General features: G+C 59.2%; 53 protein-coding genes, 6 tRNA genes and 1 pseudogene (1 of these 60 running past the window's edge). 50 read left to right on the top strand and 10 right to left on the bottom strand.

The window, feature by feature from the left end:
• The 4 genes from priA to AAAX36_RS04330 all read left to right on the top strand — a co-directional run.
• A protein-coding gene (priA, locus tag AAAX36_RS04345; protein ID WP_349074195.1) for a primosomal protein N' crosses the window boundary here: on the top strand, window positions 1–696 show its final stretch. 1758 nt of this gene lie to the left of the window's left edge; the window shows 696 of its 2454 coding nt (coding positions 1759–2454); its start codon lies off the left edge, out of view; its stop codon occupies window positions 694–696.
• Window positions 697–714: 18 nt separating this feature from the next.
• Entirely contained in the window at window positions 715–1251 is a 537-nt protein-coding gene (gene def, locus AAAX36_RS04340; RefSeq protein WP_117583490.1) for a peptide deformylase, read from the top strand.
• A gap of 362 nt (window positions 1252–1613) precedes the next feature.
• Complete coding sequence (fmt, locus tag AAAX36_RS04335) at window positions 1614–2534, top strand: methionyl-tRNA formyltransferase (RefSeq protein ID WP_349074194.1); 921 nt, start codon at window positions 1614–1616, stop codon at window positions 2532–2534.
• A complete protein-coding gene (locus AAAX36_RS04330; RefSeq protein ID WP_349074193.1) occupies window positions 2531–3931 on the top strand; it encodes a transcription antitermination factor NusB in 1401 nt (466 codons plus the stop codon). The genes fmt and AAAX36_RS04330 overlap by 4 nt, the downstream gene beginning before the upstream one ends.
• Before the next feature lie 274 nt (window positions 3932–4205).
• Here AAAX36_RS04330 and AAAX36_RS04325 read toward each other — a convergent pair whose 3' ends face one another.
• The 7 genes from AAAX36_RS04325 to glgB all read right to left on the bottom strand — a co-directional run bounded on the left by AAAX36_RS04325 (window position 4206) and on the right by glgB (window position 17640).
• A complete protein-coding gene (locus AAAX36_RS04325; protein WP_349074191.1) occupies window positions 4206–4442 on the bottom strand; it encodes an FmdB family zinc ribbon protein in 237 nt (78 codons plus the stop codon).
• Window positions 4443–4530: 88 nt separating this feature from the next.
• Entirely contained in the window at window positions 4531–7827 is a 3297-nt protein-coding gene (locus AAAX36_RS04320; protein WP_349074189.1) for a 4-alpha-glucanotransferase, read from the bottom strand.
• A 215-nt stretch (window positions 7828–8042) separates the two neighbouring features.
• Window positions 8043–10382: a glycogen synthase GlgA gene (glgA, locus tag AAAX36_RS04315; RefSeq protein WP_349074188.1), complete on the bottom strand. Its 2340-nt coding sequence runs from the start codon at window positions 10380–10382 to the stop codon at window positions 8043–8045.
• Between the two features lie 89 nt (window positions 10383–10471).
• A complete protein-coding gene (glgD, locus tag AAAX36_RS04310) occupies window positions 10472–11599 on the bottom strand; it encodes a glucose-1-phosphate adenylyltransferase subunit GlgD (protein ID WP_349074186.1) in 1128 nt (375 codons plus the stop codon).
• Window positions 11600–11603: 4 nt separating this feature from the next.
• A complete protein-coding gene (locus AAAX36_RS04305) occupies window positions 11604–12752 on the bottom strand; it encodes a glucose-1-phosphate adenylyltransferase (protein ID WP_195361510.1) in 1149 nt (382 codons plus the stop codon).
• A gap of 108 nt (window positions 12753–12860) precedes the next feature.
• On the bottom strand, window positions 12861–15287 hold the full coding sequence (locus AAAX36_RS04300; protein WP_349074183.1) for a glycogen/starch/alpha-glucan phosphorylase: 2427 nt from the start codon (window positions 15285–15287) through the stop codon (window positions 12861–12863).
• A gap of 94 nt (window positions 15288–15381) precedes the next feature.
• Window positions 15382–17640 (bottom strand): 1,4-alpha-glucan branching protein GlgB, encoded by a 2259-nt coding sequence (gene glgB / locus AAAX36_RS04295; RefSeq protein WP_349074278.1) that lies wholly within the window; start codon window positions 17638–17640, stop codon window positions 15382–15384.
• Window positions 17641–17971: 331 nt separating this feature from the next.
• On the opposite strand from glgB, the gene AAAX36_RS04290 reads away from it, so the two are divergent.
• From AAAX36_RS04290 to AAAX36_RS04235, 12 genes are all read left to right on the top strand, one after another.
• Window positions 17972–18661: an HAD family phosphatase gene (locus AAAX36_RS04290; RefSeq protein WP_349074181.1), complete on the top strand. Its 690-nt coding sequence runs from the start codon at window positions 17972–17974 to the stop codon at window positions 18659–18661.
• A gap of 9 nt (window positions 18662–18670) precedes the next feature.
• Entirely contained in the window at window positions 18671–19321 is a 651-nt protein-coding gene (locus AAAX36_RS04285) for a thiamine diphosphokinase (RefSeq protein WP_349074178.1), read from the top strand.
• A 107-nt stretch (window positions 19322–19428) separates the two neighbouring features.
• Window positions 19429–19504: transfer RNA gene (locus AAAX36_RS04280), tRNA-Ala, on the top strand.
• Window positions 19505–20154: 650 nt separating this feature from the next.
• Window positions 20155–21327 carry a UDP-N-acetylglucosamine 2-epimerase (non-hydrolyzing) gene (gene wecB / locus AAAX36_RS04275; protein ID WP_349074175.1) on the top strand — a complete coding sequence of 391 codons (1173 nt, stop codon included), beginning with the start codon at window positions 20155–20157 and terminating at the stop codon, window positions 21325–21327.
• A 30-nt stretch (window positions 21328–21357) separates the two neighbouring features.
• Window positions 21358–21537 (top strand): hypothetical protein, encoded by a 180-nt coding sequence (locus AAAX36_RS04270; RefSeq protein ID WP_349074173.1) that lies wholly within the window; start codon window positions 21358–21360, stop codon window positions 21535–21537.
• 331 nt (window positions 21538–21868) lie between these two features.
• The gene (locus tag AAAX36_RS04265; protein WP_349074171.1) at window positions 21869–22981 is read left to right on the top strand and encodes a TIR domain-containing protein; all 1113 of its coding nucleotides are present in this window, start codon (window positions 21869–21871) and stop codon (window positions 22979–22981) included.
• Window positions 22982–23040: 59 nt separating this feature from the next.
• Entirely contained in the window at window positions 23041–23292 is a 252-nt protein-coding gene (locus AAAX36_RS04260) for a UDP binding domain-containing protein (RefSeq protein WP_349074169.1), read from the top strand.
• A gap of 309 nt (window positions 23293–23601) precedes the next feature.
• Window positions 23602–24582 carry a hypothetical protein gene (locus AAAX36_RS04255; RefSeq protein WP_349074168.1) on the top strand — a complete coding sequence of 327 codons (981 nt, stop codon included), beginning with the start codon at window positions 23602–23604 and terminating at the stop codon, window positions 24580–24582.
• Window position 24583: 1 nt separating this feature from the next.
• The gene (locus AAAX36_RS04250; RefSeq protein WP_349074166.1) at window positions 24584–24934 is read left to right on the top strand and encodes an ASCH domain-containing protein; all 351 of its coding nucleotides are present in this window, start codon (window positions 24584–24586) and stop codon (window positions 24932–24934) included.
• 25 nt (window positions 24935–24959) lie between these two features.
• Window positions 24960–26036: a hypothetical protein gene (locus tag AAAX36_RS04245; protein WP_349074163.1), complete on the top strand. Its 1077-nt coding sequence runs from the start codon at window positions 24960–24962 to the stop codon at window positions 26034–26036.
• 817 nt (window positions 26037–26853) lie between these two features.
• On the top strand, window positions 26854–27351 hold the full coding sequence (locus AAAX36_RS04240; protein WP_349074161.1) for a hypothetical protein: 498 nt from the start codon (window positions 26854–26856) through the stop codon (window positions 27349–27351).
• A 222-nt stretch (window positions 27352–27573) separates the two neighbouring features.
• The gene (locus AAAX36_RS04235; protein WP_349074159.1) at window positions 27574–27873 is read left to right on the top strand and encodes a nucleotidyltransferase domain-containing protein; all 300 of its coding nucleotides are present in this window, start codon (window positions 27574–27576) and stop codon (window positions 27871–27873) included.
• A gap of 194 nt (window positions 27874–28067) precedes the next feature.
• Here AAAX36_RS04235 and AAAX36_RS04230 read toward each other — a convergent pair whose 3' ends face one another.
• Both AAAX36_RS04230 and AAAX36_RS04225 read right to left on the bottom strand, forming a co-directional pair.
• Window positions 28068–28601 carry an IS3 family transposase gene (locus AAAX36_RS04230; protein WP_349074157.1) on the bottom strand — a complete coding sequence of 178 codons (534 nt, stop codon included), beginning with the start codon at window positions 28599–28601 and terminating at the stop codon, window positions 28068–28070.
• A 321-nt stretch (window positions 28602–28922) separates the two neighbouring features.
• Window positions 28923–29210, bottom strand: a complete 288-nt coding sequence (locus AAAX36_RS04225; RefSeq protein WP_349074156.1) for a transposase — start codon at window positions 29208–29210, stop codon at window positions 28923–28925.
• A gap of 102 nt (window positions 29211–29312) precedes the next feature.
• Here AAAX36_RS04225 and AAAX36_RS04220 point away from each other — a divergent pair.
• The 34 genes and pseudogenes from AAAX36_RS04220 to AAAX36_RS04055 all read left to right on the top strand — a co-directional run.
• Window positions 29313–29612, top strand: a pseudogene (locus AAAX36_RS04220) (IS3 family transposase); the annotation flags it as partial.
• Between the two features lie 110 nt (window positions 29613–29722).
• Entirely contained in the window at window positions 29723–30829 is a 1107-nt protein-coding gene (locus AAAX36_RS04215) for an LPXTG cell wall anchor domain-containing protein (RefSeq protein WP_349074154.1), read from the top strand.
• Between the two features lie 185 nt (window positions 30830–31014).
• Window positions 31015–31401, top strand: a complete 387-nt coding sequence (locus AAAX36_RS04210; RefSeq protein ID WP_349074153.1) for a nucleotidyltransferase domain-containing protein — start codon at window positions 31015–31017, stop codon at window positions 31399–31401.
• A gap of 316 nt (window positions 31402–31717) precedes the next feature.
• A complete protein-coding gene (locus AAAX36_RS04205; protein WP_349074151.1) occupies window positions 31718–32893 on the top strand; it encodes an AAA family ATPase in 1176 nt (391 codons plus the stop codon).
• Window positions 32883–33413, top strand: a complete 531-nt coding sequence (locus AAAX36_RS04200) for a hypothetical protein (protein ID WP_349074149.1) — start codon at window positions 32883–32885, stop codon at window positions 33411–33413. The genes AAAX36_RS04205 and AAAX36_RS04200 overlap by 11 nt, the downstream gene beginning before the upstream one ends.
• Before the next feature lie 346 nt (window positions 33414–33759).
• A complete protein-coding gene (locus tag AAAX36_RS04195; protein ID WP_349074147.1) occupies window positions 33760–34449 on the top strand; it encodes a helix-turn-helix transcriptional regulator in 690 nt (229 codons plus the stop codon).
• 24 nt (window positions 34450–34473) lie between these two features.
• Complete coding sequence (locus AAAX36_RS04190) at window positions 34474–34599, top strand: hypothetical protein (RefSeq protein ID WP_349074145.1); 126 nt, start codon at window positions 34474–34476, stop codon at window positions 34597–34599.
• A gap of 43 nt (window positions 34600–34642) precedes the next feature.
• Window positions 34643–35158, top strand: coding sequence for a Fic family protein (locus AAAX36_RS04185; protein ID WP_349074142.1), 516 nt, complete (start codon window positions 34643–34645; stop codon window positions 35156–35158).
• A 45-nt stretch (window positions 35159–35203) separates the two neighbouring features.
• A complete protein-coding gene (locus AAAX36_RS04180) occupies window positions 35204–35992 on the top strand; it encodes a DUF3825 domain-containing protein (protein ID WP_349074141.1) in 789 nt (262 codons plus the stop codon).
• A gap of 138 nt (window positions 35993–36130) precedes the next feature.
• Window positions 36131–36205: transfer RNA gene (locus AAAX36_RS04175), tRNA-Val, on the top strand.
• 369 nt (window positions 36206–36574) lie between these two features.
• Window positions 36575–36703 carry a hypothetical protein gene (locus AAAX36_RS04170; RefSeq protein WP_349074140.1) on the top strand — a complete coding sequence of 43 codons (129 nt, stop codon included), beginning with the start codon at window positions 36575–36577 and terminating at the stop codon, window positions 36701–36703.
• 179 nt (window positions 36704–36882) lie between these two features.
• Window positions 36883–37731, top strand: coding sequence for a hypothetical protein (locus AAAX36_RS04165; protein ID WP_349074137.1), 849 nt, complete (start codon window positions 36883–36885; stop codon window positions 37729–37731).
• Window positions 37732–38152: 421 nt separating this feature from the next.
• A tRNA-Ala gene (locus tag AAAX36_RS04160) sits at window positions 38153–38225 on the top strand.
• A gap of 198 nt (window positions 38226–38423) precedes the next feature.
• Window positions 38424–38499, top strand: a tRNA-Ile gene (locus AAAX36_RS04155).
• A gap of 489 nt (window positions 38500–38988) precedes the next feature.
• Window positions 38989–39061: transfer RNA gene (locus AAAX36_RS04150), tRNA-Ala, on the top strand.
• Window positions 39062–39136: 75 nt separating this feature from the next.
• Complete coding sequence (locus tag AAAX36_RS04145; RefSeq protein ID WP_349074136.1) at window positions 39137–41170, top strand: ABC-F family ATP-binding cassette domain-containing protein; 2034 nt, start codon at window positions 39137–39139, stop codon at window positions 41168–41170.
• A complete protein-coding gene (locus tag AAAX36_RS04140; RefSeq protein WP_349074135.1) occupies window positions 41157–41453 on the top strand; it encodes a hypothetical protein in 297 nt (98 codons plus the stop codon). Before AAAX36_RS04145 ends, AAAX36_RS04140 begins: the two co-directional genes overlap by 14 nt.
• 9 nt (window positions 41454–41462) lie before the next feature.
• The gene (locus tag AAAX36_RS04135) at window positions 41463–42146 is read left to right on the top strand and encodes a site-2 protease family protein (RefSeq protein WP_349074133.1); all 684 of its coding nucleotides are present in this window, start codon (window positions 41463–41465) and stop codon (window positions 42144–42146) included.
• Between the two features lie 84 nt (window positions 42147–42230).
• Window positions 42231–43040: a segregation/condensation protein A gene (locus tag AAAX36_RS04130; RefSeq protein WP_349074130.1), complete on the top strand. Its 810-nt coding sequence runs from the start codon at window positions 42231–42233 to the stop codon at window positions 43038–43040.
• 11 nt (window positions 43041–43051) lie between these two features.
• Window positions 43052–43780: an SMC-Scp complex subunit ScpB gene (scpB, locus tag AAAX36_RS04125; protein ID WP_349074128.1), complete on the top strand. Its 729-nt coding sequence runs from the start codon at window positions 43052–43054 to the stop codon at window positions 43778–43780.
• Window positions 43767–44744 (top strand): pseudouridine synthase, encoded by a 978-nt coding sequence (locus AAAX36_RS04120; RefSeq protein ID WP_349074126.1) that lies wholly within the window; start codon window positions 43767–43769, stop codon window positions 44742–44744. The genes scpB and AAAX36_RS04120 overlap by 14 nt, the downstream gene beginning before the upstream one ends.
• Window positions 44745–44810: 66 nt before the next feature.
• Entirely contained in the window at window positions 44811–45497 is a 687-nt protein-coding gene (gene cmk, locus AAAX36_RS04115; protein ID WP_349074124.1) for a (d)CMP kinase, read from the top strand.
• Window positions 45498–45500: 3 nt separating this feature from the next.
• Window positions 45501–46229, top strand: a complete 729-nt coding sequence (locus AAAX36_RS04110) for a lysophospholipid acyltransferase family protein (protein ID WP_349074122.1) — start codon at window positions 45501–45503, stop codon at window positions 46227–46229.
• Window positions 46230–46231: 2 nt separating this feature from the next.
• Entirely contained in the window at window positions 46232–47131 is a 900-nt protein-coding gene (locus AAAX36_RS04105) for a 4-hydroxy-3-methylbut-2-enyl diphosphate reductase (RefSeq protein WP_349074121.1), read from the top strand.
• A gap of 2 nt (window positions 47132–47133) precedes the next feature.
• Window positions 47134–48576, top strand: coding sequence for a DUF512 domain-containing protein (locus AAAX36_RS04100; RefSeq protein WP_349074119.1), 1443 nt, complete (start codon window positions 47134–47136; stop codon window positions 48574–48576).
• Window positions 48577–48586: 10 nt separating this feature from the next.
• Window positions 48587–49921, top strand: a complete 1335-nt coding sequence (gene der, locus AAAX36_RS04095) for a ribosome biogenesis GTPase Der (protein WP_349074117.1) — start codon at window positions 48587–48589, stop codon at window positions 49919–49921.
• Window positions 49914–50597: a glycerol-3-phosphate 1-O-acyltransferase PlsY gene (gene plsY, locus AAAX36_RS04090; RefSeq protein WP_349074115.1), complete on the top strand. Its 684-nt coding sequence runs from the start codon at window positions 49914–49916 to the stop codon at window positions 50595–50597. The genes der and plsY overlap by 8 nt, the downstream gene beginning before the upstream one ends.
• A gap of 9 nt (window positions 50598–50606) precedes the next feature.
• Window positions 50607–51614: an NAD(P)H-dependent glycerol-3-phosphate dehydrogenase gene (locus AAAX36_RS04085; protein WP_148346662.1), complete on the top strand. Its 1008-nt coding sequence runs from the start codon at window positions 50607–50609 to the stop codon at window positions 51612–51614.
• Window positions 51615–51632: 18 nt separating this feature from the next.
• Window positions 51633–52304 carry a ribulose-phosphate 3-epimerase gene (gene rpe, locus AAAX36_RS04080; protein WP_195445808.1) on the top strand — a complete coding sequence of 224 codons (672 nt, stop codon included), beginning with the start codon at window positions 51633–51635 and terminating at the stop codon, window positions 52302–52304.
• Window positions 52305–52310: 6 nt separating this feature from the next.
• Entirely contained in the window at window positions 52311–53489 is a 1179-nt protein-coding gene (locus AAAX36_RS04075) for an aminotransferase class V-fold PLP-dependent enzyme (protein ID WP_148346660.1), read from the top strand.
• Window positions 53486–54295, top strand: coding sequence for a Nif3-like dinuclear metal center hexameric protein (locus AAAX36_RS04070; RefSeq protein ID WP_346976592.1), 810 nt, complete (start codon window positions 53486–53488; stop codon window positions 54293–54295). Before AAAX36_RS04075 ends, AAAX36_RS04070 begins: the two co-directional genes overlap by 4 nt.
• Window positions 54292–55011 carry a hypothetical protein gene (locus AAAX36_RS04065; protein WP_148346658.1) on the top strand — a complete coding sequence of 240 codons (720 nt, stop codon included), beginning with the start codon at window positions 54292–54294 and terminating at the stop codon, window positions 55009–55011. Before AAAX36_RS04070 ends, AAAX36_RS04065 begins: the two co-directional genes overlap by 4 nt.
• A gap of 3 nt (window positions 55012–55014) precedes the next feature.
• Window positions 55015–56226: a bifunctional phosphopantothenoylcysteine decarboxylase/phosphopantothenate--cysteine ligase CoaBC gene (gene coaBC / locus AAAX36_RS04060; RefSeq protein WP_349074113.1), complete on the top strand. Its 1212-nt coding sequence runs from the start codon at window positions 55015–55017 to the stop codon at window positions 56224–56226.
• A gap of 80 nt (window positions 56227–56306) precedes the next feature.
• Window positions 56307–56383 (top strand) — tRNA-Pro (locus tag AAAX36_RS04055).
• 528 nt (window positions 56384–56911) lie between these two features.
• Here AAAX36_RS04055 and AAAX36_RS04050 read toward each other — a convergent pair.
• Window positions 56912–57305, bottom strand: a 394-nt coding sequence (locus AAAX36_RS04050) for a hypothetical protein (RefSeq protein WP_349074112.1), incomplete at its 5' end; no start/stop codon positions are given.

The raw sequence follows: 57305 nt of genomic DNA, 5'->3' as shown, positions 1-57305 counted from the left end.
CGCATGGACGCCGATTCCACGCGCGGCAAGGACGCGCACAAAAAGCTGCTCGAGCAGTTCGATGCTGCCGATTGCGCGGTGCTGCTGGGCACCCAGATGATTGCCAAGGGCCTCGACTTTCCCGAGGTCACGCTCGTGGGCGTGGTCAATGCCGACTTTGCGCTCAAGCTGCCCGATTTTAGAGCAGGGGAGCGCGCCTATGATCTGCTGGAGCAGGTTGCGGGCCGCGCCGGCCGCGGCGATCGCCCCGGCGAGGTTATCATCCAGACCTACCTGCCCGAGGACCCGGTCATTCGCGCCGTCGCAGAGCACGACCGCTCGATTTTTACCGACTACGACCTGGACCAGCGCCGCGACGCGCTGTATCCGCCGTTCGTGCGTCTGGCCAACATCTTGGTATGGTCGACGAACGCAGATGACGCGCGGGGCTACATCGGTCGCATCGCGAAGCTCCTTAAGCGCCGCTGGCATGCCGCCGCGCCCGACTTTTTGCGGGCTGGGAGTGCCGTGCCGCAGGTGCTGGGCCCAGCTTCGTGTGTAATCGAGAGAGCCAAGGACCGTTATCGCTTCCACCTGCTTGTGAAGTCGCCCGTAGGGTACCATGTCTCTGATGATATCGACGCCTGCCTCAAAGAGGTGGGCTCCGTGCGCGGCGTGAGCGTGAGCGTTGACGTCGACGCCTATGATTTGATGTAACAACCCGAAAGGATGGCCATGGAAGCCAACGGAATCGTACTGTCGCCCGACCCTCGTCTGCGCCAGGAGTGCGCCGTCATCGAGGAGATCACCCCGGCGATCGAGGCGCTTGCCGAGAAGATGAAGAAGATGATGTTCGATAACGGCGGTTGCGGCCTAGCTGCTCCGCAGATTGGCGAGCTCATCCAACTCGTCACCATCGACTGCGACTACAGCGACAAGAACGACTACGACCCGTACGTGCTCATTAACCCCGTCATTGTTGAGCAGAGCGACCATCTGGTGCCCTTTAGCGAGGGCTGCCTTTCCATTCCTGGCATTAGCTGCGAGATCGAGCGTCCCGATCACGTTGTCGTCGAGGCGTACGATCTGGATGCCAACCTTATTCGCTATGAGGCCACGGGCGACCTGTTCTGCGTGTGCCTGCAGCACGAGATCGATCACCTGCACGGCAACACCATGTTCGAGCGCCTTAAGCCCATGCAGAGGCTCAAGGCTGTCAAGGAGTACCAGGACGCCCTGGCCCGCGGCGCTCGACCGGGCGAGACGGAGTAGGTCCCACCGTCCCCTTCCGCCGCAGGGCTTAGGTTTTGCTCCATGCTCAAACAGTCCTGCTCGCACGAAGAGCACATTAAGTGCTCTTCGGCTCGTGCGGAACTGCGCGTGGAGCAATAACCTAAGCCCTGCGGCGGAAGGGGACTGCGTTTTCGTGCTCCTTTTCGCCCGGGTGCCGTCGGGCCAGGGAAGGGCGTCTTCGCTGATAATTGCTTTGTTGGAAGAGCTGCTTTTATTGCGGCTCTTTCTTTGGTTTTGGGTATATTTGTTCTTGTTGAATTGTTATTGCGGATGGGCTGGGTACTTGGCTTTCCGCTGTTATTTGTAGCCGTCTCGGCTTTGGTTGAGGGGAGACGTTCTTTATGCGAATTGTGTTTATGGGTACGCCTGATTTTGCTGTGCCTTCGCTGACTTCGCTTTTTGAGGCTGGGAACGAGATTGTGCTTGTCATTACTCGTCCCGATGCTGTTCGCGGGCGTGGTAAAAAACTGGAGCCTTCTCCTGTTAAGGCCAAGGCGCTCGAGCTTGGCCTGCCCGTTGTTGAGGCTAATCGTATGACGCCGGACGTTATCGATCAGCTCGAGGCTGCGGATGCCGATATTTTCTGTGTGGCTGCCTATGGCTGCATTTTGCCTGATGAGGTGCTGCATATGGCACCGCTCGGCATTGTGAATGTTCATGCGTCCTTGCTGCCTCGTTGGCGTGGCGCCGCTCCTATTCAGCGTGCCATTCTTGCTGGTGACGAGGTTGCCGGTGTTTCTATCATGCGCATCGGGCATGGCGTGGATACTGGTGCTTATTGTGCCCAGGCTTCCACGTCGGTTGCCGGTAAGCACGCTGAGGCGTTGACCATGGAGCTTGCCGAGCTTGGCGGCAAATTGCTTGCCGATACGCTTCCTTCGCTTGCCGATGGCTCGGCTGTTTGGACTGAGCAGGATGAGTCGCTTGTCACGCATGCTGCCAAGATTTCCAAGCAGGAAATGCGTCTGGATCCGAAGATGGCGGCGCTCGATTGCGTGCGTCATGTGCTTGCTTCGTCCGATACCGCGCCTGCCCGTTGCGTGATTGCCGGTAAGTCGGTTCGCGTGCTCGATGCTGCGCCGGCTGATGTGTCGCTTGGCGAGGGCGCTGTTGCCGTCAAGAGCAAGCGTGTTTACCTGGGCCTTTCCGATGGCGCGGTTGAACTGCTCGAGGTTAAGCCCGATGGCAAGCGTGCCATGGCTGCTTCTGCCTGGGCTGCCGGACTGCAGGGTGCCGACCTTACGTGGGGTGTACTGTCATGAGCAAGTTGTCTCCCGCGCGCAAGCTTGCGCTCGATGTGTTGATGGAGGCCGACCGCCGCGGTATGTACGCACGCGACGTGTTGTCTTCCCGCGCTTCGGCTAAGGCCATTGACCAGCGCGATTCCGCTTTTGCCGCTCGTTTGGCGCTCGGTGTTGCCGCCACGCAGGGCATTTTGGATGAGTTGCTCGATCAGTTTCTCGATAAACCTAAAAAGGTCGCGCCGCGCGTTCGCATGGCGCTTCGCATCTCGGCCTTCGAGATGCTCTATCTGCATACGCCCGGCCGCGTTGCCGTAAGTCAGGGTGTTGAGCTGGTGCGCAACGGTGCCAAGTCTGCCGCGGGCCTGGCTAACGCGGTGCTTCACAAGGTTGCGGATAACGTTGAGGACTTTGCCACAGCATCCGACGTGGATGAGTCCGAGCGCCGCCTGGTTCGCTTGTCTCGTTTGATGGGTCTTCCTCGCTGGCTGTGCGCTCGTATTATGGCCTCGTTCGACACGCCCGAGGGCGCGCTAAACTTTGCCGGTAATCTGGCGCCTGCACCGCTTGCACTGCACGAGAATGCGTTTGCGACCAAGGCCGATCCGTATATCTCGCAGCTCGTTGAGCCTGTCTTTCCGGGCTGCCATGCGCCGGTCGATGCTCAGGTTACGGTTGCGTCCGGCGTGTTTGAACGCGCCGCTGCCGTTGCCTCGGACCTCAACGCTCAGCTTATCGCTACTGCCGCGACACGTCCCGGTCGTTGCCTGGAGATTGGCGCCGGTCGCGGCACCAAGACCTATGTGATGATGTGCCAGGCCAAGCGTGCCGGGTATGAGCATCAGCATACCGCGCTCGATCTGCACGATCGCAAGTGCGATCAGAATCTCGCGCGCCTGCATAAGGCGGGTATCTCCGGTGTTCGTACGGTGTCGGGCGATGCCTGCGAGCTCAATGAGGTGCTTACGTCCTTTGACGCGATGCTTGGCGAGCCTGCCCTGTTCGACACGGTGTTTATCGATGCGCCGTGCTCTGGCACCGGCACCATGCGCCGGCATCCCGAGATACCGTGGCGCCTGACCGAGAACGACGTTACGACTGAGCTGCCCCGTCTGCAGCTGACGATGCTCAAGGAAGCAGCTGCGCGCGTGGTTGCCGGCGGTGAGCTTATCTATGCCACCTGCTCGGTTTTTGATGAAGAGAACACGCAGGTCGTTGATGCCTTCCTGGCCTCTCCCGAGGGTGCCGGCTTTACCGTGGCACCGCTCTCCGAAGCCCAGATTCTGCAGCTTCCCGAGTTTGCCCAGGCCAAGAAGCTCGTTTCCGTACGCCAAAACGACCGCGGCCTCTTCCAAAGCGTCCCCATAAACGCCGACTCCTACGACGGCCACTTCTGCGCCCGCCTGGTCCGCAACTAATACGGTACCCGAGGGTTGATTCGCTTGCCATGAAATGGGCCTATCTACTACGTTTGGCCGGTTACCCTCAACCATGCCGTTTTTCACGAAATCAAAACCGCAGGTAGAAGGCTTATCGATTTTGCAAAAACGCAGGTGTGCTCGGACTATAGGGGCCAAACGTAGTAGATAGGCCGTTTTCGTGGCGCAACCCCAGACCAGTTGCTTGGGCGTGGGACATTCCTGGAAAAAATTCGGCCCCGCGATCAGCGTTGATCGCGGGGCCACGTTGTTCTTAGTGGTTGTGCGGGCAGTTGGCGCAGCAGCCGTTGGTGGCGCTGGTGCTGGAACCACCGCTTCGTTGGTCGGTGTTGTAGAATCCGCTGCCCTCAAACTTGATGCCGCTGGCCGAGAACGTCTTGGATGCCGGGGCACCGCAGCTCGGGCACACGACCTCGGGGGTCTCGGACATGGGATGCTCAACCTCAAACACGTTGCCGCAGCTCATGCACTTGTAATCGTAGCGCGCCATAATACTTCCTTTTCAGCACAAAGCGGGCAGATCGCTCTGCCCGCATAAATTCAAACAGCTGTAACTGTACCCTATATCGGGTGTTTTATCACGCTTCGCCCCAGAATCTATGGGTGTTGCGCAGGAGCTGTGCGGTTTTGCCCTCGGCGGCCTCAATGTCAGCCTCGTCTGCCTGCCAGGTCCAGTTGCCCGTGGCCACGCCCGGCACGTTCATGCGCGCGTCGTCGCCAAGCCCCAGGATATCCTGCAGCGGCATCATCACCAGGGGAGCGTCGCTTGCTAGCGCGTCGCCCATCAGCTTGGCCGCCACCTCAACACCGCTCGGCTCGTCGCCGCCCGCAAAGGAGCGCGTGCACCAACCGGCGAGCGTCGACGTGTCGTGCGTCGAGGTGTACAGAATCTTGCCCGGCATGGGATACACGCCGTTGCGGACGTCGTAATCGCTAAACTCCAGCACGTCCATACCGGGGAAACCGCAGGTCGAAGCCATGGCACGAACGCCGGGCGTCAGGTAGCCCAGGTCCTCGGCGATAAAGTTGAGCGGCCCCAGTTCGTCATAGGCAGTCTGGAACAGGTCCTTGCCCGGACCCGCCAGCCAGCGGCCGTCGGAGCAGGCCTTACCTGCGGGAATGCTAAAGTAGCTGTGGAATCCCAGGAAGTGGTCCAGGCGCACACGGTCGTAGAGCGAGAACGCGCGACGCAGACGGTCCATCCACCAGCGGTAGCCGTTCTCCTTCATGTGATCCCAACGGAAGGTGGGATTGCCCCACACCTGGCCCTCGGGCGCAAAATTGTCGGGCGGCGCGCCAGAAATCTCAATCGCCTTGCCGGAATCGGACAGCCAGAAGTTCTCGGGCTCGCTCCACGCATCGGCCGAATCGTCCGAAACGTACATAGGAATGTCGCCGATGACCTCGATGCCCTTCTTGTGCGCATAGTTCATGAGCTCGCACCAGGCCAGGTCAAAGCGGTACTGCATGTACGCCTGCAGCTCTGCCTCGTCGTGGAAGCGCTTGTCGTCAATCAGATGCTCGTTGTAGCGCGCGACATCGGCCGGCCAATCGTGACGCGATTCGCCTTCAAAGTACTTTTTGACGGCCATGTAGACGCAGTACTTCTCGAGCCAATCGGTGTTGCGATGCTTAAACGCTGTGTAGAGCGGGTCTGCATCCTCGCCGCCGCGGGCCTTCCAAATCTCAAAGTCGGCCGCCAGCTCCTCCTGGCTTTCGGGCAGCAGGTCAATATTGCCCGCAAAGGCCGAAGGCCCAGCGTAAGGGGAGCGGAAGAAGTCCGTCGGGTTGACAGGCAGAACCTGCCAGTAGCGCATGCCCATAGCGGCCAGATGGTCGATAAAGCGACGCGTGGGCGCACCAATCGTACCGGGCTTGCCGTCGTCAGTGGGCACCGAGGTGATATGGCACACGACGCCCGCGCCGTGATCGAGCGGCTCCTGCAGGCGCTGCTCGGCATGGTGATAGATGATCGACGAGCCCAGCGGATACAGATCGAGCGTGACCGTGCCGTTGTGGATCTCGCACTCGTGACCGCTGATCACGTCACTCGCACATTCGCCGAGCGCCGGAATCGTCACGCGGTGCGAATTGCGCAGGCTGCGGTTGATGATAACCGTCGCGGACTCGCCATTCTTGCCCGTGCGGTTGTAGGCCAGCACCTCGTCGTTGAGCGCAAAGGCCTTGATCTCGCCGTCGATCATAAATGGCAGTGCACGGCGTACGGCGGAGGCGTTCTTGACAATAGCCAGCGTGTCGAAGTCGTGCAGTTGGTCCTTGGTCGGCAGGGTGCGGCGGTTGCCCGGATCGGTAAGGCCCTCCAGGCCGTATTCGTCGCCGTAGTAGATCGAAGGCACGCCTGGGAAGGTCATCTGCATGAGCGTGGCGAGCCAAAAGCGGCTCTTGGCCAGGCCCATCGAGTTCTCGTCCAGGCGCCACTTGCTGCGCTCGCACTCGGGCAGCTGTGACTCGTCGGGGCCGCCGCCGAGCACCGAGATGATGCGCGGACGGTCGTGGCTCGAAAGCAGATTGAGCGCGCAGGACAATGCCTCGCTCGGGTAGTTTTCGCGCAGGGTCTCGATATCCTCGGCGGCCTCGTAGGCGTTCTTGTAGCCCATCAAAAAGCCGATGACCATGTCGCGGAAGGGGTAATCCATGGCAGAGTCCAGCTCGGAGCCCTGCAGGTAGCGGCGCAGATGGCCGTAGCTAATCTTGTTGGATGCGTCTTCCCAGACTTCGCCGAGCAACAGTGCGTCGGGCTTCTCAGCGAGTACGGCCTTCTTGATCTCGGCCAGGAAGTCGTCGGAAAGCTCGTCAGCGACGTCCAGGCGCCAACCATGGGCACCGGCGCGCAGCCATTTGCGGATCACGCCGTCCTTGCCCAGGAGCCTCTCGCGTACCAGCTCGGACTTCTCGTTGATGGCCGGCATGTTGCCCACGCCCCACCAGCAGTCGTACGAGCCGTCCTCGTGGAAAGTAAACGCATCGCGCCACGGCGAATCCTCGCTCTGCCAGGCACCCACGCCGGGGTAGTTGCCATAGCGGTTGAAATATATCGAGTCGTCGCCCGTGTGGTTGAAGACGCCGTCCAGGATGATGGAGATGCCCAGCTTCTCGGCTGCCTGGCAAAGCTCGGTAAAGTCCTGCTCGGTGCCCAGGATCGGGTCGATCTTGGTGTAGTCGGCCGTGTCGTAGCGGTGGTTGCTCGCGGCTTCAAAGATGGGGTTGAGGTAGATGGCCGTAAAGCCCAGCTCGGCGATGCGGGGCAGGTCTTCCTGGATGCCCTTGAGCGAGCCGCCGTAGAAGTCCCAGGTCTTGATGGAGCCGTCCTCGGCGCGCTCGTACACGGGCGGCTCGTTCCAGTCCTCGACCATCCGGCGCTGAATGCCCTTGCGCGGTTTTTCGAGTTGGGCCATTGTGCGCTCGCGCCAATGCTCGTCACGGGCGTAGCGGTCGGGGAAGATCTGGTAGACCATGCCGCGCTCGTACCAGGTGGGGCGGTTCTCGCGATGCTTGTAGACGGTAATCTGGAAGGACGGCACCTCGGCGTAGTCGTAGGTTACGCCCTCGCCGCCGGTGCGGCCCTGGGGCGCGCCCAGGCGAACCTCGGGCTGGCCCTCGATATTGCATATAAAGCTGTACCACACAAGACACGGTTCAGTGCATTTGAGCTCGCCGGTAAAAATGCCATCGCCTTCGTGCTCCATCGGAATCAGGGTCTCGCCGACTTCATCGACCCAGGTACGCAGGGTGAGTGTTGCCTGGTTGGGATCGGCATCCTCCAAAATAACCGAGAGTGCAACGGTAGTTCCTGTGGTCACAGCGCCAAACGGAGTGCGAAACTGCGGTAGGCGGCTGTTGTGTATCAATCTCATAGTACGGTCCAGTTCAATAGAATCACGGCCTACGGGCCATGGGCTTTACGCACAAGATATAAGTATATCTGTTGTACACAGGGTGTATAAACAACATCCGTTTACCATCGGCGAACGGTTGTCCTAGAAAATCGTTTTACCCATCTATAGAACAAGGGGTGTCACGCTGAATGACACCCCTAGTTTATTGAGGATTTGGTTTTGGATCGTCCGGACTAGCGGCGCTTGCGGGCGGCCGTGGCCTTACGGACGGACGTCTTCTTGGACGGGGCCTTTTCCGTTGCCGGAGCGGCGGGGGAGACCGGGGTCTCCTTGGCGGGCGCGGGCTTAGCCTCTGCCTTCGGGGCGGCCTTGACCCCGGCGGCCTTCGGCACCGGCTGGGCCTTTACCTTGGCCTTGGGCTCCTCTTTGGCAGCAGCGGGCTTAGTCTCCGCCTTGGGAGTTGCGGCCTTTGCCGTGGTCTTCTTAGCTGTCGTCGTGCGCTTGCGCGTGGTGGTCTTGGCGGCGGGCTTGGCCTCGACGGTTGCCTCCGGCTTGGACTCGGCAGGCGTCTCCTCGGCCTTGGCGGCCGGCTTAGCGGCCGCCTTGGGGGTAGCTTTCGTTGCAGTGGCCTTGGTAGCCGTCGCCTTCGTAGCTGTAGTCTTCTTGGCGGTCGTGCTCTTGGTCGCGGCTGTTTTCTTGGCTGCAGCTTTGGCCGGAGCCTTTGCGGCCGGCTTGGCCTCGGCGGTCTCGGCCTTTACCTCGGGAGCAGCCTCGGCCTCGGCGCCCTTCTTGGCAGCGGCGGTCGTGCGCTTGCGCGTCGTCGTTGCCTTGGCGGCAGTCGTCTTTGCTGCGGCGGTCTTGGTGGCAGCGGCCTTCGTGGCCGTAGCTTTCTTGGCCGTCGTCTTGCGCGTCGTAGGCTTCTTGGCGGCAGGCTTCGCAGCCGGCTTATCCTTAGCCTCGGGAGCTGCTTCAACCGGCTTCTCCTCAGCCTTGGGCTCCTCAGCAGCAGCGGGCGCCTCAACAACCGGCTCGGCCTTAGGCTCCACAACGGCCGCAGCCTTCTCAGCCACAACCACAGGCTCGTCGACAACCGCCGCCGGCCTCTCAATCTCCGGATGCATAAAGAAGTACAGGTCCAGATACTTGTCGGCCGAGCGCGTCCAGCTAAAGTCCTGGCTCATGGCCTGCGTGACCAGCTGGTTCCAGGCCTCGCGGTTATCCCAGAACAGGCGTGCCGCGCGGAACACGGCGTCGCCCATCTCGTCGCCGTTAAAGTTGGTAAACGAGAAGCCCGTGCCCTCGCCGGTAAATTCGTTATACGGGATCACCGTGTCCTTCAGACCACCGGTCTCGCGCACGATGGGCAGGGTGCCGTAGCGCATGGCGATGATCTGCGACAGACCGCAGGGCTCAAACTTCGAAGGCATCAGGAACATATCGGCGGCGGCATACATACGCTGCGACAGCGCCGGATCGAACTCGATGCGCGCAGCCATGGTGCCGGGGTACTTGTCCTGGAAGTAGCGCAGGCCGTCTTCGTAGTCGCGGTCGCCGGTGCCCAGCACCGCCACCTGAACGCCGCCGGACAGGATACGGTCGAGCGCGTACATGACCAGGTCCATGCCCTTCTGGCGCGTCAGGCGCGTGACCATCACCATAAGCGGACGGTCGTCGCGAACCTCGAGCCCCAGCTCTTCCTGCAGCTTGGCCTTGCACACGGCCTTGCCGGAGCGGTCATCAACCGTGTAGTTTGCGGCAATGCGCTTGTCGGTCGCCGGGTCAAAGCCCGCCACGTCAATGCCGTTCAAAATGCCCTGCAGCGCATAGGAGCGCTCGCGCAGCACGCCGTCCAGGCCCTCGCCAAACTCGGGCGTCTGGATCTCGTTGGCATAGGTGGGGCTCACCGTGGTGATGGCGTCGGCATAGCGCAGCGCGCCCAGCATGTAGTTGATGCTGCAGGCGTCGCAACGCAGCTGCGAGGCGGCCGCCGGAATGTGCGCCACACCCAGGATGTCCTCCATCACGGTGTCGCTAAACTGGCCCTGGAACGCCACGTTGTGGATCGAGAACACGGTCTTGACGCGGTCGTACAGCGGCAGGCCCTGGTAGAACTCGCGCAAGAACACGGGCGCCAGTGCCGTCTGCCAGTCGTTGCAGTGCAGGATGTCGCACTCAAAGCCCTCGGGCAGGTGCTGCAGGCTCTCGGTGATGGCCTTGGAGAAGAACGCAAAACGCTCGCCGTCATCAAAGAAGCCGTACGGATAGTCGCGCGCAAAGTAGCGCTCGTTGTCGATGAACATATACGTGACACCGTCGTGCTCGAGCTTCTCGAGCCCGCAGTACTCGTTGCGCCAGCCCAAGCTCACGTAAAAGTCGGAGAAGTGCTCCATCTGCGCTTTGTACTCGTCCTTGATGGTGGCATACTTGGGCACCATCACGATGACCTCGGCGCCGGCGCGCACAAGCGCCGCTGGCAGCGAGCCCGCCACGTCGCCCAGGCCACCGGTCTTTACAAACGGTGCGCACTCGGCCGAGGCAAACACGATCTGCATCTTTTTGCTGGAATCAGCCATATTGTCTCCCTGTTGCAATTCGAGAATAGCCGCCTGGCGCAAACCGGGCGGCTATTCTGCATGTTACGAGCGATGTTGCGGTGCCTACGTTAATGCACGATGGTGGTATCGGGAGTTAACGGAGCCTTGCCCAGCACCAGGATGTTCTCGGGCGTGCCGCGGAGCTCGGTGTTGGTGGGAACCACGTTGTTCTTGTCCAGGATGGCATTCTCAACGCGGGCGCCGCTCTTGATAATGCAGCTCTGGTTGATGATCGAGTTGGTCACCGAAGCGCCTTCCTCGACCACAACGCCGCGCGAAAGGATCGAGTTGCGCACGGTGCCCTTGATGATGCAGCCGGCCGAGATGATTGAGTTGCACGCGTGGCTGCCGGTCGCATAGCGCGAAGGCGGCACGTCGTGAGCCTTGGTCAGGATCGGGCGCTCGGGATCGAAGAGCTGATCGGCCACGGTCTGGTCGAGCAGGTCCATGCTGCGGCGGTACAGCGACTTCTCGCTAAACACGCCCACGACCTCGCCCTTGTACTCGTAGCTGCACACGTCGATGTTGCCAAAGTCGCCCTGGAGTGCCTCGAGCAGATCCAGATAGTCGGCGGCCTGGTAATGGTCGATGATCTCGAGCAGCGTCTCGCGGTTGACGATGCAGCAGTCCATGGAGGCGTTGTCGCCGTACACGACGCCGGCGCTCACGCCCGTCAGGCGGCCGTTCTCGTTGATCTGCAGCTTGGTCTCGTCATCGACGTTGCGCGTGGCCTTGCAGTACACCACGGTCATCTGAGCGCCGGAGTTCTCGTGCGCGTCGATGATGGTGTTGAGGTCCATGTTAAAGATGATGTTGGTGCCCATCATCACAACATAGGGCTTGTCCGAGCGCTGGAACAGCGTCTTGTTGGAGATGATGTCGCGCAACAGGAAGCGCATGCCGCCCTTGGTGGTGCCATACGCGTTGCCGGGCACCATGAACAGGCCGCCCTTCTTGCGGTCCAGGCCCCAATCCTTGCCCGAGCCCACGTGGTCGATCAGCGAGCGGTAGTTGCCCGGCATGACGACGCCGACGGTCTTAATGCCGGCATTCATCATGTTGGACAGCGGGAAGTCGATCAGGCGGTAGCGGCCCAAAAACGGAACGGACGCGATGGGGCGGTCCTTGAGCAGCACGCTGCCGTAGGTCGAAGAGTAGTTAGCGGTGATATAGCCGATGGCCTTGCGATTGATCATCGGATCATTCCCCCTTCCCGATAACGACGTCATTTCCAACGACGGCCGTATCCTTGGTGGTATCGACAGAGCCGAGCTTCACGCCCTCCTCGACCGTGGAGTTCTCGCCCAAAATAGCGCGGCAGATGTGCGCGCCGCTCTTAACGTGCGCACCCGGCAGCAGCACGGAGTCCTCGACCACGGCACGCTCCTCGATGATGACATCGGTCGAAAGGATCGAGTGGCGAGCGGTGCCGTAGATCTTGCAGCCGTTGGAGACCAGGCAGTCGTCCAGGCGGCCGTCCGGGCCAATGTAGTGCGGCGGACGCGTGGTGATGTTGGACATGATGGGGAAGTTCTTGTCAAACAGATCGAACTCGGGGTTGTTGCCCAGCAGGTCCATCGAGGTCTCGTGGAAGCTGGCGATGGTGCCAACATCCTTCCAAAAGCCGTGGAACTCGTAGCTGTACAGGCGCTTGCCCTCGCCGAGCAACTTGGGGATGATGTCTTTGCCAAAGTCGTGGCTCGAGCGCTGGTCCAGGGCGTCCGCCTCGAGCGCCTCGATCAGCACGTCGGCCGAGAAGATGTAGATGCCCATGGACGCGAGGTTCGAATCGGGCTTCTCGGGCTTCTCGGTAAACTTGGTGATGCGGCCGTCCTCGGGGTCGGTGGTCAGGATGCCAAAGCGGCTGGCCTCCTCCCACGGCACGGGCATAACGCTCACCGTGAGGTCGGCGTTGTTCTCAATGTGCGTCTTGAGCATCTTGCGGTAGTCCATGCGATACAGGTGATCGCCCGAAAGAATCAGGACGTACTTGGGGTCGTTGGCCTTGATGTAGTCGAGGTTCTGCGTAATGGCGTCGGCCGTGCCCGCATACCAGGCGCCGCCGGTCTGCGTCTCGTACGGCGGCAGGATCGACACGCCGCCGTCGCGGCTGTCCAGATCCCAAGCCTCGCCGGAGCCCACGTAGGCATGCAGCAGGTAGGGGCGATACTGCGTCAGAACGCCCACCGTGTCGATGCCCGAGTTGGAGCAGTTGGACAGCGAAAAGTCGATAATGCGGAACTTGCCACCAAAGCTAACCGCCGGCTTAGCGATCTTTTGGGTGAGTGCCCCCAATCGGCTGCCCTGTCCTCCTGCGAGGAGCATCGCGATGCATTCTTTCTTACTCATCGATTTCTCCTTCTGTCATCGATGTTCTTAAACCCATTAGCGACGGGCGCAGCGCAACGTCGCGCCCGTCGAGTAATGCCGTGCTGGCATAAGGGAGCTAGCACGGCATTACGCGTGCCAGATCTCGTCGCGGTACTCGCGAATGGTGCGGTCGCTCGAGAACCAGCCAGAGGAGGCGGTGTTGAGCAGAGCCTTGCGGTTCCAGGTCTCCTGGTCGCCGTAGCTGCCGGTGAGCTTCTCCCACGCATCCACGTAGCTGCGGAAATCGGCCATGACCAGGTCGGGGTCGTTGTTGTTCATGAGCTCGTTGTAGATGCTCTCGAAGTTGCCCGAAAGACCCGCAAAGGTGTTGTCCTTGAGCTCGTCCATCACGCGGCCCAGACGCTCACGGTCGCCGTTGAGGGTATCCCACGCAAAGTAGCTGTTCGATGCCCAGAGCTGCTCGACCTCGGGAGCGGTCAGGCCAAAGATGGCCTCGTTCTCGCGGCCGGCTAGGTCGGCGATCTCGATGTTGGCGCCGTCGAGGGTGCCCAGCGTAATGGCGCCGTTCATCATGAGCTTCATGTTGGACGTGCCCGAGGCCTCCTTGCCGGCCGTGGAGATCTGCTCCGAGATCTCGGCGGCGGGGTAGATGAGCTGGGCGTTGCTCACGCGGAAGTTGGGGATAAAGCAGACCTTCATGACCTCGTTGACGCGCGGGTCATTGTTGATGACGTCGGCCACGGAGTTAATGAGGCGGATGGTCTCCTTGGCAAAGGTGTAGCTCGAGGCAGCCTTGCCGCTAAAGATGAAGGTCGTCGGCGTTACGTGGAAGTTGGGATCGGCGATGCGACGGTTGTAGATGTCCATCACCTTCATGATGTTCATGAGCTGGCGCTTGTAGGCGTGGAAGCGCTTTACCTGAACATCGAAGACGGTGTTGGGGTCAATGACCAGACCAGTCTCGGCCTTAACGTAGGCGGCAAGGCGCTCCTTGTTGGCGCGCTTGGAGGCACCCACGGCCTTCAGGAACTCGGTATCGTTCTGGAACTCTTTGAGTTTCTCCAGCTCAAAGGCGTTCTTCAGCCAGCCGTCGCCAATGGCCTCGGTCACGAGCTTGGCGTAGGTGGGGTTGGCCTCGGCAAAGAAGCGACGGTGCGAGATGCCGTTGGTCTTGTTGTTGAACTTCTCGGGCGTCAGGGCATAGAAGTCCTTGAGCACGATGTTCTTGATGATGTCGGAGTGGATCTTGGCCACGCCGTTGACGCTGTGGCTGCAGATCACGGACAGGTTGGCCATGCGAATCTCGCCGTCCCACAGGATGGCGGTCTGACGCAGACGCTCCTGCCAGCCCTCCTGCGTGGTGTCGAACGACTCGTGCCAACGACGGCTGATCTCGTCGATGATCTGGTACACGCGGGGGAGGAGCTTGGAGAACATGCCGATGGGCCACTTCTCCAGGGCCTCGGGCAGGATGGTGTGGTTGGTGTAGCTCACGACCTGCGTCACGATGTTCCAGGCGTCGTCCCACTCGAGCTTCTTCTCGTCGATGAGGATGCGCATGAGCTCGGGTCCGCACATGGCGGGGTGCGTGTCGTTGGTGTGGATGGCCACAAACTGCGGCAGCAGCTCCCAGTTCTCGCCGTGCTCCTTCTCAAAGGTGTCTAGCAGGCTGTAGATGCCGGCCGAGACAAACAGGTACTCCTGCTTCAGGCGCAGCAGGCGGCCGTGCTCGCCGGCGTCGTTGGGGTAGAGGATGGCGCTGATGGCCTCGGCCTCGGCGCGCTCGGCGTCGGCCAGGGCATAGTCGCCGCGGTTGAAGGCCTCAAGGTCAAAGTGCTCCTCGACCGGCTCGGCAGCCCAGACGCGCAGCTTGTTGACAGTCTCGCCGGCATAGCCCACGACGGGGATGTCATAAGGGACGGCCAGGATGTCCTGCGTGTCCACCGTGCGGTAGAACGTGCGACCGTTCTCCTCAAAGCCCTCAACGTGACCACCAAACTTGATGGTTACGGCCTTGTCCTGACGGCGGACCTCCCAGGGATAGCCGTGGGTAAGCCACTCGTCGGTGGCCTCGACCTGGCTGCCGTTGACGATCTCCTGCTTAAACAGGCCGTAGCGGTAGCGCATACCGTTGCCGTAGCCGGCAATGCCCTCGGCTGCCATCGAATCCAAAAAGCATGCGGCAAGACGGCCCAGGCCACCGTTGCCCAGCGCCGGATCGGGCTCCTGGTTTTCGATGACGGACAGGTCGAAACCCATGTCGTCGAGCGCCTCGGCGACCATGTCGCGCACGCCAAAGTTGAGCAGGTAGTTGTCGAGCAGGCGGCCGATCAAAAACTCGATCGAGAAGTAATACACGCGCTTCTTGCCCTCGGCGGTCACACGGGCGTCGCTGGTGGTGGCAACGGTGCGTGCCTTCTCGGCCACGAGCTTGGCCAGGGCGTTAAAGCGGTCGAGGTCGCTGGCGGCCTCGACGCTCTTGCCGCTGATGCTCATGACAGCATCGCGATAGAGCTCGGTAAACTCCTGCTTGTTGTCGAAGATCTTATTCATACGTTCCTTTCCCCCGGGGATGTTTCTCCCGGAACGGTTATGACTTGTATCCTACGCCTCGGCGAGGCGGGTAGTTACAACTGTAACGGCTTTGTTACGCATCCTTGCCAGACGCTTTAACAGCGCCTGCCTTAGCCTTGGGAGCAGCCTTTTTATTGGTTGCCTTCTTGGCCTTGGGCTTAGCCGTAGCCTTGGCAGCGGGCTTGGCGGTCTTCGCCTTAACCGGAGCCTTCTTAGCAGCCGCGGCCTTGGGCTTCACCGAGGACGTGCGCTTATGCGCCGCCTTCTTGGGCTTCTCGACCACCGGCGGCTTGTAGCTGCTGGGACCGCGGCGTTTGAGCACCACGCCTGCCAGGCCGGGCACCTTCATCTCGATGGAGTCCATCTGCCCGTTCCAGGGATAGGGCTCGCTCGAACAGGTGTAGGGCTCCTCACCGGCGTATCCGCTGCCGCCAAACTCGGGACGGTCGGAATCGAAGATGACCTCCCAGTCGCCCTCGCGCGGCACGCCCACGCGGAAGCTCTCGTAGCTCGCCGGGTCAAAGTTGATCAGGATCACCAGGTCGTCATCGACGTCCTCGCCCTGACGGACAAAGCTCACGATGGACTGCTTGGAGTTGTCCGCGTCGATCCAGGTAAAGCCATCGTCGGTGTAGCCGCGCTCGTACAGGGCGGGCTCGGCGGTATACAGGTGGTTAAGCGCCTTGATAAACGCCTGATGATGACGGTGGGTCTCGTACTCCTCGGTCAAGAACCACTGAATGGACTCGTAGTAGCGCCATTCAATAAACTGGCCGATCTCGTTGCCCATAAAGTTGAGCTTGGCACCGGGGTGCGTCATCTGGTAGAAGGCCAGCGTGCGCAGGCCGGCAAACTGGCGCCACCAGTCGCCCGGCATACGGCCGATGAGCGAGCACTTGCCGTGCACGACTTCGTCGTGGCTCAGCGGACAGATAAAGTTCTCGGTAAAGGCATACATGATGGAGAACGTGAGCAGGCCGTGGTTGCCGGGGCGCCACGGATAATCGGTCTGCATGTAGTGCAGGGTGTCGTTCATCCAGCCCATGTCCCACTTGTAGTGGAAACCCAGGCCGCCGTCCTGCGGCGGGTAGGTCACGAGCGGCCACGCGGTGGACTCCTCGGCCATCATCATCACGTCGGGGTAGTGCGCCTCTACAGCGCAATTAACTTGACGGATAAACGCGCTGGCGTCCAGGTCCTCCTCGGTACCGTACTTGTTGAACTTCTTTTGGCCGGGATCGTCGATTCCAAAGTTGAGGTACAGCATGCTGGACACGCCGTCCATGCGAATGCCGTCCACGTGGAAGTTCTCGAGCCAGTACAGCACGTTGGAGACCAGGAAGGAGCGGACCTCGCCGCGGGCGAAGTCAAACTTGTGCGTGCCCCAGTTGGGGTGAATCTCGTGCTCAAACAGCATGTGGCCGTTGAAGGTGGCAAGGCCGTGGGAGTCGGCGCAAAAACCGCCGGGTACCCAGTCCATGATCACGCCGATGCCTGCCTCGTGGCACGCATCGATAAAGTGCATGAGCTGCTGCGGGTTGCCGTAGCGCGACGTGGCGGCATAGTAGCCGGTCGTCTGGTAGCCCCAGGAGCCATCGAAGGGATGCTCCATAAGCGGCATTACCTCAATGTGCGTGTAGCCCATGTCGCGCACGTAGTCCACGAGCTCCACCGACAGGTCGTCGTAGGTATAGAACTCGCCGCGCTGCGCGGGGAAGGGATCCATGGGTCCGGGGTAGTTGCCGTACTCGTCGGGCTCGCCCTGCGGCGCGTCGCCGTGGCGCTTCCACGAGCCAATATGCACCTCGTAGATGTTGAGCGGCTGCGACATGTGGTTGTGGCCGGCGCGGCGCTTGAGCCACGCGGCGTCATTCCACTTGTAGCCATCGAGGGTCCACAGCACGCTCGCGGTACCCGGAGGGCACTCGGCCTTAAAGGCATACGGATCGGCCTTGTAGAGCTTCTCGCCCTCGTTGGTCTCGATGAGATATTTATAGAGCTGGCCCTGCTCGGCGCCAGGAATAAAGCCTTCCCAAATAGCGCTCGTATGAACGGGCACCAGTGGGTTGGCTTCCTCATCCCAGTCGTTAAATTCGCCAATGACATGGACACTCTTTACATCGGGCGCCCAAACGCAAAAGCGCCAGCCGCGCGTACGGTTCTGCGTGTCGGGATGCGCGCCCATCTTTTCCCAGCTGCGCTCCCACATTCCAATGCCAAACAGATAGACATCGTCCTTAGAGAGCTCCGGTGCGTGCGGAGCCGGTTTGCGAGTTGCGGGCTTTTTAGCCGTTGGCTTTAGCTTTGTATCGCTCACGTTTGATCCCATCATGACGCGGCAGCGTGTTGCCTTGGTGACTAGATGCGAAAGGTCCAAGGCTGCACGAATCGAAGGGACGGCGAAGTTTCTGTGATTCGTTCCACCTCGCGTGCTCGGTGGAACTTTCGGCAGAAACTACGATAACACCTGTGCGTTAGTTTTATGGACGAAAGCGGATTTGCGGGGGCGTTTAATCGGTAAGCGACATGTTTATACCACTGGCAGAATTGACGTGGTAAAACTCTTGACAGTTTTACCAATTTGGGTTTCAAAATTGTTTGGCTGACGTTTGGTAAAACGTTTTTAGCAGGATGTTTACCATTTGATATCGAAAGGTTCGTTTATGTCCCATACCGCCGCTCCCAAGGTTGCTTTTATTTTCGATTGCGACGGCACGCTGGTTAATAGCACCCCCGTTTGGGCCTATGCACAGCCCGAGTTATTGCACCGCCACGGTGTCGACGTGACCGTGGATGACTTTGCCCAATTTGAGCACCTGTCGCTGGAGGACGAGTGCCAGGCCTACCACGACACGTGGGGCATTGGCGCGAATGGCGAGGAGCTGTATCGCGAGCTGGGCGAGATTTTGATTGATGGGTACTCCAAGGTGTCGCCGCGCGAGGGTCTCCTGGCATTTTTGGAGCAGGCGAAGGCGGCGGGCATTGCCATGTGCGTGGCTACGTCCACGCCGGCCGAGCTGGTGCAGTCCGCGCTCGCTGGTGCCGGGCTCGACGCTTACATGGAATTTGTTACCACGACGGGCGAGGCAGGACGCTCCAAACAGTTCCCCGACGTATACGAGCTGGCGCTGCGCCGCCTGGAAGAGCGCCATGGGCACAAGTTTGAGCGCGCATGGGTGTTTGAGGACGCCGTTTTTGGCCTTAAGAGCTCTGGGGTCGCCGGCTTTAAGCGCGTGGGCATCTATGACCCGCACGGCCGCATGAAGCGCGACGAGGTGCGTTCCAACTGCGATATCTTTATCGACAGCTATGAAGAGCTGGACCTTGACCGTGTGCTTTCGTTTGAGGGATAGGCGAGGGCTGTGGCTTGCAAAGTATTATTGGTCTGCGGCTCGCCCGTGGTGGCAAGCGCGGATCTGTTGCGTAGGCTAGCAGGGGAGTGCGACCACGTTGTCGCCGTGGACCGCGGACTCGACGCGCTGCTGGGCGCGGGATTGGGCTGCGACGTCTATGTGGGGGATGCCGACACGGTGAGCGATGCGGGCCGCGCGTTGGTCGATGCCGCCACCGATTTTGAAGTTGAGCGCCACGACCCGTACAAGGACCATACCGATCTGGCGCTGGCGCTCGATTCCGTCCGCCGTCGCTGGCCGGGTGCCGAAGTGGTTGCGACCTGCGCCACCGGCGGCCGCCCGGATATGGCCCTTTCCGTACTGGGGCTGCTCGCGAGCTACGAGGATGCTCCCATCTGGATCGCCGAGGACAAGGTGGTCGCCCGCATCCTGCGCGGAGGCGAATCGTGGACCATCGAGGGCTCTGAAGGTAAGACGTTCTCCATCATTGCCATAGCCCCTGGGACGGTTGCAAGCGAGCACGGCCTTGAATGGGAACTAGATCACAGCCCCTTGGGCCTGTTGGCCGACACCGGCATCAGCAACGTCGTCAGGTCAACAGCAACGATCCAAGTCCACACCGGTATCGCCATCGCGTACCTCTACAAAAAAGGGCAATAACATCAGGGTTTTTATCCGCCGTCCCAGGAAAACCGTAAGGCAGAGAATCAATCCAAAATTCCCCCTTGCACCCCACGCCAACTTCCCCTATAGTATTTCCTCGTCACGGGGGCGTAGCTCAGCTGGGAGAGCGCTTGACTGGCAGTCAAGAGGTCAGGGGTTCGATCCCCCTCGTCTCCACCACCGTGAATGCAAAGCCTCCGGGAAACCGGAGGCTTTTTTCATATACAGCCATCGCGCAAACCATAGTGACGCCACACCAACACCCACACCCCAAAAAGTTGCGCAATTTACTTCTCGCTTTTGTACATAGTTTGTTAACCCAGCTTAATTTCTTTTTACATTTCACGCCCTCAGCTTTGCAGCTCGGGTGATGTGCGCCAGCAGGCACACCTGCATAACCTGCGTCAGTGTGAACAAGTTCGCAAAATAACCACCTTAAGCACTGCGAATGAATGATATGTTGCCGCGCACGGCCTCAATCGGTTCTGGCCGCCTTGTGTTAGGATATCTTCCGCTACATGGGTTCAACTGCGCTCACGGTTTAACTGGTCGCGAAGCACAGGGTAGATCAGCATCCGGCCGTAACGGCGGTGCCAGAAAAACCACGAGCTCCAATAGCGTCGTCATGCGTATCGCATCGAATGGCTTACACTTTTCTATGTACAAGCTTTTTCGAACCGATATTTCATGACAATTCGCAGCAGTCCTACAGCTGTTTGCGTGCGGTCCAGTTTTGTTCCTGCTTGACTGGGTCGCACGCAGCCAGCTGGAGACGCGGTCATTTTGCGATACACGTCCGCGTCTCTAGCCACTGCACTCATATTATGAGTATGTCTAATCTAAAATTTCAGGATGACGGCCGCCTGAAGCTGCTGATCATCGTGGGCACCCGCCCCGAGGTCATCCGCCTGTCCGAGGTCATCAAGAAGTGCCGCCGCCACTTCGACTGCCTGCTGGCGCACACCGGGCAGAACTACGACTACACCTTGAACGGCATCTTCTTCCGCGACCTGTCGCTCGACGACCCGGATGTCTACCTGGACGCCGTGGGCGCCGACCTGGGCGAGACCGTGGGCAACATCATCGCCGCGAGCTACAGGCTCATGGTCCAGGTCCAGCCCGACGCGCTGCTGATCCTGGGCGACACCAACAGCTGCCTGTCCGCCGTCGCGGCCAAGCGCCTGCACATCCCCATCTTCCACATGGAGGCGGGCAACCGCTGCAAGGACGAGTGCATGCCCGAGGAGACCAACCGCCGCATCGTCGACGTGATCTCCGACGTCAACCTGGCCTACTCCGAGCACGCCCGCCGCTACCTCAGGGACACCGGCTGCGCCCCCGAGCGCACCTACGTCACGGGCTCGCCCATGGCCGAGGTCCTGCGCGCCAACCTCGAGAAAATCGAGGCCTCAAAAGTGCTCTCCGAGCTCGGCCTCGAGCCGAAGCGCTACATGCTGCTCTCCGCCCACCGTGAGGAGAACATCGACACCGAGGCGAACTTCACGAGCCTGTTCACCGCGATCAACGCGCTTGCCGAGAAATACGACATGCCGATCCTGTACTCCTGCCACCCGCGCTCCCGCAAGCGCCTGGAGGCCACCGGCTTCGAGCTCGACCCGCGCGTGCGCATGCACGAGCCCATGGGCTTCCACGACTACAACTGCCTGCAGATGAACGCCTTCGCCGTGGTGTCCGACTCCGGCACCCTGCCCGAGGAGTCCAGCTTCTTCGCGAGCGTCGGGCGCCCGTTCCCGGCGGTGTGCATCCGCACCTCCACCGAGCGCCCCGAGGCGCTGGACAAGGCGTGCTTCACGCTCGCCGGTATCAGCGAGCGCGGCCTGCTGCAGGCCGTCCACACCGCCGTCGAGCTCGACGCCGAGGGGTCGCTGCCCGAGGCGCCCGTTCCCGACTACGCAGACGAGACCGTGTCCACCAAGGTGGTCAAGATCATCCAGAGCTACACCGGCGTGGTAGACAAGATGGTGTGGAGGAAGAACCTGTAATCGTCAAGGTTTGAACTATGGAGTCGCTGGATGGCGAAAGAATCCGATAACTTTGCCAGGAATTTAGCAATTTCAGTTGTAACCGGCCTGTTTGTTATTGGTGCCGAAGTAGCTGCAGCCTATTTGGTGCTACGGGTGGAAAGTCCACTACTTGTCAACAATGTTGTTGGATTCGCAGGCGATTATGAAAAAGCGACGGACAGGATTTAAGAGCTCAGAGAAGAGGTCGCTGGACAGAAGCGCCTGAAATCGTGGGAAAGCAATAGTTCTGATTCCGTTGCCGCAATAATAATTACTAACGCAATCGTTGAGTAGCCTTTGTTGTGCTCGCTTTAAATAAGAGTACCTCAGAAATGGCTTTGAGTATTTAATATCTGAGAAGCGGTGCTGGGATTTTGGGTTTTCTTGAGCTCCTAACAGGGTAGGTTCTACGTCCTCTGCCTTATTAGGAACTCAAGAAGCCTTCTAATTTGTTATAAAATTAACTTGATTTGATTCATTAAGAAGATCGCTCTTAGATCTAAACGTAAGGTGGTTCAAATTGCAAATTTCAGGATTCTTTTCCTATGCTCATGCAGACAATGCCTATGATTTTTTGAGTCATTTGAAAGATGATTTATGTACAGAGTTTAATATCCTCAGCGGCTCAACCCTTGATTTGTATATTGACCGCGAATCAATTGCCTGGGGCGATAACTGGCGTAAAAGCATAGCATCCGGCATTAATGATGCCGGCTTCTTCATTCCAATATTAAGTCCCAATTACTTTAATAGCGGTTCTTGTAGAGCCGAGCTAACTCAATATATGGGAAAATCAAAAGAATTAGGCGTGAAAGACCTTCTTCTTCCTCTGCTTCTTGCGGATATTAAATCTGAGTCGCTTGGACTGGACACTACTCTCGTTTCGAATGTGCTTGAGTATCAATATCTGGACATTTCAGATCTTCGGTTTCTCGAAAGGGGCTCCGGTCAATATATTAAAGTTGTCAACAATGCAGCAAGGAAGCTGTGGGAAGCAAATGGCCGACTTATTTCAATGGTGGATGTAGACTCTTATACACACCATGACAACATTGAACATATTCCTGCAGATGTTAACGGGGGGCATGAGGAGTCCTCCAATGATGACGGCAGCTTTCTTTTAGATTCTATAGCCGATTTTCAGCCTACCCTGGATGATATGACCGCCTCAACGGAACTAATTAATTCGGATATTGTGTCTATTGGAGGATGCATAAATAAGGCAAACGATCTGATTGAAAAGAAGCGGAAGCTAAACCAGTTGGATCCAAAAGTGGCATTAGCGTTGACTGGGCAACTTGCTACAGAGCTAAGACCTATTTCTTCTTCATATGCTGAGCATGCTGACCAGTTTTTAGATGCTGTTAATAAAACAGAACGTGTTTTAACTCCTTTATTTACTTACTGGAAGAATTTTAATTCCGAAGAAGATAATTTGGAATCGTTCCAGAATTTAATAATTGCCACAAAAGAAGCTAGGGCAAAAGTGCAGTCATTTAAAGACAGCATTGAGCCCGCGAAGCGGCTTTCGCGTTCGTTGTTTAAAACCATGCAGTCAATTGAATCCTCGACTTCAATTTGCCTTGCGGCTATGGATGTTGTAATTGGCTGGCAAGAATTGCTCGATGATTAATATCTGACGCCATCATATTTTCGATACGGCTCGCTCATTGGATGTGGAATTTAGTGACCATGAAGTCCAACTCCGACAATTTACGCGTTAGCTCTATTCAGGCCGTCATGAAGCACGTGAAGGCCAAGGGCGTGCGCGTGGTGGTCTACGAGCCCTCGCTGGACGCGCCGGAGTTCTTCGGGTCTGAGCTCACGCACGACCTGGAGGCCTTCAAGGCCGGCTGCGACGTGATCGTCGCCAACCGCTGGAGCGACGAGCTCGCGGACGTGGCGGACAAGGTGTACACGAGGGATCTGTTTAAGCGGGATTAGGGGTGCAACAGTTCGCATTGAGCGTGCATCGCCTTCCGTTGATTGACTGTGATGAGGATGAGGGACCATCGGCTAGCGTCGATGGCCCTCATCCCTTTTAGGTAAATAAAATGCCGTTCGAATGTCTGGGCCAATACGTGTGCCACTGTTTAACGTTAAGCTGACACCAATGGATAGAATCAAGTGGCGAGGAAATACTCGTCCTTGCATTTTGTCGTTTGCTAAAAAACCTATATCTTTTGCTAAAATTCCAATTGGTTGTTCCGTAATCTTCGTTTCGATTCAGTAATTTCTGGCGGTATATTCGGCATGGTTAAACCATCTGAGTTCGATAGCTTTGCAATCTATGCCTCTAGCGTTTCAGGTGAAGATATTTCGCTCTCAATTGATGTAAATGTTTGGATTGATAGGAAACAAGGTTGCGACCTAGATTTCGGCATTAGCATCCCTCCCACATCAGAATCCGGAATTATGACGATTTATGTTCCGTATCGATTCTCAAGGAAGCAGATTATTGATTTGTCCTACATGTTGCACGATCGCTATATTTATCGCGCAATTTTCAATGAAAACAAGATGATTAGGGATGCGTTAATTGCGCCTGGAGGCTCTGATAATTCTAGTGACAATAATTTTGCGATTTGTTCGCTAAGCTTATCTAGCTTGGTGTTAAAACGCCATTCTCAAGGGGGCTCGCTTCTTCAATTTCGCTTTAACGACAACGACCAAATTACCCCTAAGTACTATAGATTTAGGCTTCCAATTCCGCCATTAGATTTATCCATCGCTAGCGTCGGTGATCTGCGAGAGGTCATTGTTGGGCCTATTATTCCATTCCGCACTTTTGCTTTTATTGAGTTTAATCAATTGCGTGGTCTTCCGGAAGACATTGGTCATGACTTGATCTGTTCACAAAGTAAAATTGCCAAAGTAAAGTTAGCTTTAGTGGCGGATGCCGAATGGACCGTTGAATCATGGATGACTCCATATAAAGTTCGTCAGCTTGAAACGCAAGGTTGGGGTAATTACCAGGAGAAGCTCTTGCCAATTGGTCATTCATGGTTCCAGAGAAAGCCACGATATACTGTTTACCAATGGGAAGAAGCCCAAAGTTCATCTATTTTTGAGTTTTGTTTATCTCGTAAAGTAATAAGTATCAAGACCATTCTTTTCTACCTATTCGTTTTAGTTGGGGTCGATTTAATTACTAATGCGCTCGTGAGCTGCGCACAAACCCTGTCACCTATACTTATTGATTTAGCTTCAAAATGCATACAAGGAGTTTGGTAAAGTGAAAATAGCAACAATGGCTATTATGAAAATACGTCACGAGTTTTTCGACATGATTGTTTCGGGTGTAAAGAAATATGAGGTCAGAGACATGTCCCTTGAAGGCGTGGACATTATTGTCTATCGCGATTCTGTCACAGACTCATATCTCGGTTCATTCTATGTTGAGAAAGTCATTAAATTTAATCGGTCGGAAGACGAACTCGTCTGCAAATTATCGTCCGTTGATTCCTATACTTTCCTAGAACTTTTCCCTATACCTGAAAATGGTGGCCCAATCAATCTGTGGGCAGCAAAGCTTTCGACTCAAGTGTCACTGAAAGAGCTATTCGGCTCTAGTAACTTTTCTTAAAGCCAGAAATTTCGGAGGAATTGCTATGGGAAATACTAGGGGATCTTTAATCAAAGAGATCTCGTGCTCAAACCTTGATGTTAACGATAGTTTCTTTGATTCACTCCGAGATAATTATGGGCCTGAATTCGATAGGTGGTTTAAAGAAAAATGCGTTGATGGCGGGCGCAATGCACTCGTAATTCGAGAAGGAGAGAACCTGTACGGTCTTTGCATATTTAAGGTCGAGCATAATGAGCCTATAAATAGTGATGGAGATATTCCTTGTGAAATAGCACTCAAGATATGCACCTTTAAAGTTTCGGACGAGGCGCGTGGAGTTAAGTTTGGTGAAAGACTGCTCCGTTCTGTTTTTGAAAAGTGCTACAGCGAGGTAATTCCATTCATTTATCTTACGACAGGCTCAATTCAGGAGTCGCTTATCAAACTTCTTGAAGAATTCGGTTTTCATCAATACGGAACCATAAAATCGCGTGGCGCAAAAATCGCTGATTGCGTTTTTGGCAAGTGGATTACACCACACCATGATAGTCATATTCTTGATAAAGATATGTTTGCTCGTGAGTTTTTTCCGTCTTACAAGGATGATTCAACTGTCGGAAAGTTTCTTGTCCCAATTCAGCCAGAATGGCACGAGAAATTATTTCCCGATATATCAGATTTCCGCCACTCGTTGTTTGGGCAAACTCTGCAATTCCAAGCATCAGAAGGCAATGCAATCCGTAAAGCCTATGTTTGCAAGTCATCTATAAATCGCATCATGTCGGGCGACCTATTGTTTTTCTATCGAAGCAGAGATAGACACTCCGTTGAGGCCTATGGTGTTGTAAGAACTTGTGCGAGAACGAAAGATTTCTGCACAGTATTGAAGTTAATAAAGGGGCGAACAGTTTACACTGACTCCGACCTTAGAGCACTTATGGGGGAAGTGGATCATGGCTTGCTTGTTATTAGCTTCGATCTTTTGGGTTATATACATCCGCCAATTGATGTCAATGATATGAAAAGATATGGAATAACTATTCCCCAAAGCATTGTGCGCATCGGCGAAAGCGCTTATATGAATATATTCAGGCAGAAACAATTATGGCAGCAATATTAATTTCAATTAAGAAGCAGTACTCAGATTTAATATTTGAAGGCTCGAAAACTGTCGAGTATAGGAAGGTGCTGCCATCTAAACCAGTCGATCGTTGCTTCATATATGAATCAAGAGGTTCTGGTAGGGTTGTCGGTTATTTTACGTTATCAAAAACCACGAGCTGTTCCCTGACAGAGGCATGGAGCTTAACATCCGACGCCGGCGCACTGAGTAAAACCCAGTTCGATATTTATTATGAGGGAAGAAGCAAATCGGTTTTATTTTATATTGCTTCTTGCCATAGGTTTGATAAGCCTTTTGAGCTTAGCGAGTTGGGAATAAAAAGGGCCCCACAATCTTTCATTTACCTTTCTGATGCTGAGGCCGATCAATTGGAGTCACGCCCAAGCTATTCCATAAATGAACGATTTAATTCCATTTAACAGTTAGATTTTTCGAAGGACCACGTTGTAATCCAACTTGAACTGGCCAGTATCGAATAACGCCGATGCTGGCCAGTTCAAGATTTGGGAAAAGAAGCTCCTGCCATATTGTCCATTGTCTCATACCTTATACAAATCGATTTTCACTATGAAGTTCAGAGCGAATAGGCGGTTTGTATCGAAACTATGGGCTGCAGAACAGCAATCGTGCATAACTATTGGATTTAGGATTATAAGCAGCGGGAACGACGATGAACATAACAAACCTACCTGAATTTTTTTCGATCATTTTAGCGATCCTCGCGCTATTCATTTCTTGTTACCAGACTCGACTCAGCAATAAACAGTCTCTATTTCATCGACGATTGAATATATGGATAACCGTCGATAAGCTCATGAGCGTTTACATCAATAATGCTAAGAACCTGGAACAGAACGATAAACCACAAATGGCTGTCGATCTGCTATTTGTTTGGCTGACGAACACTACGTACCTGCAATCAATTTCGGCCTCAATAAACCATGTGTTAGATTCTGACCTTCAGCTCAAATTACATCTAAAGCTTGATGAAATGAAGTCGCTTGCAATGGAGGCAAGGTTTTGCTTCAAAGGTAAGAGCGGAGATGCTGTCGCCGAATTTATCGAAGCGTATCAATCCCTTTTGTTTTCGATGTACCAGTATCAAATCATTTTTAAAATGATGTCTCAAAAAGCATCAGAATACAATTGGTCGCTGGAGCAGGCATCTGAAAAACTACAAGAACCCGCACAGCGGAAAGATCTTTTTGAGAAAGAACTTGCTCTTGCCTCTTCGTATAAGGCATTAAGTCAACAAAAAATGCGAGAGTCAATTGAACGACAAATAGATCTTACGGGCCCTAGTTTGCGCTGATCCAGGTCTTAGATAACGGGCTGTTCGGGAAAACAAAAAGCGGCAAGCTGTACAACATCTCGTTCAAGTACGACTCGCAAACCTATACGGGAAAGTACAAGGGGAGCGGCTTTATCGGAGAGATAAAGCTCGCGGACTTAGTCGATCCGAAGACGGGAGAGTTTGTTTAGGGGAGAGGGTTGAGAGCTCAAAATGCTTGCGCTCGACAAGTAGATTTGACCCATGATTACGCTTGCCGACATATCATTTGCAGTCTCCCGTGTGTTACCTCGCTACGATGTTCGTGAGGCATATCTATTTGGCTCTTTTGCTCGCGGTGAGCAGTCGCCAGATAGTGATATCGATCTGTGTTTCGTTTGCGGAGACTGCATGACGTTTGGCACGCTATACGAAATCTCTCTTGAACTTGAAGAGGAGCTCGGACGAGCGGTTGAGATTATGACTAATCCGCCTGAGCACATGCGTCCGGCTTTCCGCAATAACATTGAACAGGATGAGGTGTGTCTCTATAAAGCGAAGTAGGCGAGGAAGGCTAACGTGGTTCCTCCTTTCACCGACTGGCAAAACGATTTACACCTAATTTTCGGGTTCGTTTACAGGTAATTCGTTCGCCACTCGCCCGATCGGGGGTGCGGACAGAAAGTTGGACCGCGGGGCGGTCCGGACTTGAGGTTCGCATGTACAGCAGGGAGAAGGTCGAGCTGGATTGGCAACACCTATTTGGACGATTCCGGGAGGGACAGCCCCGCCTCCCTGAACTCGACCGGAGACATGTAGCCCAGCGTCGAGTGGATCCTGAAGTTGTTGTACCAGTGCACGTAGTCCGAGAGCTTGGCCCGGAGCTCGCGCGTCGTGCCGAACGTCTCGCGGTGGACGAGCTCGGCCTTCAGTATCCTGTTGGTCGACTCGTCGACGGCGTTGTCGTAGGGGCAGCCCTTGGCCGACAGCGACCTCTCAATGCCGAAGGCCTCGAGCATCAGGTCGATCTCGGCGTTGTCGAACTCGCTGCCGCGGTCCGTGTGGAATACCTCGATGTCCGAGATGGGGAAGGAGAGCGTCGCGAACTCCGACTTGACCGGCCGGGCGTCCTTCCCGGGCCCGGCGGAGCGGCCGACGATCTCCCTGCTGCAGGGGTCGACGAGCAGACAGGCGTAGTTCCACGACGCCCCCACGCGCACGTAGGCCAGGTCGCCGCATATATGGGCGCGCGGCTCCCTGCCGCCGAAGCCGCGCACGACGACGTTGGGCACGTCGACCTCGTTGGCCGCCCCGGGGTGCACCTTGAACCTCTTCCTGCCGCATGCGCCGGCCAGGCCGTTCTCCCCCCATGATGCGGCAGACCCGGCGCCTGCTGGCGGTGACGCCCGACCTCCCGGGCGACGCCTTCATCTTGCGCGAGCCGTACCGGCCCTTGCTGGCGGCGTGGGCCGCGACCACGGCCGGCGCGGCGGGGTCCGGCGCGGCGGGCCGGTCGGCCCGCGAGCGCATGGAGCAGCACGTCGACCTCGCGACGCCGAGGAGCCCGCACTGCGCCGATATGGGGCGGCGGCCCTCGTTGGCCGCCATGGCCCTCACTTCCGAGCGCATATCGGCGCCGCCTGTTTTAAGACGTCGACCTCCATCCGGAGCCTGCGGTTCTCGCGCTCGAGCTCCAGGATCCGGTCCTGCCCGGCCGTGCGGTTGTCCGCGGCGCGCGGCGAGCCGGTCGCGTTTATCGACTTGATCCACCTCTCCACGGTGCTCTTGCCGAGGTCGTGCTCGTCCATGATCCCGCGCTTGGGCTTTCCGGCGTTGTAGAGGTCGACTATCTGCCTCTTGAACTCGTCGGTGAAATGCCTCGGGTGCCTGGGGTCCCTCATATACGGCCCTCCCGTCTCCTGCGCCCCTCCCGGAACTGTCCACACCAGTGTAGCCAATCCATCAAGGCCTGCGCGGCGAGGCCGGCGGGCGTGCGCACGACGATCCACTCGGACCGGAGCGGCCACTACCGCTGGCCGGAGTGGATCGGGATCTGCGAGGAGAACGGCCTGGTCAGGAGCATGTCCGCGAAGGGCTGCAGCCCGGACAACTCGGCCTGCGAGGGCTTCTTCGGGCGCCTCAAGAACGAGTTCTTCCGCTACAGGGACTGGGAGGGCGTGACGGCCGGGGAGTTCATGGGGAGGCTCGAGGCCTACCTCGTGTACTATCGTGAGGAGCGGATCAAGAAGTCCCTCGGGTGGCTGAGCCCGATGGAGTACCGCAGGAAGCTTGGATACGCCTAGGCGCGGTCCAAGAAATCGTCCGCACCCCCATCTCGCTACACTAATAGCTACTGCTACCAGGGTATTTCTTGGTACAGTTTCCATTGGCTCCTGCGAAGATCGGAGCGGTTATGTTTTCTGCCGCGTTCCACACTAGCCGTCACTACATCCTGTTTACCGCCATGGCCTGCCTATGCGTTTTGCTTGGCGGGCCTTCTTGTGCCGCGGGTGCGGAGAGCCTCATCATTGCGGGCGCGACATACTACGAGCCGGGCGTCTCGGGCCCCGGTTGGGCTTGGACCGATGCCGACCACCTGGAGCTCAGCGGCTTTTCTGGCGAGGCCATCGGCGCCGATGGCGACCTGGTGGTGACCCTGACCGGACAAAACTCCGTCAAGGAGATGCAAACGTCCATCGTGGACATTTCGCAGTGCGGTCTGGAGGTGTGGGGCAACCTGACGCTCCGCGGCACCGGGTCGCTAACGGCCACGGGATCGCAGTGCGGGATTCACGCGTTTCAGGCATTGGTGGTGGACGGCTGCACCGTCAATGCCCGGGGCGATGGGGCCGGCATTGAGGACGAGGTCGTGGCCGGCCTGGTCGCGGGTCGTCTTGTCGTTCGCAGTGGCGGGCGCGTTGTTGCCGCGGGCGCGGGCTCCGGAGCGGGCGTGCACGCTTACGGCGCGTACCTGCTAGACGAGGATCCCGGCGACGGCGTGCCCTTCGGGACGCTTGCCGTCGATGCCTCGTGGCTAGATGCGACCGGCGCCGACGGCGGCGTTGGCTGCCTGGCCGGATCGCTTACGTCCGCGCGCTTTGTGGCGTCCGCCGGTGGGGCCTTTGGGGCTAGAGGCGTGGTGGATGCCGACGGGGCCGTGGCCACGCATGTGGTGATTGAGCTCCAGGATGCTACGCCTCCGGCAGGGGAGACCGATGCGCGCGATGTGTCGGGTGGCGGAGCGGGTGAGCCTGCTGGCAGTGTTGATCCTGGAGCGGGAAAGCCCGGTGATAACACGACAAAGGATTCTGCGGTGAAGCCTGCAACTACGTCGCCCAAGACATTCGCGACAACCAAGACGACGGTGAATAAAACTACGGTGATCACGTCGTCCAAACCCAAGACTGTCACTGGAACCACAGCGACACTCCCCAAAACCGGCGACAACAACTGGATCGCTGCTTCCTTAACGTTTTTGCTTCTGGGAACAGCGCTTCTTGCCGTCGCGTATCGCTGCTGAGGCGGCGCGACGCACTCGGCTGCGATACAGGAGCTCTGTAGAAGCTTTAAGGGCAACGCTTTCGGCAAGGGAGCGTTGCTTTTTCATGCATGCAATGTCTAACGTGCAGCCATATGCGTTTCCGCAACAAGGACTATGTTTCGTCGCTGCCCACTGACGTTCTACTGTTGAACGGTTAATAACCTATGATTTCGCCTACCGACATATCCACCGCTGTCTCCCACGAGCTGGCTCAATACGACGTCAGCGAAGCATTTTTTTGCTCGTTCGCCCGAGGCGAGCAAACGCCCGATAGCGATATCGACTTGCGCCTAGTCTGCGGCATCACCATGACGTTCGACACGCTTTACGAACTCTCCCATGAGCTCGAGATGGAACTTGGGCGAAATGTCGAAGTCGTCACCAACCCACCAGAGCACATGCGCCCGGCCTTCCGCAAAAGCATCGAGCAGGATGAGGTGCGTGTCTATGAAGCACTGCAAGCAGGACGAGGAGCTTGCGAATGCCAGCCCGCGGCCTTTCCCTTCCAGAGAACCCAGCCCGGTGACCCTCCAGGCCATTCGCGAAGGTGATGCGTTCTTAGTGACGGGGGAGTCCGGTCGCTTCGACAACGGCGCCGATCTAATCGATGCAGCTCTAAAAGCTCCTGAAGCGTGAGAGAATTTAACCACCGAAGAGACTGTCGTCTTGGAGGTGCCAGATCGGCGAGGTACGCACCTCGCCATTTTTGTACGATTTGATCAAATGTCTAAGCATTTGAACCTGCATATCGACGAGGTCGGCAATGCGGATAGGCCTTTTCTGCCTAGTGGCAGGCTTAATTCGCGATATCCTTCATGTGTTATACTTGAGCCATAAATTCTGTTCCAAGTATTCGAAAGGCATGAGATGAAGCTGCTAAAAATTCACTTCGACCATCTCACGATGTTCGAAGACGGGTTATTCGAAATCGACCTGTTCGCCTCCGACCGCGTGACGGCCTCCGATGAGTCGGCTTTCGAACTGGCGGACCATCTCTACGTGAATAGCGTCGTTGCGCTGGCGGGCATTAACGCTACGGGCAAGACAACAGCACTGAACCTGCTGGAGCTCGCCTGCCGCATTGTTGACGGCTCTCCGGCGCGCGGCGGCGGGCTCCCATCAACGTTCCCCGCCGCGTTCGACGGCCCGTCCAAGCTCAAGTGCGTCATATGGCACGCAGATCGTCTTTACTTGCTCGAGTCGGTGCTGCAGACTGTCGAAGGAGGCGACGACGGTCCCGAGCTGACGTTCTCCGATGAGGTGATTTCTTCGCTGCCAGCCAAGGCCCTCAAGCGCTCGACCCTGGCATCCTGGGCCGAAATCGAGAAACTCGCGTCCCCGCTGTGCGACCGTGCTCAGATGCCGGACTCTTGGGCGGCGCTTACGCCGCCTGACGTTTCCGTCGCAGCCGCTGTGCTCGCCAAGGACTTCGGCCATCGCATCCGTGCGATAGCATTGCGCGACGGTGGCTTCCGCCTCACTGAGCAATTCAACGGTCTCGACGACGTGCTTCGTGTTTTCGACTCTGGCATCGAGCACCTCGAGGTCCGGGACTCCGGTCGCGCCTTCGTACTGACGTTTACAGGTCGCGAGCCCATCACGATCTCCGAGCGGGGGCTCACCGAGGTGCTCTCCTCCGGCACTGTACGTGGCCTAGGGCTGGTGCAGCGCGCAATGAGGGTCCTGCGCTCCGGCGGCTACCTTTTAGTCGACGAGGTGGAGAACCACCTTAACCGCCAACTGGTTAACGTCGTGCTTGATCTGTTTGCCGCCCGCGGGACCAACCCCAACGGCGCGACGCTGGTTTTCACGACTCACTACCCGCAGCTCCTCGATCACGTGCACCGCAAGGACAACGTGTTCTTTCTCGCCCGACGCAACAGCGGTGCGCGCGTGGTGAAGTACGCCGACCGCGTGAAACGCATCGAGAACAAGAAATCGGAGGTATTCGCCTCGAACTTTGTGAAGGGGACCGCTCCGCGCTACGCCGACGTGCGCGCGCTTAAAGAGCTCGTCGCAGAGGAGGTGTCCGATGAGCGGTGATAACGGTTTTCGCTTTGCGGGATATCATCCGATCATCTCCTGCGAGGGAACAGCGGAACAGGTGGCCGTGGACATTCTCCTCGAGGCGGACGCGCTCGTCTTTTCAGAGGCCGACGTCGTGGACGTCACCCGCCTGCGCAAAGTCTCCGATATCCAAGATAGCTACCTCAACTTAGACTATGACTGGCCAGTCTGCATCGTCAGGGTGCTGGACTCGAGGAAAGAACGCTTCAAACTCGGCAACCTGTACGCCGGCCGCTTCCCGGTGGTTAGCTACGTGACTCATCCCGAGATAGAGGTGCTGGCCATTATTCGAGAGGGCTCGTGGAGACGCTGGCACGGCGGACGCATGAAACCGAGCGACTTCTGCAAACAGGAGCTCGGCATGCACGAGGTAAAGAGGGAAGGCTTCCTCAAAAGTTATTGGGATGCCGATTCGCTTACGGCAGCCGCCAGGGAATACAAGCGACTTTCGAAGATCCCCAAGGGCGAGTTGTGCCTGGCAGACCTCATCCGGTAAAGGCTTGCAGCCACCGCAATACCCATAACGCTTCCCAAGACTACCGGCTGCCGCTTGATTGCCCTTTTCTCGGCGCTTTTCTTGCCGTGCACAACACAGCCATAACGCCCATTTCCGGAAGTGCGGGGAAAAATAGGATCCAGCCGAGCACAAACCAAATTTTGGCGTCAAAACCGCAGGTCACGAAAGGGTATAACCGGGGTCTGGTTGGCGGAACTCGGTCTTTCCCCGCACTTCCGAACTCGGAGAGTCTTAGAAGCCAGTATTGAATATCGGCAGCCACTTGCCGAAAATCCATTTGAGTGAATCCGTATCGTCGATATCATTCGAGAGGGGATGACGGACGATGATCCACGCCTACAGTGAGATGTATCTCGAGGATGCCATGAGAACGCTGGGCGAGGCGGTCGATTTTGCCCTCTGTGACCAAGGGCTGACTCCGGCCGAGTTGACGGCCATCCTGTCGAACGCTTTTGAGATGAAACAGTTTGAGCGCGGTACGCCTCGCGTCGTCTGCGGCATGGCGGGCGACGAGCTCGCGCGCGATATTATCGCCCATGCGGGACTGACCCCCGTCGAAGGCAGGGAGACCTATCCGTTCGACCGTTCGCCCCAGTATTGGGCGGGCTGGGTTTTGGCCTATACGCAATGGATGAGCAGCTTGTGTTTTAGCGACCTTTTTGAAGTCGCCCCGCTCGATTGGATAATCGGCTCATACCATCCGCTTCACGAGGCCTCCGAAGACAAATTCGCCCAGATTGTCATTGATAAATGGAACAACGCCCAGGCAGACAAAAAGGGCCTCAAGGCGGTACGAAGGGCGGCCGGACTTACGCAAAAACAGCTCGCCGCCCAATCGGGGGTTAAGCTTCGCGCCATACAACTCTACGAGCATAACCAACTCGGCCTACGCCGCGCCTCGGTCTCCTCGGCATTGGCGCTTGCAGACACCCTAAACTGCACCATTGAAGACCTCGTCTGGCAGCCGATTGCTCTGGAGTACGACTCGCAGGCTATTTCGTCTGTAAAGCTATAGAGGAGTCAGACATGCCTTGGAGCTATGTTCAACAAGATGACGGCGCTGATTGCGTTGCTCAAGAAGATCAATCAACTGCGCACGTGGCAAATTCAGCATCACCGATTTTGCTCGGCGGCCCCACGTCAATCGATGAAGCTGTTCGGCTGACCATTGAGGGCATGCCCAACGCGCTCAGGCTCTTGGAGAACTCATGATGGCGGTCGCGCCGCGCCAGGCGCATCCGTTCGCGCCGCTCGTGCTCGATGATGCCGTTTCGCTCGAGGCCATGGCCGCGGCCGTGATGCGCCTGCACAGCACGTTGATAACGGTCGGGCGCTGCTATACGACCGACGCCACAGGCGACCGGGCTGCGCTCGAACTCGGACGCGTCGAGTCCGTGCTTGCGGGTGCATTCTGTACGATATTCGGCCAATCGCCGGCCGATCGCTTCGCAGACATCTTTGACCAGGTCACCTACGTGGCCGAGCACATGGTCAAGGACCACATCTTTGAAGACGGTAACAAACGAACCAGCCTTGTCTTTGCGTTGTCCGTCTTAAGGTTCGCAGGCACTCCGGTCGTGCTGTCCGACAGCCCCGAGCCCAAAGACAACCAGTACTACGCCTGGATCCAGGACCTCGTTTCCAGTCGCCGCACGAACAGCGAGCTGGCCGAAGAGCTGCGCTGCGGATTCATTGCGGGCACGGGCAACCTGTCGCTCGTATAGAATCTAAGCATCCGCACGCCGGTTATTGAATGGATTGGACACTACATGGAAATCCCCAGCACCCTGTGCAGCAATGTCTACGACTTTGCGTTTTGCCCCGAGCCCTGCTACGACCGCCTGGTCGATCTCGCCGACCCCGAAGACTGGGGTCCCAGCAACCGCATTCTCAAAAACTACCTGTCGTTCTCATTTAGCCGCGCAGTGTTTTTGACCGAGCGCGACGTAGACGAGACCGCTCCGCCCAACCTGCCGCTGGTGTTCGACGACGACCGCTGCCTGTTTAACACCGGCCTGTACACACGCCGTTACGAGACCATCTACGGTCTGTTTGAGCCCAACACCAAGCCCGATGCGCGCCAGCGCTGGTTTTTGAAGGGCTTCTTTAAGGAAAGCGATCCCATGCTGGTCTCGTTTGAGTACCTGCCATGTCGCGTACGCTTTGCCGAGGACCCCTCTGAGCTGGTCTTTGACTACCGTCTGCCCATCCGCTCCAACATCGACCACATTCTGGGCGATGAGGAGAACCTTACGCGTATTCCCGCCAGCCTGATGGGGGAGGATAACTCGCTGCTGCTGCGCCGTGCCTTTGAGGGCGCTGTCGTCGAAGCCGCCCGACGCGCCGCCGCCAATTACACGCTCGCCGTACCGCAGTTCTACGGTGGTCGGATCCAGCTGCTGCTGCCGCTGTGCCTAACCGGCGACAAGCCCGAGCTGGCGCTGACCATCCAGCGCGAGGACGGCTTCTACGCCGCGCGAACGTGCCTTACGCTCGACATGGCGTACAACAACGCGCGACTTATCTGCCGCCCCGAGACCTCGTGGATTAAACGATAAAGGGCGGTTGAGCTGCTGGTTTGTCGGCCGCCCTTATTGCGGCTGCGCGGTCTGCGCCCACGAATTTAAAATCGGGGGCAAAAAGTTCTTGGTAAACCACGCGCGGCTATGATAGTATCTCTTTTGCCGAAAGGCGACGGGCGATTGGCTCAGGGGTAGAGCATATCCTTCACACGGATGGGGTCACAAGTTCGAATCTTGTATCGCCCACCATCTAAAGCACAGGTCAGAGGTTTTAAGCCTCTGGCCTTTTTCTTTTTGACACTAAAATTGAAGCGAAGTTGCCTAAGGCGTTATATGTTATGCAGTTCACCTTAGGTGTCGTCATTGCGCGTTTACAAAATGCGTCTGCGTTCATTCATTGAATTCCCCGCGTAATCTATGTGCAATTGTGGAGACAGAGACCACTAACTCACGGCTCGTACCAGCACGTTTATGTCTATGGCGGCTTTTCAACAGATTGCGTCAAGCTTTTGGTCAGCATTTGGTCAGCTTCCGGTACTTACCCGCATGATGCCCCAGTAGATAATCGGCCATGCCCGCATTCCGAACGGCCTATGGCCGATACCAGGGGAGGTGCAAATGGACGAAATCGTCTGCGCAAACACCGCGTTCCGCTACTGGCGCTGCCCGCCCCAAGTACGCGACCTCTACCCGCGCCTGCCAACTCCGAAGACGGCTGGCGAGCTCTATCCCAATCACCCTTTGTAGTCGACGTCCTCAAACCCCCGATTATTACCACAACAGTGCCCGGTGGCGTTAACTACCATTCGGGATTACGGACAACAATCCACTGTGATGATGCTTCTGGGGTGGACAGTACGCTGGATACCGCGATGAGATTTAGGGTTACCAATCCACTTGCGACGCTATTTACCATGGCGCGCTTTGTGTCTCCAACCGATCTTGTCCTTGCCATGTACGAATTTTGCGGATGGTTCTCAGTCTTTGAGCCCACCGCCGCAGCAGAAGCGGAACTAGACAAAACCAAAGACGCTGCCGAGAGTGCAACCACCGAATCCCTCTTTGACCTCGATGAAAGCCAAGAAGAACCACAATGGAAACGCGTTTACGCGCGCATAAAAGTCAAAGAACAGGTAAATGCGAAGGGGCCCAACGGACAAAAGAAAACGAATGAGGTCACAAAGCTAAAGGGCACTTCGCTCTGGATGAGGAAGCCGCTCATCGAATTACACGAGCTTCATGAGTACGCCAGCAAGATGAAAAAACGAAAGTGGGGTACAAAGTTTTACAAAGCCGCGCAGCTGGTGACGGGTATAGCCGCCTCTCCGCTCGAAGTTGCAGGAATTTTATTGCTATCGCTTCCTCGCTCTCGCGGCGGTGCCGGCTTTAGAAACGTTTACGTCAACGACCTTACGCCGCTTACCGCATCGGCGCAGAGCATTGCAGGGCAAAAAGTCTGCTACGGGGATATCGTGATCGTGAATCCAACCATAATGAAGGCAGGCATCGTGGAGATTCAGGGAGAGGTCATCCACGGATCAGGCGCCGTGCTCGACCACGATGCCAAACGCATGACGGCGCTGCAAAGTATGGGGTATGACGTCTTCCTGGTTACACACGACATGCTTAACGATGCCGAGCAGCTTGATGCGATCGTGCGAAGTCTTTGCACGCGTTTGGAATTGCGCTATAGGTGCAAAACTAAGGCGCAAAAGACAACGGAAATGGAATTACGAGCCAACGTACTGTGTAATTGGTTGGAAATCGGACGTTAGACGGGTGCCCTGCTCACTTCCTGGCGTCCTCGGCCGGCTTCGTGCGATGCCGCCGCCACGAAACCGGCCCATCTACTACGTTTAGCCCCGGTCCCTCGACCATACCCCGTATTTCGCGAAAACCGCAAGCCGTCTACCTGCGGTTTTATTTTTGCCCGTGACGCCATGGTCGGGGGATGCCGCCCAAACGTAGTAGATGGGCCGCATCCGTGGCGGGAGGTCCCCGGGGGCGGCCGGGCGGGCGTCGGGAAGGAGGGCGGCGGCGTAGCCGCCGCCAGCGGGGCGCGCCCCGCTGGCCGGATCGGGCGTCGAGGGCCCCTCGATCTCGAGTCCGTCCCGCATCCTCGCCCCCGCCGCAGAAAGTTTTTCCGAAATTGTCCTTGCATCGCCGTCCGAGTTCCCGTATAGTACTTCTTCGCACGGGGGCGTAGCTCAGCTGGGAGAGCGCTTGACTGGCAGTCAAGAGGTCAGGGGTTCGATCCCCCTCGTCTCCACCCGAGCATTGATTGAGGCTCCAACGGAAGTTGGGGCCTTTTTTCATATAGGCACACAAGGTCAAAGGCGGCACCATGATCCTCCTGGTCGACAAGATCGTGCGTTGAACGGGTGCCGCGTGCATGGTAGTATTTCACGTCGTGGTTCAAAACGTTGGAAGTTGTTCTTCCGCCCCAACCGCGACAGCTACTTTATAAGGGCTCTTGGCGCAACGGTTAGCGCAGGGGACTCATAATCCCTGGGTTCTGGGTTCGAATCCCGGAGGGCCCACCAGGTTATTCAGCAGGTCAGGCAATATGTCTGGCCTGTTTTCTTTTCATCGCAGTGGTTTTCACTTACAAATAGCCTGCCTGCTCACTTCCTGGCGTCCTCGGCCGGCTTCGTGCGATGCCGCCGCCACGAAACCGGCCCATCTACTACGTTTAGCCCCGGCCCCTCGACCATACCCCGTATTTCGCGAAAACCGCAAGCCGTCTACCTGCGGTTTTATTTTTGCCCGTGACGCCATGGTCGGGGGATGCCGCCCAAACGTAGTAGATGGGCCGCATCCGTGGCGGGAGGTCCCCGGGGGCGGCCGGGCGGGCGTCGGGAAGGAGGGCGGCGGCGTAGCCGCCGCCAGCGGGGCGCGCCCCGCTGGCCGGATCGGGCGTCGAGGGCCCCTCGATCTCGAGTCCGTCCCGCATCCTCGCCCCCGCCGCAGAAAGTTTTTCCGAAATTGTCCTTGCATCGCCGTCCGAGTTCCCGTATAGTACTTCTTCGCACGGGGACGTAGCTCAGCTGGGAGAGCGCTTGACTGGCAGTCAAGAGGTCAGGGGTTCGATCCCCCTCGTCTCCACCCGAGCATTGATTGAGGCTCCAACGGAAGTTGGGGCCTTTTTTCATATAGGCACACAAGGTCAAAGGCGGCACCATGATCCTCCTGGTCGACAAGATCGAAAAAAGCTTCGGCGCGCGCGTCCTCTTTAGCGGCGCGTCCTTCCAGATCAACCCCGGCGAGCGCTTTGCGCTCGTGGGACCCAACGGCGCCGGCAAAACCACCATGCTCAAAATCATCATGGGCATCGACAGCCCTGACGCCGGCCAGGTCCAGTACGCCAAGGACTGCCAGGTGGGCTACCTAGAGCAGGAAACCAACCTGGAGCACAAGGACACCACCATCCTCGCCGAGGTCATGGCGGCGGCCAAGGAAATCCGCCGCATGGGCGAGCGTGCCAACGAACTGCAAGCCCAGATCACCGAGCTCTCCGAGCAGGGCAAGGACGTCGATGCACTCCTTAACGAGTACGGCCAGGTCCAGGACCGCTTTGAGCATCTGGGCGGCTACGAGCTCGAGAGCAACGCCCGCAAGATCCTGTCCGGCCTGGGCTTTAAGGTCACCGACTTTGAGCGCCCGTGCTCCGAGTTCTCCGGCGGCTGGCAGATGCGCATCGCGCTGGCAAAGCTTTTCCTGCGCCACCCCGACCTGCTGCTGCTCGACGAGCCCACTAACCACCTGGACCTCGAGAGCGTCCAGTGGCTGCGCGGCTTTATCGCCAATTACGACGGCGCCGTTCTCATCGTCAGCCACGACCGCGCCTTCATGGACGCCTGCGTCGACCACGTCGCCGCGCTCGAGAACCGCCGCGTGACCACCTACACCGGCAACTACAGCAGCTACCTCAAGCAGCGCGAGGACAACCTGGAGCAGATGCGCGCCAAGCGCGCCGCGCAGGAGCGCGACATCGCCCACATGCAGGTCTTCGTCGACAAGTTCCGCTACAAGCCCACCAAGGCCGCCCAGGCGCAGGAGCGCATCCGCAAGATCGAGCAGATCAAAAAGGAACTTGTCATCCTGCCCGAAGGCCACAAGCACATCGACTTTAAGTTCCCCGACCCGCCGCGCTCGGGCGACATGGTCGTGGACCTGGAGGGCGTATCCAAATCCTACGGCAACAAGCACATCTACAGCGACATCGACCTTAAGCTCTACCGCGGCGAGCACGTGGCGCTCGTCGGCCCCAACGGCGCCGGCAAGTCCACCCTCATGAAGATCCTCGCCGGCCTGGAGCCGCCCACTACCGGCACGCGCGACCTGGGCACCAACGTGGGTGTGGCCTACTATGCCCAGCACGCGCTCGAGGGCATGACCGAGTCCAACACCGTCCTGCAAGAGATCGACACTGTCACGCCCAAGTGGACCGTACCGCAGCAGCGCAGCCTGCTGGGCGCCTTCCTGTTTAGCGACAACGATTCCATCGAGAAGCAGGTTCGAGTCCTCTCCGGCGGCGAAAAGGCGCGTCTGGCCCTGGCCAAGATGCTCGTGGCGCCCGAGGCGCTCCTGTGCCTGGACGAGCCTACCAACCACCTGGACATCGACTCGGTGGACATGCTCGAGAACGCCCTGCAAAACTTCCCCGGTACCATTGTGCTGATCAGCCACGACGAGCACTTGGTGCGCGCTGTGGCCAACCGCATCATCGACATCCGCGACGGCAAGGTCACGGTCTACGATGGCGACTACGACTACTACCTCTTCAAACGCGAGGACCTCGCTGCCCGCGCCGCCGCCGAGGCAGCAGGGGAGAGCGCACCTGCCGCGGCCAAGTCCACCAAAGCCAACGCCGCCCAGGACAGCAGCCCCGCCGCGGCACCAAAGCCGGCCGAGGGCAAAAAGACCAAGGAGCAAAAGCGCGCCGAGGCCCAGGCCCGCGCCGCGCTCAACAAAAAGCTCAAGGGCGTGCGCAACCAGCTCAAGAAGATCGAGGCAGAGCTCGACAAAAAGCGCGCCCGCTATGACGAGCTTATGGAATTGATGGCAAGCGAAGAGCTTTATGCCGATCAGGATAAGTTCAACGCCGCGCTGGGGGAATATAACGGCCTTAAGCAAGAGCTGCCCAAGCTCGAGGACGAATGGCTGGAGCTTTCCACCCAGATCGAAGAGGAGACCGCGCGTGAACTCTCGTAAGGCCACCGCCGTGGCGATGAGCATCATCGCCATCGCGTGCCGCATCTGCGGCATCTTTATGAGCGCGATGACCGTGCTGCTGTGCTTTAGCGGCCTCACCGCCAAGCTGCAGATCGTGGGCTTTGTCGTCGAGCTTTCGCGTGCGTTGCCGAGCGCCATCGCCGGCTACGGCGTCATCACATCGCCCTTTGGTGGCGTGTTCCGCCTGGATTACGCCATCGTCGCCGTGATCCTGTTTGTGATTGACCACCTGCTCACGCGCGCCTCGCGCCGCATCCGCTAGGGGAGTGACATGTCCAGCAGCTACCTCATGAACCTGCTCGCCAGCGCCGTTGCCGTCATCGTGGGCATCGTGATCCACGAGAGTGCGCACGCCGCCACGGCATGGGCACTCGGCGACAAGACGGCCCGTTCGCGCGGCCGCGTCTCGCTCAACCCGCTCAACCACATCGACCCGTTTGGCACCATCCTTCTACCGCTGCTGATGCTCGCCGCCGGCGGCCCGGTGTTCGCCTTCGCCAAGCCCGTGCCCGTCTACCTCAACAACCTCAAGCACCCCAAACGCGACGAGGTCCTGGTGAGCGTGGCCGGCCCCGCCTCGAACATCGCGCTGGCATGCCTTGCCGCCGCCCTCATGCACGCGACATACGGCAACCTCTATGCCAGCATGTCCTTTGCCGTGGCGTCCCAAATCATGAACTTTGGCGCCACGTTTATCGTGGTCAACCTGTCGCTCGCGTTCTTCAACCTCATCCCGATCCCGCCGCTCGACGGCTCGTCGATTATCGTGCCGTTCCTCAAAGGTAAGGCGCTCGCCAACTACTATCGCCTGCAGCAATACGCCATGCCCATCCTCATCCTGGTGCTGTACCTGCTGCCCATGTGGACCGGCATCGACGTAATCGGACGCTATTTCGACGTTACCGTGTATCCGCTGGCCGAGTGGCTGCTCAACTTCGCAATCGCCGGCATCTAGGGTAAACTTACAGGTCGATCGTGCAAAACGGTCGCAATATGCACCCAAACCGCGCCGCGAAGGCGCCGTCAAAGGAGGTCGAAGATGTCGTATCGCGTGTCGACGCAGGTCTACAGCGGACCGTTCGACCTGCTGCTGCAGCTGGTAACCCGCCAAAAAGTTGATATCGGCGCCATCTCGATCAGCGAGGTGGCCGAGCAATACCTTGCCGAGGCAGAGCGCATCGAAGCGCTGGATCTAGACGTGGCGAGCGACTTTTTGCTGGTCGCGGCAACTCTTTTGGACATCAAGGCCGCCTCGCTGGTGCCCCAGGAAACCCCGCACAAGACCGACGACGATGACGAGGACGACGAAGACCTCGAGGAACTTAGCGCGCTCGACGGCGACGCCCTGCGCGAGGTCCTGATTCAGCGCCTGATTGCCTACAAGCAGTTTAAGGGCGCGGCGGCGGCTCTCGGCGCGCGCATGCAGGCCGAGAGCCGCATGCATCCGCGCGTGGCCGGCCCCGACCCCGAGTTTTTGGGCCTTATGCCCGACTACCTGGCCGGCATTACCCTGCGCGGCCTCGCCGTCATCTGCGCCGACTTGGACGGCAAGCGCCAGACCTTCCTGCTGGAAGCCGAGCACGTGGCACCGCATCGCGTGCCGCTCGACCTGACGGTGGCCTCGGTCGACCGCTTTACCATGGCGCACCAAACCTGTACCTTCCGCGAGCTGCTGGACGGCGACGCCACCACCGAGCAGCTCGTCGTCACCTTCCTGGCCATGTTGGAGCTTGCCAAACGCGGCTCGCTCACGCTGAGCCAGGACGAGATCTTTGGAACCATTCAAATCAACCGCGTCGAGGGCGCCGAGGCATACGTGCCCGGCGAGGGCCCCGAGCTCACCGAATAGGAGCGGCAACCATGTCAACCCTTTCCACGCTGGAGGCAAACAGCCTCAAAGGCGCCCTCGAGGCGCTGCTGCTGGTGTCGAGCGACCCCGTGAGCGCACCCGCGCTGGCAGCTGCGCTGGATATCGCCCCGGGCGAGTGCGCGTCGCTTTTGGCCGAGCTCAAGGTTGAGTACGAAGAGGCCAACCGCGGCTTTCAGCTGCGCGAGGTCGCCGGTGGCTGGCGCCTGTTTACGCACCCCGCCTACCACGACGTGGTCGAGGCCTACGTGCTGAGCTGGGACACGCAAAAGCTGTCTCAGGCGGCGCTTGAGACCCTGGCCGTCATCGCCTACCACCAGCCCGTCACGCGCGAGGTGGTCAAGGGCATCCGCGGCGTCAACTCCGACGGCGTCATCGCGTCGCTCGTGGATAAGGGCCTGGTGCGCGAGCTCGGCCGCGACCCCGAGCGCGGTCAGGCCATCATCTACGGCACGACCAACGCCTTTTTGGAAAAGTTCGGCCTGCGCTCCACTCGCGACCTGCCCGATCTGGAGCAGTTTGCCCCCGACGAGCAGTCGCGCCAGTTTATCCGCGAGCGCCTGAGCGGCCGCAGCATTCAGTCTACGCTCGAGGAGCAGGCCGAGGACCTGGACGAAGAGCGCGAACTGATCGATACCGATGTTGAAGATGTTGAGGCAGTCGAGGACTTGGAGACCCTGGTCGTCGACGAGACCTCGGAGGATTTGCATGACGAGGACTAACGAAGCAGGGGAGACGCGCACCGCACGCGCCGCGGGCGCTACGGCGCCCGCAGGCGGCGCCCAGCCCGTCTACCCGCACACCATGCGCCTGCAGCGCTTTTTGGCACGCGCGGGCATGGCGAGCCGCCGCGGCTCGGAGGACCTGATGACCGCCGGCCGCGTGACCGTCAACGGCCAGGTCGCGAACGAGCTGGGCACCAAGGTCGACGTCGACCGCGACCATATCGAGGTCGACGGCATGCCCGTCAAACTCAACCAGGGCGCCGTGTACCTGATGCTCTACAAGCCGACCGGCTACCTCACCACTATGAGTGATCCGCAGGAGCGCCCTTGTGTGGCCGACCTGGTCCCGCGCGACCGCTTTCCGGGCCTGTTCCCGGTGGGTCGCCTAGACCGCGACACCACGGGCCTATTGCTCTTTACCACCGACGGCGACCTGTCGCAGGATCTGCTGCACCCCAGCAAGCACGTCTACAAGACCTACCAGGCGCTCGTGGACGGCCACCTGACCGATCGCGACTTGGAACCACTCCGTCGCGGCATCGAGCTCGACGATGGCCTATGCCAACCGGCGATCTGCCGCGTCATTAACGCGCGCGAGGCCGAGGCCGTAGCCCCGCAAGGCATCAAGCCCGGCACCACCGCCGTGGAGGTCATCATCCGCGAGGGCCGCAAGAACCAGGTCAAGCGCATGCTGAGCAAGATTCACCATCCGGTGATCCGCCTGCATCGCTGCAACTTTGCCGGCCTGGAGCTCAAAGACGTGGCTAAGGGCTCGTGGCGCGAGCTCACCGACCGCGAGGTGCAGATTCTCAAGGCCGGCGGCATCCCGCCCAAGCAGGCCAGCTCCAAGCAGGGCGACCCCAACGCGACAGCGGTCAACCCCGCGACCCGCACGCGTCACCACGGCAGCCACGGCTCCGCGCCCAAGCGCAACACCTACCGCGAGCGCTACACGGGCTAGCCAGTCCGCCAAGCCGCAGCGCCCGCGTTCCATACCAGCACGTCAACCACCGAAAGGAAGCATTACATGATCGTCGCCATCGACGGCCCCGCCGGATCCGGCAAGTCCACCATTGCCAAGGAGATCGCCCGCCAGCTGGGCTTTAACAAGCTCGACACGGGCGCCATGTATCGCGCCGTCACCTTCGCCGCACTCGATCGCGGCATCGATCTGGACGACGAAGCGGCTATCGACGCCCTCGCCGAGCAGATCGAGATTCGTTTTACCAACGGCACCGGCGAGGACACGCGCCTGACCATCGACGGCAAGGACGTCTCAGCCGCCATCCGCACCCCGCAGGTCGACGCCAACGTATCCAAGGTCTCGGCCTACCCGGGCGTGCGCACCGCCATGCTCATCCACCAGCGCCGCGCCGCCGAGGACCGCGATATCGTCGCCGAGGGTCGCGACATCGGCACCGTCGTGTTCCCCAACGCACAGGTCAAGGTGTTCCTGACCGCCGACCCACGCGAACGCGCCCGTCGCCGCGTGCTGCAGCGCCACCAAAACGACGTCCAGCCGCTCACCACCGAGCAGCTAGAGGCCGAGGTCGACGAAACCCTCGACGCACTCAAGCAACGCGACAAGCTCGACAGCAGCCGCGAGGTCGCGCCGCTCGTGCCCGCTGAGGACGCCGTGCACGTCGACTCCACCGCTCACACCATCGACGAGGTCGTCTCGATTATCGAGGACCTTATCAACCAAAGGAGGTAGCCCATGCGCCTGTTTAAACAGACGCCCGAGGATTACTACAACGCCCCCTACGCTGAGTTCCCCGCTCTCATCCGCGGCACCGTCTTCGTGGTCATGGGCATCCTGTGGGCCTTCTCCAAGCTTATGTGGCGCTGGAAGGTCGAGGACGCCGACCTGCTGTTCGAGCGACAGGAAGGCCGCGGCAGCGTGATCATCTGCAACCACACCTCGATGGCCGAGTTGCTGGCCGTAGAAACGGCACTGTTCTTTGGTGGCCGCCGCATTCGTCCCATCTTTAAATCCGAGTTTGCCAAGAGCAAGATCGTGCGCTGGGCCTTTAGCCGTGTGGGCGGTATTCCCGTCGAGCGCGGCACCGCCGACATGAAGTGCTTGCGCGCCGCTCAGCATGCGCTGCAGCGCGGCGAGGACGTCTTGATCTTCCCCGAGGGCACGCGCATCCGCTCGCGCGAAATCAAGCCCGAGGTCCGCGGCGGCTTTGCGCTTATCGCCCAGATGGGTAAGGCGCCCGTCAACCCTCTCGCCATCTGCGGCTGGTCCGATATCACGCCTGCGGGCAAAAAGATCATGCGCCCCAAAAAGTGCTGGATCCGTGCCGGCAAGGCCATTTCGCTATCCGATGCACCGGCCGAGCTCAAGCGCAAGGAGCGCCTGGCTTGGTTTGAGTCCGAAGCCATGAGCCGCGTCTACGCCATGCGCGATGACCTGTGCGCCGAGCACCCGGGTAGGTTCTAGCCATGGGCGAGGAAGTCATGAACACTGCCGAGGCTGTGGCCGGAAAGGCAGACGCCCCCACCATCGAAATCGCTGCCCACGCCGGCACCTGCTACGGCGTGCAACGCGCGCTCGATATGGCATTGGCGGCCGCCCCGCAGGCGGGGGAGACTGCTCAGGTCCATACCCTGGGCCCGCTTATCCATAACCCCATCGTGGTGCGCGAGCTTGCCGAGGCGGGCGTCGGGCTGGCCGACACCCTGGACGATGCCGCATCGGGCACCGTGATCATCCGCGCGCACGGCGTGGTGCCCCAGGTAATCAATGCTGCTCGCGAGCGCGGCCTCGACGTGGTCGACGCCACCTGCCCCTACGTAAAAAAGGTCCACGTGGCAGCCGAGTGCCTGAAACGCGAGGGTTATCGCGTGCTCGTCGTGGGCGAGCCGGGCCATCCCGAGGTTGAGGGCATCCTGGGCCATGCCGGCGATGACGCGCAGGTCGTGAGCCGCGCCGCCGATGCGGACGCCCTGCCGCTCAAGGGCAAGGTGGGCCTCGTTGTGCAGACCACCCAGACTGCGCAGAACTTGGCCGAGGTCGTGGCTGCCATCACCCCGCGCGTGCAGGAGCTGCGTGTGATCAACACCATCTGCGCCGCCACGAGTGAGCGTCAGCAGGCAGCAGCCACACTTGCCAACCGCTGCGACTGCATGGTCGTGGTGGGCGGAAAGAACTCGGGCAACACCCGCCGTCTGGCGCAGATCTGCGCCAAAGCTTGCGAGCGTACGCATCATATCGAGGAAGCTTCTGAGCTACAGGCCGCATGGTTTGCCAACGCACGCCACATCGGCATCACCGCCGGAGCCTCCACCCCGCAAGAACACATCGAACGCGCCGTCGAGCGCATCAAGGAGCTTTGCCGCTAATCATGGACAAGACCGTACCCGCATACGCCACCGAGGTGGCCGATTACGGGCGCAGCCGCGACCCCGAGCCGGGTGAGGGCGCGCTCGTTAAAAACGTGCGTCCCGAATCGCCCGCATGGGATGTGGGTATCGAGCCGGGCATGCGCGTGCTTACGGTCAACGGCGAGGCTCTCACCGACATGATTGTGTGGCTCTGGGAGGCCGATGACGATGCCGTCGAGCTCGAGGTTTTCGACCCGCGCGATAACACCGTCACCCCGGTGGAGCTCGACCGCTTTCCCGGCGAGGATTGGGGCCTGGAATTCGATGGTCCCATCTTCGATGGCATGCGCACCTGCGTAAACGCATGCGTGTTCTGCTTTATGACAATGCTCCCCAAGGGCGGTCGCTCCACGCTCTACATCCGCGACGATGACTACCGCCTGAGTTTCTTGCAAGGCAACTTTGTCACGCTCACGAACCTCACCGACGAGGACGTTCAAAACGTCATCCAACGCAACATGAGCCCCATGAACGTGTCGGTTCACGCCGTGAGCCCCGACGTCCGCCGTCGCATGATGGGCCGTAACGCCCAGCGCGGCATGGACGTACTCGAGGCCATCATGGCCGCCGGCATCGAGATTCACGCACAGATCGTGTTGTGCCCCGGCATGAACGACGGCGAGGAGCTGGAAAAGACGCTGCGCTACTGCGAGGAGCACGAGCAAATCACGAGCCTGGGCATTGTGCCGCTCGGCTTTACCAAGCATCAGAACCGTTTTAGCTGGTCCTACAGCGACAAACCCGAGCTGGCGCGCGAGACGATTGCCATGATCCGACCCTACCAGGACCGCGCCTTCGAACGCTTTGGCCGCCATACCTTCCAGATGAGCGACGAGTTCTATCTGGACGCCGGCATCGAGCCGCCCGAGGCAGACTTTTACGACGGCTACCCGCAGTACTACGACGGCATCGGCATGATCCGCTCCTATCTGGACGAGACCGACAACGTGCTCGCCGCCGATGCCGAGCGCCTGCGCCGCGTTCGCGAGGCAATCGCCGCCCGTGGCCAGCGCCTGCTGTGCCTCTCGGGTGCCAGCGCGCGCGATACGGTGGCGCGTTTTGTGGAGTCGCCTAAGGGACTCGCCGGCACTGTCACGGCCATCAAGAACCGCTACTTTGGCGGCAACGTGGACGTGACCGGACTTATCGTCGCCTGCGACATCTTGGAGCAGCTCCCGCAAGACCTGTCGGGGGTTATGCTCTTTGTGCCTAAGCTCATGTTCAACGCCGACGGTATGACCCTTGACGAGTATCATCGTGACGAATTACTCGCAAGCCTTACCGGTCGTGGCGCCGAGGTCCATGTGGTATCGACTATGCCGCACGAGCTGCTCGATACCCTGGAGCACATCCTTGGCATAACGCCCGCCAATTCAACTATTCCCGCTGACCCTACCCAATAAAGGAGAGCAGATGAAACCTATCGTCGCCGTCGTCGGACGCCCCAACGTGGGCAAGTCCACGCTCGTTAACCGCCTGGCCCAGACCTCGGACGCCATCGTCCATGAGTCGCGCGGCGTCACGCGCGACCGCTCATATCACACGGCCGACTGGAACGGCCGCGAGTTCACCATCGTCGACACGGGTGGCATCGAGCCGCTCAAGAGCGACGACGTCTTTGCCACGTCCATCCGCGACCAGGCGCTTGCCGCCGCCGAGGAAGCCGCCGTCATCCTGTTTGTTGTCGACGGCCGCACTGGCGTCACCGAGGAGGACGAGTCGGTCGCCCGCATGCTCAAGCGCTGCGACAAGCCGGTCTTTCTGCTGGTGAACAAGCTCGACAATCCCGATCGCGAGAATGACAACATCTGGGAGTTCTATTCGCTCGGCATCGGCGAGCCCACGCCGCTTTCGGCCCTTCACGGCCACGGCACGGGCGACCTGCTCGACGACATCGTGGCCCTGTTGCCCGAGGAGGAGGACGAGGTCGCCGACGAGTTCCCCGATGCGCTGAACGTGGCCATCATCGGCCGCCCCAACGCCGGTAAGTCCTCGCTGTTCAACCGCATCTTGGGCGCCGACCGCTCCATCGTGTCCAACATCGCCGGCACCACGCGCGATGCCATCGACACCGTCGTCGAGCGCGACGGCAAGCACTACCGCATGGTCGACACCGCGGGTATTCGCAAGAAGAGCACCGTGTACGAGAACATCGAGTACTACTCCATGGTCCGCGGCCTGCGCGCCATCGACCGCGCCGACGTGGCACTGCTTGTCGTCGACGCCTCCGTGGGCGTCACCGAGCAGGATCAGAAAGTCATGGGCTTGGCCATCGAGCGCGGCTGCGCCATCGTGGTGCTGCTCAACAAGTGGGATCTGCTCGACGACGACCGCAAGCGCGAGGCCTGCATGGAGACCGTTGACCGCCGCCTGGGCGTCATGGCTCCCTGGGCCCAGTACCTGCGCATCTCTGCCCTCACTGGCCGCAGCGTCGAGAAGATCTGGGCGATGGTAGACGCTGCCGAGAAGACGCGCTCGCAGAAGATCAGCACCTCGCGCCTCAACACGTTCCTCACCGACCTGCGCGAGTTCGGTCATACCGTGGTGGACGGCAAGCGCCGCCTGCGTATGCACTACGTGACCCAGACGGGCGTCAACCCGCCGACGTTCACGTTCTTCGTCAACCACAGCGACCTGGTCAACGACACCTACCAGCGCTATGTGGAGAACCGTATGCGCTCGACCTTCGACTTTGCCGGCACGCCCATTCGACTCTTCTTTAGGAAGAAGGAGCAAAAGGATGCATAATCCGATTCTTCTGACCGCCATCTGCGCCGTGGTCTCGTTCTTTATCGGGGCGATTCCGTTTGGACTGATCCTGGGCCGCGTGTTCAACCACACCGACATTCGCAAGGCTGGCTCCGGCAACATCGGCACCACCAACGCACTGCGCGTGGCCGGCCCCAAGGTGGCCGCGCTCACGCTGCTGCTCGACTGCCTTAAGGGCGCCATCTGCGTCCTTATCGCGCGTCCGCTCATTGCCGACTTGGGCTATGGCTTCCCCGTGAGCATTATGGCCCCCGGTGCCGCCGGCGACTGGATGCTCGGCGTCATCTGCCTGGCAGCCGTGTGGGGGCATATCTTCTCGCCCTACCTTAACTTCCATGGCGGCAAGGGTATCGCAGTTGGTCTGGGCGTCATCCTCGCCTGGTATTGGCCAATTGGCCTGTCGCTGCTCGGCATGTTTATCGTGGCCGTCGCCATAACCAAGTACGTGTCGGTGGGCTCGCTAGCCGCTGCCATCGGTCTTCCCATCGCTGCTTGCGCGGTCTTTCCGTACAGCAGCCTGGGCCTCAAGTTCTGCATGGCGCTGATCGGCATCACCGTGGTGTGGGCCCATCGTGCGAACATCAAAAAGCTCATGACCGGTAAGGAGTCCAAGCTCTCGTTTACCAAGCGCGTCACCGAGCCCGACGATAAGTAGGAGAGAGTCATGAATGTTGCGCTGATTGGCTCCGGCTCCTGGGGAACCGCCGTCGCCGGCCTTGCCGCCGCGCGAGCCGAGCGCGTGACCATGTGGGCCCACAGCGAGCAGACGGCCGCCGGCATCAATGGCGAGCACCGCAACCCCCGCTACCTTGTGGACTACAAGCTGCCCGGCAACGTCGTCGCCACCACGGACCTGGTGCAGGCACTCGACGGCGCCGAGGCCATCATCTTCGCCGTTCCTTCGACGCACCTTCGCAGCGTGTGCCACCAGGCCGCGCCCTTTATCGCCGCCGATACCCCGGTGCTCTGCCTCACCAAGGGCATTGAGCCCGAGTCCGGCCTGCTCATGAGCGAGGTCATCGCCAGCGAGATTGGCAACGAGACGCGCGTGGCGGCGCTCTCGGGCCCCAACCATGCCGAGGAGATCTGCCGCGGCGGACTTTCTGCCGCCGTCATCGCCAGCAAAGACGCGCAGGTAGGGGAGACCTTTAAGAACCTGCTCCTATCCACGGCCTTCCGCATCTACCTGTCGCAGGACATGACCGGCGTCGAGGTTTGCGGCGCCATGAAAAATGTCATCGCGATCGTATGCGGAATCTCCGCCGGCACCGGTGCGGGCGACAACACGCTCGCCCTCATCATGACGCGCGGCCTGGCAGAGATCAGCCGTCTGGTGCACGCCCGCGGCGGTCAAGCTATGACCTGCATGGGACTTGCCGGCATGGGCGACCTCATTGCCACCTGCACCTCGGAGCATTCGCGCAACCGCACCTTTGGCTACGAGTTTGCCCACGGCGTGTCGCTCGACGAGTATCAGACGCGCACGCATATGGTTGTTGAGGGCGCCGTCGCGGCCCGCAGCGTGAGCGAGCTTGCCCGTTCACTGGGCGTAGACATTCCGCTCACCTTTGCCGTGGAGCAAACGCTCTACAACGGTGTTACTTTGGATAGGGCGCTCGAGATTCTTACCGACCGCGTACCCTCCCAAGAGTTCTACGGACTCACCGACTAGCGCAGAAAGGCTTCTACCATGGGTTCCATTAAAATCGCTCCGTCCATCCTTTCGGCCGATATGGCCAACCTCAAGGGCGACCTCGACAAGATCGCCGGCGCCGACTATGTGCACTTCGACGTTATGGACGGTCACTTTACCGGCAACCTCACTTTTGGCGTTGACATCCTTAAGGCCGTCAAGCGCTCCACCGATGTACCGGTCGACGCGCACCTGATGGTGTCGAACCCCGATGAGACGGTCGATTGGTACGCCGACGCCGGTGCCGATATGATCACCGTGCACTACGAGGCTTCCACGCACCTGCACCGCACGCTCACCCATCTGCAACAGCGCGGCGTTAAGGCCGGCGTGGTGCTCAACCCCGCCACCCCCGTGTGCGTGCTCGAGAGCATCATCGACGTCGTCGATATGGTGCTGCTCATGAGCGTGAACCCAGGCTTTGGCGGCCAGAGCTTTATCCCGGGCACCATCGCTAAGCTCCACGAGCTCAAGGCCATGTGCGAGCGTCACGGCGTTTCGCCCCTCATCGAAGTCGACGGTGGCATTTCTTCCAAGAACATTGCCGAGGTCGTCAAGGCCGGCGCAAATGTCCTGGTGGCCGGTTCTGCCGTATTTAAGTCCGAAGATCCCGCTGCCGAGGTTGCGCTGCTGCAGAAGCTGGGCAACGAGGCTGCACAGGAGGCATAAACCCTTATGACCGCAGGTCAAAACCGCATACCCGTGAATCTTGACTACGCCGCCTCGACGCCCATGCGCGCCGAGGCGCGCCTTGCGCAGCGTGAGTACGACGATAGCGAGCTAGCGGGCGTCAACCCCAACTCGCTGCACTCGCTCGGCCGCAAGGCTGCCGCGCGTCTGGAGGTTGCACGTCGCGAGATCGCCCGCAGCTTTGGCGCGCGCGTTCGCCCGTCTGAGATTGTTCTGACCAACGGCGGCACCGAAGCCAACCAGCTGGCGCTACTCGGTCTTGCCGAGGGTGCACGTCAGCGCGACCGTAAGCGTAACCGCGTGATCGTATCTGCCATCGAGCACGATTCGATTCTGGACAACCTGCCGCTGCTGCGTGCCGCAGGCTTTAGCGTCGACCTGGTGCAGCCCTGCCGCATGGGCTACATTGAGCCCGCCACGCTTGTCGAGCTACTAGGCGACGACGTGGCGCTCGTGAGCATCATGGTTGCCAACAACGAGACCGGCGTGGTGCAGCCCATCCGCGAGCTGGCCGCCGCCGCACATGCTGCCGGCGCCCTGTTTCATACCGATGCCATCCAAGGCTACTTGCATATTCCGCTCGATGTCACCGAGCTGGGCGTCGATGCTATGACCGTTGCCGCTCACAAGATCGGCGGTCCTGTGGCATCTGGCGCGCTCTACGTTAAGACCCGCACCCCACTGCGACCCCGCATCTTTGGCGGCGGACAGGAGGCCGGTCGTCGTGCCGGCACGCAGGACCTGCGTACACAGCTGGCTTTTGCCGCTGCCGCCCGCACGTTGGCGCCCCGCGTGGCCCAGGAGCGTACAACGCTGCAGGCCTTATCCGACAAGCTCTACGCCACGCTTACGGCCCATCCGCGCATTCACGCCACCATGGGCGACTACGCGCAAGCCGACCGTCTGCCCGGCATGGTATCGATCTACATTGACGGCATGGACTCCGAGGAGCTCATCATCAAGCTCGACGCCGCCGGCTTTGAGGTGTCGGCAGGCTCGGCATGCTCGAGCGGCAGCATGGACCCGAGCCATGTTCTCAGCGCCATGGGCATTGGTCGCGAGCAGGCATTGGGCGCTCTGCGTATCTCGTTTGATGACCGTGTGAACCCTGTCGACCTGGACGAGTTTGCCCAGACGCTGCTCTCGATCGTGGGTGCCGCATGATCGTCGCCGAGCTTGAACGTGGGCTGCTGGCGCGCTACCCCAAGGCGGACGCCGAGGGCTGGGATCACGTAGGACTCTCCGTTGGCGATCCGGCCGCGGAGATCACCGGCGTTGCCTGCGCGCTCGATGCGACCGAAGCTAATGTTCGCCGCGCCCAAGAAGGCGGCGCCAACGTGCTGCTGACGCATCATCCCATATACATCAAGGCGCCCGAGGCGTTTTGTCCGTCGGATTCCGCACGCCCCCAATGCAGCGCGGCGCTCTACGAGGCAGCGCGTTGCGGCGTGAGCATTATCTCGCTCCACACCAACCTGGACCGCTCGCACGAAGCCCGCGTCTGCCTGAGTGAGCTGCTGGGTACCGTACCCGTGAGCTCACTGGAGCACGTGGACGACCCCGAGCCGACCGGCCTGGGCGCGCTTGCAACGCTCAACGACCCGTGCACGCTGCGCGATCTTGCCACCCGTGCTGCCACAGCCTTCGGCAGCGACCCGCGTGTGTGGGGCGAAGTTGATCGCCCGTGCCGCACCGTCGCCATTTTGGGCGGCTCCCTGGGCGACTTTGGAGAGCTCGCCATCGCCGCCGGTGCGGATGTTGTCGTGACGGGCGAGGCAGGCTATCACGTGGCGCAGGACCTTGCCTTGCGTGGGCTACCGGTGATCTTGCTCGGCCACGACCGCTCCGAGGAGCCGTTCGTTGATATATTGATGAACTCTGCAGTTGACGCCGGGGTCGACCCCCGTCATGCGATTAAAATACTGAACCCTTGCCAATGGTGGACTGTGACAAAAGGAGAGAACTTATGAGCGCCGGCGCTACGCTACTCAAGCTGCAACAGATCGATTTGGAGCTCGCCCGCAACAAGAGCGAACTTGCCAATATGCCGGAGCTCAAGGAGCTCGCTTCCAAGCGTAAGACCTACGTTAAGCTCAAAGCCGAGATGACCAAGCTCTACGCCCAGCGCAAGGACCTGGACATTGAGCTCGACGATCTCAACACCACCGAGATTCAGACCAACAACGCCATTGAGGCTGCCAAGAAGCGCCACGTCGACGGTTCCGACTACCGTGAGGTTCAGGACCTGGAGAATGAACTCGCAACCCTGGCCAAGCGTCTGGACAAGATTGAGCACACCCGCAAGGACGTCGTTGTCGCCCATAAGGAGGCGCTCGACCGCGAGGCCCGCGCACAGGCAATTATCGCCAAGTTCGAGGAGGGCGTGAAGGCCGATACCAAGGCCGCCCGCGCTAAGGCTGCCGACCTGCAGGCTCAGATTGACGCCGCCACTAAGGAACGCACCGCGCTTGCCGCCACGCTGCCGGCCGACGTGCTCACCGACTACGAGCGTCTGCTCAAGCAGTTCCGCGGCCTGGCCGTCGAGACCATCCAGGGCAACATCCCCACAGTCTGCCACACCGCGCTGCAGGCATCGTCCATGAGCGACCTCAACCACGACGGTAGGTCAATTACGCACTGCCCGTACTGCCACCGCCTCCTGGTACTCCCGAGCAAGGAAGCTTAAACGATGACGGCATCCAACAATTCAATGCAACTTGAGGGAAAAACGATCCTGCTGGGCATTACCGGCGGGATCGCCGCCTATAAGTCGTGCAATATCGTGCGCCTGCTGCAAAAGCGCGGCGCGCGCGTCAAGGTCGTTATGAGCGAGCATGCCACGGAGTTCGTGGGGCCGCTTACCTTCCGCGCGCTCACCAACGAGCCCGTTGCCGTGGGCCTATTCGACGATCCCTCCGACCCCATCCACCACATTTCGCTGGCGCAGGAGCCCGATCTGGTGGTCGTGGCGCCCGCGACGGCCAATATCATCGCCAAGATGGCAAACGGTATCGCCGATGACCTCATCTCCACCACGCTGCTTGCGACGCCGCGACCCATCGTGATCGCACCCGCTATGAACAACGGCATGTGGAAGGCGCCGGCGACGCAGGCCAACATGGCCACGCTGCGCGAGCATGGTGTCCATGTGGTGGGACCCGGCAGCGGCTACCTTGCCTGCGGCGACGTGGACACGGGACGCATGAACGAGCCCGAGGACATCGTCGAGGCCATCTGCGAGGTGCTGAACCCCGTCCCGCAATACCTTGCGGGCAAGCGAATCGTGATCACCGCCGGCCCCACGCACGAGCCGATCGACCCCGTACGCTTCATCGGAAACCGGTCGTCGGGCAAGATGGGCATCGCCCTGGCGGGGGAGGCCGCTCGCCGCGGTGCTGCGGTCACGCTTGTGCTGGGGCCGACATCGCTCGATGTTCCCCACGGCGTGGAGTGCGTGCGCGTGCAGACCGCCGAAGAGATGCTGCAGGCAGCGCTGAGCGCCTTTCAGACGGCTGATGCGGCCATTTGTGCGGCCGCTGTCGCCGACTACACCCCCGCGACCCCTGCCGACCATAAGCTCAAAAAGGCCAACGAGCGCCTGGATCGCATCGAACTGGTCGAGACGGTCGATATTTTGGCCGAGCTCTCGCGCCAAAAGGGAGAGCGGTGCGTGATCGGCTTTGCGGCCGAGACCGATAACGTCGTGGAGTACGCGCAGCGCAAGCTTGCGCGCAAGGGTTGCGATGCCATTATCGCCAACGATGTCTCGCGCGCCGATTCGGGCTTTGGAACCGATACCAACAAGGCCTGGATCGTGAGCAAAGCGGGCACGCAAGAACTTCCCGTGCTAACAAAACCCCAGCTCGCAGATACAATTTTGGACTTGCTTCAAAATATTTAAAAAAGTTCTTGCACAAGGGCAAAGTTTCGGGTTAATATATTCCCTGTTGCGAGCGAGAGCACAGCAACAAACAAAGGCTTCGGGACGTGGCGCAGCTTGGTAGCGCACTTGACTGGGGGTCAAGGGGTCGCTGGTTCGAATCCAGTCGTCCCGACCAGAAGTTTGCAGGTCAGGCACTTAGTGCCTGACCTTTTTTGTTTTAAGCAATTGCTTAATTTTGATTAATCAACAGGGTGCCAAAAATCACCCTGCGCGATAATCGCCTTTTGCGGCTACTTGCGCGTTTTGCACACGCTTGGACCGATTTATTAACGCGATATGAATCTACATACGCGTAGCTGGTATACAGTCGAGTACAGACTGTATTTATCGCGGCGATTTACGCAGATATAGCGACTGTAACGAACAAGCGTGTCGCTGTATTTATTCCAGTAGTTCACTTGATCGGTGGACAAGTGGGCTGTTGCAACGAAACGCCAAGCAGGACGGGCTCTATACGAGGACGCCGCAGGGGTAATGGAGGGAGAGTGCGGCAGACGCTCTGAGAGCCGCTGTATGGCCCCATTTCTCCTCAGCCCGATAACCTGTCCCCCGAACCCCAAATTGTTCGTATGCTTGCCAAAAGAAAGGCCCGCGCGGGGTTGCGCAGGCCTATATCCATATGTCGGCTTATAGGACAAAATGTCTAGAAGCACCAAGCCGGGCAGACGAAACTCGAACCCGCCGCAAAGTTGCTATTCCCGGGAAAGCCGTCGTTTCCGACGCTTCCGAAGAACACAGAATACTGCGGATGCAGCGAACGCTCCCACCACTCGCCGCGCGCCGGCAACGTCAGGCAATCGTTGTCCCCATTGTTATTGATATCTTTATCCCTGAAAGCCTCGTACTGGGTGCCCTCTTTGCCAATCCAAGGATACTCAGACCAGCCAAAGCTGATTTGGGGGGTCTCGACGATCTCGGAGTAAGGCGAGTGCTGCAGCGACTGCCGTAAGGGGGACGTTGCTGTCTTTGCGAGAAGGTGTCCCGTGGCGGTAGTGCTGTTCGATGGCCAAAATGTCCAATTTGAGCGCGCGAAGGCG

It is taken from the genome of Collinsella sp. CLA-ER-H10, assembly GCF_040092475.1.
GTDB lineage: Bacteria > Actinomycetota > Coriobacteriia > Coriobacteriales > Coriobacteriaceae > Collinsella.
Note: the sequence above shows the minus strand (reverse complement) of the source record. Positions and strands in the feature narration are given on the sequence as shown.

Excerpts from the sequence above, each read along its gene's own strand:
- def (WP_117583490.1), top strand. The coding sequence starts at position 715 with ATGGAAGCCAACGGAATCGTACTGTCGCCCGACCCTCGTCTGCGCCAG.
- fmt (WP_349074194.1), top strand. The coding sequence starts at position 1,614 with ATGCGAATTGTGTTTATGGGTACGCCTGATTTTGCTGTGCCTTCGCTG.
- AAAX36_RS04330 (WP_349074193.1), top strand. The coding sequence starts at position 2,531 with ATGAGCAAGTTGTCTCCCGCGCGCAAGCTTGCGCTCGATGTGTTGATG.
- AAAX36_RS04325 (WP_349074191.1), bottom strand. The coding sequence starts at position 4,442 with ATGGCGCGCTACGATTACAAGTGCATGAGCTGCGGCAACGTGTTTGAG.
- AAAX36_RS04320 (WP_349074189.1), bottom strand. The coding sequence starts at position 7,827 with ATGAGATTGATACACAACAGCCGCCTACCGCAGTTTCGCACTCCGTTT.
- glgA (WP_349074188.1), bottom strand. The coding sequence starts at position 10,382 with ATGGCTGATTCCAGCAAAAAGATGCAGATCGTGTTTGCCTCGGCCGAG.
- glgD (WP_349074186.1), bottom strand. The coding sequence starts at position 11,599 with ATGATCAATCGCAAGGCCATCGGCTATATCACCGCTAACTACTCTTCG.
- AAAX36_RS04305 (WP_195361510.1), bottom strand. The coding sequence starts at position 12,752 with ATGAGTAAGAAAGAATGCATCGCGATGCTCCTCGCAGGAGGACAGGGC.
- AAAX36_RS04300 (WP_349074183.1), bottom strand. The coding sequence starts at position 15,287 with ATGAATAAGATCTTCGACAACAAGCAGGAGTTTACCGAGCTCTATCGC.
- glgB (WP_349074278.1), bottom strand. The coding sequence starts at position 17,640 with ATGATGGGATCAAACGTGAGCGATACAAAGCTAAAGCCAACGGCTAAA.
- AAAX36_RS04290 (WP_349074181.1), top strand. The coding sequence starts at position 17,972 with ATGTCCCATACCGCCGCTCCCAAGGTTGCTTTTATTTTCGATTGCGAC.
- wecB (WP_349074175.1), top strand. The coding sequence starts at position 20,155 with ATGTCTAATCTAAAATTTCAGGATGACGGCCGCCTGAAGCTGCTGATC.
- AAAX36_RS04270 (WP_349074173.1), top strand. The coding sequence starts at position 21,358 with ATGGCGAAAGAATCCGATAACTTTGCCAGGAATTTAGCAATTTCAGTT.
- AAAX36_RS04260 (WP_349074169.1), top strand. The coding sequence starts at position 23,041 with ATGAAGTCCAACTCCGACAATTTACGCGTTAGCTCTATTCAGGCCGTC.
- AAAX36_RS04255 (WP_349074168.1), top strand. The coding sequence starts at position 23,602 with ATGGTTAAACCATCTGAGTTCGATAGCTTTGCAATCTATGCCTCTAGC.
- AAAX36_RS04245 (WP_349074163.1), top strand. The coding sequence starts at position 24,960 with ATGGGAAATACTAGGGGATCTTTAATCAAAGAGATCTCGTGCTCAAAC.
- AAAX36_RS04240 (WP_349074161.1), top strand. The coding sequence starts at position 26,854 with ATGAGCGTTTACATCAATAATGCTAAGAACCTGGAACAGAACGATAAA.
- AAAX36_RS04235 (WP_349074159.1), top strand. The coding sequence starts at position 27,574 with ATGATTACGCTTGCCGACATATCATTTGCAGTCTCCCGTGTGTTACCT.
- AAAX36_RS04225 (WP_349074156.1), bottom strand. The coding sequence starts at position 29,210 with ATGAGGGACCCCAGGCACCCGAGGCATTTCACCGACGAGTTCAAGAGG.
- AAAX36_RS04215 (WP_349074154.1), top strand. The coding sequence starts at position 29,723 with ATGTTTTCTGCCGCGTTCCACACTAGCCGTCACTACATCCTGTTTACC.
- AAAX36_RS04210 (WP_349074153.1), top strand. The coding sequence starts at position 31,015 with ATGATTTCGCCTACCGACATATCCACCGCTGTCTCCCACGAGCTGGCT.
- AAAX36_RS04205 (WP_349074151.1), top strand. The coding sequence starts at position 31,718 with ATGAAGCTGCTAAAAATTCACTTCGACCATCTCACGATGTTCGAAGAC.
- AAAX36_RS04200 (WP_349074149.1), top strand. The coding sequence starts at position 32,883 with ATGAGCGGTGATAACGGTTTTCGCTTTGCGGGATATCATCCGATCATC.
- AAAX36_RS04195 (WP_349074147.1), top strand. The coding sequence starts at position 33,760 with ATGATCCACGCCTACAGTGAGATGTATCTCGAGGATGCCATGAGAACG.
- AAAX36_RS04190 (WP_349074145.1), top strand. The coding sequence starts at position 34,474 with ATGTTCAACAAGATGACGGCGCTGATTGCGTTGCTCAAGAAGATCAAT.
- AAAX36_RS04185 (WP_349074142.1), top strand. The coding sequence starts at position 34,643 with ATGATGGCGGTCGCGCCGCGCCAGGCGCATCCGTTCGCGCCGCTCGTG.
- AAAX36_RS04180 (WP_349074141.1), top strand. The coding sequence starts at position 35,204 with ATGGAAATCCCCAGCACCCTGTGCAGCAATGTCTACGACTTTGCGTTT.
- AAAX36_RS04170 (WP_349074140.1), top strand. The coding sequence starts at position 36,575 with ATGGACGAAATCGTCTGCGCAAACACCGCGTTCCGCTACTGGCGCTGC.
- AAAX36_RS04145 (WP_349074136.1), top strand. The coding sequence starts at position 39,137 with ATGATCCTCCTGGTCGACAAGATCGAAAAAAGCTTCGGCGCGCGCGTC.
- AAAX36_RS04135 (WP_349074133.1), top strand. The coding sequence starts at position 41,463 with ATGTCCAGCAGCTACCTCATGAACCTGCTCGCCAGCGCCGTTGCCGTC.
- AAAX36_RS04130 (WP_349074130.1), top strand. The coding sequence starts at position 42,231 with ATGTCGTATCGCGTGTCGACGCAGGTCTACAGCGGACCGTTCGACCTG.
- scpB (WP_349074128.1), top strand. The coding sequence starts at position 43,052 with ATGTCAACCCTTTCCACGCTGGAGGCAAACAGCCTCAAAGGCGCCCTC.
- AAAX36_RS04120 (WP_349074126.1), top strand. The coding sequence starts at position 43,767 with ATGACGAGGACTAACGAAGCAGGGGAGACGCGCACCGCACGCGCCGCG.
- cmk (WP_349074124.1), top strand. The coding sequence starts at position 44,811 with ATGATCGTCGCCATCGACGGCCCCGCCGGATCCGGCAAGTCCACCATT.
- AAAX36_RS04110 (WP_349074122.1), top strand. The coding sequence starts at position 45,501 with ATGCGCCTGTTTAAACAGACGCCCGAGGATTACTACAACGCCCCCTAC.
- AAAX36_RS04105 (WP_349074121.1), top strand. The coding sequence starts at position 46,232 with ATGGGCGAGGAAGTCATGAACACTGCCGAGGCTGTGGCCGGAAAGGCA.
- AAAX36_RS04100 (WP_349074119.1), top strand. The coding sequence starts at position 47,134 with ATGGACAAGACCGTACCCGCATACGCCACCGAGGTGGCCGATTACGGG.
- der (WP_349074117.1), top strand. The coding sequence starts at position 48,587 with ATGAAACCTATCGTCGCCGTCGTCGGACGCCCCAACGTGGGCAAGTCC.
- plsY (WP_349074115.1), top strand. The coding sequence starts at position 49,914 with ATGCATAATCCGATTCTTCTGACCGCCATCTGCGCCGTGGTCTCGTTC.
- AAAX36_RS04085 (WP_148346662.1), top strand. The coding sequence starts at position 50,607 with ATGAATGTTGCGCTGATTGGCTCCGGCTCCTGGGGAACCGCCGTCGCC.
- rpe (WP_195445808.1), top strand. The coding sequence starts at position 51,633 with ATGGGTTCCATTAAAATCGCTCCGTCCATCCTTTCGGCCGATATGGCC.
- AAAX36_RS04075 (WP_148346660.1), top strand. The coding sequence starts at position 52,311 with ATGACCGCAGGTCAAAACCGCATACCCGTGAATCTTGACTACGCCGCC.
- AAAX36_RS04070 (WP_346976592.1), top strand. The coding sequence starts at position 53,486 with ATGATCGTCGCCGAGCTTGAACGTGGGCTGCTGGCGCGCTACCCCAAG.
- AAAX36_RS04065 (WP_148346658.1), top strand. The coding sequence starts at position 54,292 with ATGAGCGCCGGCGCTACGCTACTCAAGCTGCAACAGATCGATTTGGAG.
- coaBC (WP_349074113.1), top strand. The coding sequence starts at position 55,015 with ATGACGGCATCCAACAATTCAATGCAACTTGAGGGAAAAACGATCCTG.